50 protein-coding genes, 4 tRNA genes and 1 pseudogene are annotated in these 53,408 nt (G+C 68.9%); 38 read left to right on the plus strand and 17 right to left on the minus strand.

The window, feature by feature from the left end:
- A partial coding sequence (locus NX1_RS30000) for an FAD-dependent oxidoreductase (RefSeq protein ID WP_174555542.1) occupies positions 1-631 on the plus strand: 631 nt, incomplete at its 5' end.
- Positions 632-680: 49 nt separating this feature from the next.
- A complete protein-coding gene (hemQ, locus tag NX1_RS30005; protein WP_068066791.1) occupies positions 681-1,376 on the plus strand; it encodes a hydrogen peroxide-dependent heme synthase in 696 nt (231 codons plus the stop codon).
- 121 nt (positions 1,377-1,497) lie between these two features.
- Here hemQ and msrB read toward each other — a convergent pair whose 3' ends face one another.
- From msrB to NX1_RS30025, 4 genes are all read right to left on the minus strand, one after another.
- Positions 1,498-1,941, minus strand: a complete 444-nt coding sequence (gene msrB, locus NX1_RS30010) for a peptide-methionine (R)-S-oxide reductase MsrB (protein ID WP_068066794.1) — start codon at positions 1,939-1,941, stop codon at positions 1,498-1,500.
- Positions 1,938-3,278 (minus strand): glycosyltransferase family 87 protein, encoded by a 1,341-nt coding sequence (locus NX1_RS30015; RefSeq protein WP_068066795.1) that lies wholly within the window; start codon positions 3,276-3,278, stop codon positions 1,938-1,940. Before NX1_RS30015 ends, msrB begins: the two co-directional genes overlap by 4 nt.
- 95 nt (positions 3,279-3,373) lie before the next feature.
- Positions 3,374-4,930, minus strand: a complete 1,557-nt coding sequence (locus NX1_RS30020) for an alpha/beta hydrolase (RefSeq protein ID WP_068066796.1) — start codon at positions 4,928-4,930, stop codon at positions 3,374-3,376.
- Positions 4,931-4,962: 32 nt separating this feature from the next.
- Complete coding sequence (locus NX1_RS30025; RefSeq protein ID WP_068066799.1) at positions 4,963-5,724, minus strand: pyrimidine reductase family protein; 762 nt, start codon at positions 5,722-5,724, stop codon at positions 4,963-4,965.
- A gap of 35 nt (positions 5,725-5,759) precedes the next feature.
- Between NX1_RS30025 and zapE the strand changes: the two genes are divergently transcribed.
- From zapE to NX1_RS38485, 3 genes and pseudogenes are all read left to right on the plus strand, one after another.
- Positions 5,760-6,779, plus strand: coding sequence for a cell division protein ZapE (gene zapE / locus NX1_RS30030; RefSeq protein ID WP_068066801.1), 1,020 nt, complete (start codon positions 5,760-5,762; stop codon positions 6,777-6,779).
- Between the two features lie 199 nt (positions 6,780-6,978).
- A pseudogene (locus tag NX1_RS38755) lies at positions 6,979-7,038 on the plus strand (hypothetical protein); the annotation flags it as partial.
- Positions 7,039-7,165: 127 nt separating this feature from the next.
- Positions 7,166-7,300, plus strand: coding sequence for a tyrosine-protein phosphatase (locus NX1_RS38485; protein ID WP_281217435.1), 135 nt, complete (start codon positions 7,166-7,168; stop codon positions 7,298-7,300).
- A 17-nt stretch (positions 7,301-7,317) separates the two neighbouring features.
- Here NX1_RS38485 and NX1_RS30035 read toward each other — a convergent pair whose 3' ends face one another.
- From NX1_RS30035 to NX1_RS30045, 3 genes are all read right to left on the minus strand, one after another.
- Positions 7,318-7,806, minus strand: a complete 489-nt coding sequence (locus NX1_RS30035; RefSeq protein ID WP_068066804.1) for a GbsR/MarR family transcriptional regulator — start codon at positions 7,804-7,806, stop codon at positions 7,318-7,320.
- A gap of 77 nt (positions 7,807-7,883) precedes the next feature.
- Positions 7,884-8,663, minus strand: a complete 780-nt coding sequence (locus NX1_RS30040) for a DUF2705 family protein (protein WP_068066811.1) — start codon at positions 8,661-8,663, stop codon at positions 7,884-7,886.
- A 42-nt stretch (positions 8,664-8,705) separates the two neighbouring features.
- The gene (locus NX1_RS30045; RefSeq protein WP_068066813.1) at positions 8,706-9,590 is read right to left on the minus strand and encodes an ABC transporter ATP-binding protein; all 885 of its coding nucleotides are present in this window, start codon (positions 9,588-9,590) and stop codon (positions 8,706-8,708) included.
- A 116-nt stretch (positions 9,591-9,706) separates the two neighbouring features.
- Between NX1_RS30045 and NX1_RS30050 the strand changes: the two genes are divergently transcribed.
- Entirely contained in the window at positions 9,707-10,459 is a 753-nt protein-coding gene (locus tag NX1_RS30050) for an alpha/beta fold hydrolase (RefSeq protein WP_068066817.1), read from the plus strand.
- A 16-nt stretch (positions 10,460-10,475) separates the two neighbouring features.
- On the opposite strand, the gene NX1_RS30055 is transcribed toward NX1_RS30050, so the two are convergent.
- Entirely contained in the window at positions 10,476-11,015 is a 540-nt protein-coding gene (locus tag NX1_RS30055) for a GNAT family N-acetyltransferase (RefSeq protein WP_373864931.1), read from the minus strand.
- A 310-nt stretch (positions 11,016-11,325) separates the two neighbouring features.
- Here NX1_RS30055 and NX1_RS30060 point away from each other — a divergent pair, with 310 nt between their 5' ends.
- From NX1_RS30060 to NX1_RS30070, 4 genes are all read left to right on the plus strand, one after another.
- Positions 11,326-12,555 carry a cytochrome P450 family protein gene (locus NX1_RS30060; RefSeq protein ID WP_157120212.1) on the plus strand — a complete coding sequence of 410 codons (1,230 nt, stop codon included), beginning with the start codon at positions 11,326-11,328 and terminating at the stop codon, positions 12,553-12,555.
- A gap of 76 nt (positions 12,556-12,631) precedes the next feature.
- Positions 12,632-12,853 (plus strand): cytochrome P450, encoded by a 222-nt coding sequence (locus NX1_RS36635; protein WP_245668731.1) that lies wholly within the window; start codon positions 12,632-12,634, stop codon positions 12,851-12,853.
- A 105-nt stretch (positions 12,854-12,958) separates the two neighbouring features.
- Positions 12,959-14,680 carry a flavin-containing monooxygenase gene (locus tag NX1_RS30065; RefSeq protein ID WP_084501857.1) on the plus strand — a complete coding sequence of 574 codons (1,722 nt, stop codon included), beginning with the start codon at positions 12,959-12,961 and terminating at the stop codon, positions 14,678-14,680.
- A 70-nt stretch (positions 14,681-14,750) separates the two neighbouring features.
- A complete protein-coding gene (locus tag NX1_RS30070) occupies positions 14,751-15,665 on the plus strand; it encodes a LysR family transcriptional regulator (protein ID WP_068066822.1) in 915 nt (304 codons plus the stop codon).
- On the opposite strand, the gene NX1_RS30075 is transcribed toward NX1_RS30070, so the two are convergent.
- Positions 15,666-16,970 (minus strand): hypothetical protein, encoded by a 1,305-nt coding sequence (locus NX1_RS30075; protein WP_068066825.1) that lies wholly within the window; start codon positions 16,968-16,970, stop codon positions 15,666-15,668.
- Between the two features lie 368 nt (positions 16,971-17,338).
- Between NX1_RS30075 and NX1_RS30080 the strand changes: the two genes are divergently transcribed.
- A complete protein-coding gene (locus tag NX1_RS30080) occupies positions 17,339-18,295 on the plus strand; it encodes a hypothetical protein (protein WP_245668729.1) in 957 nt (318 codons plus the stop codon).
- A gap of 42 nt (positions 18,296-18,337) precedes the next feature.
- Here NX1_RS30080 and NX1_RS30085 read toward each other — a convergent pair whose 3' ends face one another.
- The 4 genes from NX1_RS30085 to NX1_RS30100 all read right to left on the minus strand — a co-directional run bounded on the left by NX1_RS30085 (position 18,338) and on the right by NX1_RS30100 (position 19,983).
- On the minus strand, positions 18,338-19,486 hold the full coding sequence (locus tag NX1_RS30085) for a hypothetical protein (RefSeq protein WP_245668730.1): 1,149 nt from the start codon (positions 19,484-19,486) through the stop codon (positions 18,338-18,340).
- 232 nt (positions 19,487-19,718) lie between these two features.
- Positions 19,719-19,793, minus strand: a tRNA-Val gene (locus NX1_RS30090).
- A gap of 1 nt (position 19,794) precedes the next feature.
- A tRNA-Cys gene (locus tag NX1_RS30095) sits at positions 19,795-19,865 on the minus strand.
- A gap of 45 nt (positions 19,866-19,910) precedes the next feature.
- Positions 19,911-19,983 (minus strand) — tRNA-Gly (locus NX1_RS30100).
- A gap of 510 nt (positions 19,984-20,493) precedes the next feature.
- On the opposite strand from NX1_RS30100, the gene NX1_RS30105 reads away from it, so the two are divergent.
- The 14 genes from NX1_RS30105 (at position 20,494) to NX1_RS30170 (ending at position 38,340) form a co-directional block, all read left to right on the plus strand.
- Positions 20,494-20,565: transfer RNA gene (locus NX1_RS30105), tRNA-Val, on the plus strand.
- Between the two features lie 869 nt (positions 20,566-21,434).
- Positions 21,435-22,913 carry a glyceraldehyde-3-phosphate dehydrogenase gene (locus tag NX1_RS30110; RefSeq protein ID WP_068066906.1) on the plus strand — a complete coding sequence of 493 codons (1,479 nt, stop codon included), beginning with the start codon at positions 21,435-21,437 and terminating at the stop codon, positions 22,911-22,913.
- A 585-nt stretch (positions 22,914-23,498) separates the two neighbouring features.
- Positions 23,499-25,772, plus strand: a complete 2,274-nt coding sequence (locus tag NX1_RS30115; protein ID WP_084501858.1) for a SulP family inorganic anion transporter — start codon at positions 23,499-23,501, stop codon at positions 25,770-25,772.
- Positions 25,773-25,998: 226 nt separating this feature from the next.
- Positions 25,999-28,236, plus strand: coding sequence for a solute carrier family 23 protein (locus NX1_RS30120; RefSeq protein ID WP_068066907.1), 2,238 nt, complete (start codon positions 25,999-26,001; stop codon positions 28,234-28,236).
- A 110-nt stretch (positions 28,237-28,346) separates the two neighbouring features.
- Positions 28,347-28,778 carry a TIGR02611 family protein gene (locus NX1_RS30125; protein WP_068066828.1) on the plus strand — a complete coding sequence of 144 codons (432 nt, stop codon included), beginning with the start codon at positions 28,347-28,349 and terminating at the stop codon, positions 28,776-28,778.
- Entirely contained in the window at positions 28,775-29,392 is a 618-nt protein-coding gene (locus tag NX1_RS30130; RefSeq protein WP_169812307.1) for a (2Fe-2S)-binding protein, read from the plus strand. Before NX1_RS30125 ends, NX1_RS30130 begins: the two co-directional genes overlap by 4 nt.
- A 313-nt stretch (positions 29,393-29,705) precedes the next feature.
- On the plus strand, positions 29,706-31,766 hold the full coding sequence (gene thrS, locus NX1_RS30135) for a threonine--tRNA ligase (protein WP_068066910.1): 2,061 nt from the start codon (positions 29,706-29,708) through the stop codon (positions 31,764-31,766).
- Positions 31,763-32,344 carry an ATP adenylyltransferase gene (locus tag NX1_RS30140; RefSeq protein WP_068066834.1) on the plus strand — a complete coding sequence of 194 codons (582 nt, stop codon included), beginning with the start codon at positions 31,763-31,765 and terminating at the stop codon, positions 32,342-32,344. Before thrS ends, NX1_RS30140 begins: the two co-directional genes overlap by 4 nt.
- A gap of 53 nt (positions 32,345-32,397) precedes the next feature.
- Positions 32,398-33,060, plus strand: coding sequence for a phosphatidylinositol phosphate synthase (gene pgsA, locus NX1_RS30145; protein ID WP_068066837.1), 663 nt, complete (start codon positions 32,398-32,400; stop codon positions 33,058-33,060).
- Positions 33,061-33,130: 70 nt separating this feature from the next.
- Positions 33,131-34,090 carry a phosphatidylinositol mannoside acyltransferase gene (locus NX1_RS30150; protein WP_068066841.1) on the plus strand — a complete coding sequence of 320 codons (960 nt, stop codon included), beginning with the start codon at positions 33,131-33,133 and terminating at the stop codon, positions 34,088-34,090.
- Positions 34,087-35,211, plus strand: coding sequence for a glycosyltransferase family 4 protein (locus NX1_RS30155; protein WP_068066844.1), 1,125 nt, complete (start codon positions 34,087-34,089; stop codon positions 35,209-35,211). The genes NX1_RS30150 and NX1_RS30155 overlap by 4 nt, the downstream gene beginning before the upstream one ends.
- Positions 35,211-36,254 carry an NUDIX hydrolase gene (locus NX1_RS30160; RefSeq protein ID WP_068066913.1) on the plus strand — a complete coding sequence of 348 codons (1,044 nt, stop codon included), beginning with the start codon at positions 35,211-35,213 and terminating at the stop codon, positions 36,252-36,254. Before NX1_RS30155 ends, NX1_RS30160 begins: the two co-directional genes overlap by 1 nt.
- 456 nt (positions 36,255-36,710) lie before the next feature.
- On the plus strand, positions 36,711-37,631 hold the full coding sequence (gene pdxS, locus NX1_RS30165; RefSeq protein WP_068066846.1) for a pyridoxal 5'-phosphate synthase lyase subunit PdxS: 921 nt from the start codon (positions 36,711-36,713) through the stop codon (positions 37,629-37,631).
- Positions 37,632-37,842: 211 nt separating this feature from the next.
- Positions 37,843-38,340, plus strand: coding sequence for a WKL family lipoprotein (locus NX1_RS30170; RefSeq protein ID WP_068066848.1), 498 nt, complete (start codon positions 37,843-37,845; stop codon positions 38,338-38,340).
- Between the two features lie 241 nt (positions 38,341-38,581).
- Here the strand turns inward: NX1_RS30170 and NX1_RS30175 are convergent, their stop codons facing one another.
- Positions 38,582-39,193 carry a nucleoside/nucleotide kinase family protein gene (locus NX1_RS30175; RefSeq protein ID WP_068066852.1) on the minus strand — a complete coding sequence of 204 codons (612 nt, stop codon included), beginning with the start codon at positions 39,191-39,193 and terminating at the stop codon, positions 38,582-38,584.
- A gap of 199 nt (positions 39,194-39,392) precedes the next feature.
- Between NX1_RS30175 and NX1_RS30180 the strand changes: the two genes are divergently transcribed.
- The 4 genes from NX1_RS30180 (at position 39,393) to NX1_RS30195 (ending at position 42,778) form a co-directional block, all read left to right on the plus strand.
- Positions 39,393-40,211 carry an acyl-CoA thioesterase gene (locus NX1_RS30180; RefSeq protein WP_068066856.1) on the plus strand — a complete coding sequence of 273 codons (819 nt, stop codon included), beginning with the start codon at positions 39,393-39,395 and terminating at the stop codon, positions 40,209-40,211.
- 59 nt (positions 40,212-40,270) lie between these two features.
- Positions 40,271-40,921, plus strand: a complete 651-nt coding sequence (pdxT, locus tag NX1_RS30185; protein ID WP_068066859.1) for a pyridoxal 5'-phosphate synthase glutaminase subunit PdxT — start codon at positions 40,271-40,273, stop codon at positions 40,919-40,921.
- Between the two features lie 140 nt (positions 40,922-41,061).
- The gene (locus tag NX1_RS30190) at positions 41,062-41,895 is read left to right on the plus strand and encodes a C1 family peptidase (protein WP_084501860.1); all 834 of its coding nucleotides are present in this window, start codon (positions 41,062-41,064) and stop codon (positions 41,893-41,895) included.
- 130 nt (positions 41,896-42,025) lie between these two features.
- Positions 42,026-42,778 (plus strand): YebC/PmpR family DNA-binding transcriptional regulator, encoded by a 753-nt coding sequence (locus NX1_RS30195; RefSeq protein ID WP_068066862.1) that lies wholly within the window; start codon positions 42,026-42,028, stop codon positions 42,776-42,778.
- A gap of 344 nt (positions 42,779-43,122) precedes the next feature.
- Here NX1_RS30195 and NX1_RS30200 read toward each other — a convergent pair whose 3' ends face one another.
- Entirely contained in the window at positions 43,123-43,329 is a 207-nt protein-coding gene (locus tag NX1_RS30200; RefSeq protein WP_068066866.1) for a DUF5988 family protein, read from the minus strand.
- Positions 43,330-43,404: 75 nt separating this feature from the next.
- Between NX1_RS30200 and NX1_RS30205 the strand changes: the two genes are divergently transcribed.
- The 5 genes from NX1_RS30205 to NX1_RS30225 all read left to right on the plus strand — a co-directional run bounded on the left by NX1_RS30205 (position 43,405) and on the right by NX1_RS30225 (position 46,891).
- Positions 43,405-43,911 (plus strand): O-acetyl-ADP-ribose deacetylase, encoded by a 507-nt coding sequence (locus NX1_RS30205; RefSeq protein WP_068066869.1) that lies wholly within the window; start codon positions 43,405-43,407, stop codon positions 43,909-43,911.
- 94 nt (positions 43,912-44,005) lie between these two features.
- The gene (gene ruvC, locus NX1_RS30210; protein ID WP_068066872.1) at positions 44,006-44,575 is read left to right on the plus strand and encodes a crossover junction endodeoxyribonuclease RuvC; all 570 of its coding nucleotides are present in this window, start codon (positions 44,006-44,008) and stop codon (positions 44,573-44,575) included.
- A complete protein-coding gene (ruvA, locus tag NX1_RS30215) occupies positions 44,572-45,177 on the plus strand; it encodes a Holliday junction branch migration protein RuvA (RefSeq protein WP_068066874.1) in 606 nt (201 codons plus the stop codon). The genes ruvC and ruvA overlap by 4 nt, the downstream gene beginning before the upstream one ends.
- A 6-nt stretch (positions 45,178-45,183) precedes the next feature.
- On the plus strand, positions 45,184-46,269 hold the full coding sequence (ruvB, locus tag NX1_RS30220; RefSeq protein ID WP_068066877.1) for a Holliday junction branch migration DNA helicase RuvB: 1,086 nt from the start codon (positions 45,184-45,186) through the stop codon (positions 46,267-46,269).
- 106 nt (positions 46,270-46,375) lie between these two features.
- A complete protein-coding gene (locus NX1_RS30225) occupies positions 46,376-46,891 on the plus strand; it encodes a GtrA family protein (RefSeq protein WP_068066883.1) in 516 nt (171 codons plus the stop codon).
- A gap of 13 nt (positions 46,892-46,904) precedes the next feature.
- Here the strand turns inward: NX1_RS30225 and NX1_RS38490 are convergent, their stop codons facing one another.
- Together NX1_RS38490 and NX1_RS30235 are read right to left on the minus strand one after the other, a co-directional pair.
- A complete protein-coding gene (locus NX1_RS38490) occupies positions 46,905-47,477 on the minus strand; it encodes a DivIVA domain-containing protein (protein WP_281217439.1) in 573 nt (190 codons plus the stop codon).
- A 167-nt stretch (positions 47,478-47,644) separates the two neighbouring features.
- Complete coding sequence (locus tag NX1_RS30235) at positions 47,645-48,295, minus strand: TetR/AcrR family transcriptional regulator (RefSeq protein ID WP_068066886.1); 651 nt, start codon at positions 48,293-48,295, stop codon at positions 47,645-47,647.
- Between the two features lie 78 nt (positions 48,296-48,373).
- Here NX1_RS30235 and NX1_RS30240 point away from each other — a divergent pair, with 78 nt between their 5' ends.
- The 4 genes from NX1_RS30240 to secF form a co-directional block, all read left to right on the plus strand.
- Positions 48,374-49,864, plus strand: a complete 1,491-nt coding sequence (locus tag NX1_RS30240) for a flavin-containing monooxygenase (protein WP_068066889.1) — start codon at positions 48,374-48,376, stop codon at positions 49,862-49,864.
- A gap of 241 nt (positions 49,865-50,105) precedes the next feature.
- Positions 50,106-50,456: a preprotein translocase subunit YajC gene (yajC, locus tag NX1_RS30245; RefSeq protein WP_068066891.1), complete on the plus strand. Its 351-nt coding sequence runs from the start codon at positions 50,106-50,108 to the stop codon at positions 50,454-50,456.
- A gap of 103 nt (positions 50,457-50,559) precedes the next feature.
- Positions 50,560-52,296 carry a protein translocase subunit SecD gene (gene secD, locus NX1_RS30250; protein WP_068066894.1) on the plus strand — a complete coding sequence of 579 codons (1,737 nt, stop codon included), beginning with the start codon at positions 50,560-50,562 and terminating at the stop codon, positions 52,294-52,296.
- The coding region (gene secF, locus NX1_RS30255; protein ID WP_068066897.1) for a protein translocase subunit SecF at positions 52,293-53,408 on the plus strand (1,116 nt) is incomplete at its 3' end. The genes secD and secF, both read left to right, overlap by 4 nt.

Below are 53,408 nucleotides of genomic sequence, written 5' to 3' on the forward strand. Positions count from 1 at the left end.
GCGCGCCTCCCGCGGCTGGGTGCTCGACCCACTCGGCCTCGTCGACGCCGTCGTGCTCGCCACCCCGGCGCCGGTCACCGCCCGGCTCCTCCGCTACGTCGCGCCCACGGCGGCGGACGCGGCCGCCGGGATCGAACTGTCCTCCTCCGTCGTCGTCGCGCTGTCGCTGCCGCAGGACACCGCGCTGCCGGACAACTCCGGCATCCTGGTCGCCACCGGAGAGTCCTTGCGCGCCAAGGCTTTCACCCTCTCCAGCCGGAAATGGCCGCATCTCGCCGAGCGCGAGACGGCGCTGGTGCGCGCCTCGTTCGGCAAGTTCGGCGACGAGGCCGCGCTGTCCTGGTCCGACGCCGATCTGATCGCCGCCGCCACCGAAGACCTGGCCACCGTCACCGGCGCCGTCATCGACCCGGTCGAGGCGATCGTGCAGCGCTGGCCGGGCGGGCTGGCCCAGTACGCCGTCGGTCACGTCGACCGCATCGCCGAGATCGAGTCCGCCACAGCCGAACTCGACGGCATCGCGCTGGCGGGCGCGTACCTGCACGGTGTCGGCGTCCCGGCCTGCGTCGCGTCAGGGGAAACCGCCGCACGCCGCATCGCCGAGTCGCTGTCCGCATCCGCGAAGTCCTAGGCCGCCCCGAACGGCGGGGCGTCCCGGCCGCAGTGGCACGATAGGAATCATGGCGCGACTCGACTATCAAGCTCTCAACTCCACCATCCGCTACCTGATGTTCTCGGTGTTTCAGGTGGAGCCGGGTGTGCTCGGCGAGGATCGCGAGGGGGCGGTCAAGGAAGCGCGTGCGTTCTTCGACGGGCTGGCCGAGCGCGGTGTGGTGGTGCGCGGCATCTACGACGTGGCCGGCATGCGCGCCGACGCCGACTTCATGATCTGGACGCACGCCGAGCGGGTGGAGGACCTGCAGGCCGCGTACGCGGACTTCCGCAGGACCACCGAGCTCGGCCGGGCCAGCGCCCCGGTGTGGAGCAACGTGGCGATCCATCGCCCCGCCGAGTTCAACAAGAGCCACATCCCCGCCTTCCTGGCCGGCGAGGACCCGGGCAACTACATCTGCGTCTACCCGTTCGTGCGGTCCTACGAGTGGTATCTGCTGCCCGACGAGGAGCGCCGCAAGATGCTGGCCGACCACGGCAAGGCAGCCCGCGGCTACCCGGACGTGCGTGCCAACACGGTGAGCTCGTTCGCGCTCGGCGATTACGAATGGATTCTCGCCTTCGAGGCGCCGGAACTGCACCGGATCGTCGATCTCATGCGCGACCTGCGCGCCACCGAGGCCAGGCTGCACGTCCGCGAAGAGGTGCCGTTCTTCACCGGCCCTCGGGTCGAGGTCGACAAGCTCATCGCCGCGCTGCCGTGATTCGAGAGCTGCCCTGATTCCAAGGCTGCCCTGATTCGAACGGACGCCCCGCATGCCCCGAGTTTTCGGGGCGTGCGGGGCGGTTCGGCGGACCCGTATTCTGCGCTGAGCGTTCGATCGGCTATCCGGCTGCGCTGTCCGAGGGGTGCAGCCGCAGCGCGATGGAGTTGATGCAATAGCGCTGGTCGGTGGGCGTGGGATACCCTTCGCCCTCGAAGACGTGGCCGAGGTGGCTGTGGCAGTTCGCGCACAGCACTTCGACCCGGTGCATCCCGAGCGAATCGTCGGGAAGCAGGATCACCGCATCCGACTTCGCCGGATCGAAGAACGAGGGCCAGCCGCAGTGCGACTCGAATTTCTCGGTGCTGCGGAACAATTCGGCGTCACAGGCACGGCAGCTGTACACGCCCTCGGTCTTGGTGTCGGTGTACTCCCCGGTGAAGGGACGTTCGGTCGCGGCCTCGCGCAGCACCGCGTACTCCTCGGGATTCAGCTTGGCCCGCCACTGCTGCGGCGTCAGCTGGAGCCGTGGCGCGGGTAGAGACGTTTCGGCGTCGGAACTCATTGCTCCACGCTAATACGTTTCTCCTCCACGGGCTCCGAACCAGTGTGTGACCTGGGCGAATCCGGGAGCGGCTCGGCGACGTCGGCAGGCTTGGCGTTCTCGGCGGCGTCGCGGCTGTCCGGCGCGTCCTTCATCCAGACCGGGTCGATGCCGAACGGCAGGCGGCCTTCCCGCTTGGCAGCCAAATACCGATCACCGAGCACGCAGAACACCACGATGAGCAGCAGGCTCCAGCCGAAGGTGATGCGCAGGTATTCGAGGTTGCGTCCGAGGCTCTGAAAGCGGTCCGACAGCCACTTGTCGTAGGACATGAACCCGAAGATCGCCAGCCAGGCGGGCCAGTTGCGCAGCACCGAGTTGCGCAGCACCACCGACATCAGGAACGGGAACAGCATCATCGAGTAGTACATCTGGCCCAGACCGGGCAGCAGGAACATGGCGGTGAGCAGCACACCCGAAGACGTGGTGACGAAGAACAGCTCGTCGTCGCGGTACCAGCGGTAGAGAATCCACAGCGAGATCGCCACCAGTCCGGTCATCGTGAGGCGGATGCCCCAGGTCAGCGCGTCCGGCAGGCCGTAGTAGGCGGCGTTGCCCGCGATCGCGCTGTTGAAGTAGTCCCTGGTCTCCAGCAGGTAGGGGAGGGTCCTGGTGAAGAACTGCTCGGGGTCCTTCAGCAGCGGCCAGGCGATCGCGGTGAGCGCGACCGGCACGCCGATGGCGGTGATGAACACCTTCCACTGCCCGCGGGCCGCCGCGATCAGCACCAGTGGCGCGAGCACCGGTTTCACGGTGATGCTCAATCCGAGTACCGCGCCGGCCCACAGATCGCGCCGCGCCAGCAGCAGGTGCAGGAACAGCAGCTCGGCCAGCAGGATGCAGCCGTTCACGTTGGTGAAGACCAGCGTGTTGATGACCGTCTCGGACATGAACATGGCCAGCAGCAGCGCGGGCGCGGCCACGGACTTCAGCGAGTACTTGAACAGGCGCAGCAGCAGGTACCAGGCGAGCAGAATGGCGGCGGCGTTGAGCAGGATGAAAAGCCAGCGCGATTTCTCGGGATCGATCAGCGCGATGGGCGCGATGAGCAGCGTGCCGCCCGGCGGGTAGAGGTAGTGCGGGTCGACGGAGTCGAAGTTGGCGGTGTACACGGGGCGGCCGTTGAGAAAGGCCAGCGAAGCGTTGTAGACCGGCTTGTAGTCGTCGGTGATGAACCCATTGACAGCCTTGATGAATACCCTATTCAGCACCGTCATGACCGCGAGAGGCCAGAGTGCGAACTTGATCACCTCGGCGGTGGTGCGAGCGGTGCGGGGCTCGAGCTGTCGAAGTAACACTGGGGCACGGTACACCGGATGGGCGGCGCGCAGGTTGCCGGGATATGTCTCGGCGTGCCTGGGCCGCCCATGCGAAACGGCTATGAACCGCCCGGTCAGGCGGGGCAGGCGCTGCCGTCCTGCGGAAGCCGCGCCTCTTTCAGATAATCGAGCAGAAGACGCTGCGCGCAACCGGAATGGGTGAACACCGGATGGCCCCAACCCTGCCAGTTCACCGAGGCGTGCCGCGCGCCCGCCGCGCCGAGCGCGCCCGTCACCGACGCCTGTCCGCCGTTGCCGACCACCGGGTCGGCGATGCCGCCGAGCACAAGCACCGGGAGGGTGAACTTCTCCGGCAGCGGCGGGGCGCCCGCGACCGGCCACGCCGAGCAGTCCATCAGCGCGATCGCCGCGTTTTTGCCGAACACCGGGTACTTCTGCCCCCACGTGCCCATCAGCTCGGCGGCCTTGGTCGGGGTCGGCGGCTGCTGAACGTCGGTGCAGCGGTTGACGAACTGGCCGTCGCTCGCGGTCGCGGCCGATTCGCGCAGCACCAGGTTGCCCAGCGCGGCGCGGTCGCCGCGCCCGGCCGCCGAGAGCGCGTCGGCCAGTTCGGCGACCCGATTGGCCTGGTCGGCGCGCGGACCGCCGAGGAAACCGCTGATCGTGGTGAGCAGCGCGTTGGCGGAGATGTCGCCGAGCCCGCCCTCGCCCGCCCTGCGCACCAGGTCGGTGATCGCCGCGCGCGGGTCGGGACCGAGCGAGCAACCGAGCCCGACGCAGCGTTGCGCGAACGCGGTGAGCGCCGCCTCCGCGCCCTGCAGGCGCTGCTCCTCGGCGGTCACGGCGTCGGCGCCCGCGGCTTCGGGGGAGTCGAGCGCCAGCCGGGCCAGGTGATCGCCGAACTTGCGCGCGTAGCTGAGCGCGACCCGCGCGCCGTTGCCCGTGCCGAGCAGGTCGATGTGCTCGACCTGCCACTGCTTGCGCAGCTGTTCGATGTCGTCGGCCGCGTGCGGTGCGTCGAAGGTGCCCTCGTACGGCTGCAGGAAATCGCGACAGGAGATGGTCGCCTCGCGGCTCAGCGCGGCCACCGCCTGTACGGGATCCGCCGCGTCGGGCCCGAACTGGGCGTTGTCGGCCAGACCGCGCCGGATGTCGGGCGGCAGGCAGTCGATCGGCTGCGAGGTGCCGAGGCCGCGCCGGTCCACCGCGACGATCGGACGCGCGCCCAGCAGCGCGCTCGCCGGTCCGACGGCGAGACCGGCCAGCGTCGCGGTGGAGGAGCGGTCCGTGCCCGAGGTGAGGACCAGCGGCGCCACATCGGACGGCGTTTGCGCGAGCCGGGCCCGCATCGCACCGGTGCGGAAGCTGCCGAGCACGTTGCCGCCCGCATCGATCGGCGTGGAATACTCCGCGCACTCGAGCACCACACCGGCGGGCGCGGGTCCGAGCCCGAGCAGATCGAGGGTCGGCTTGGTGCAGTCGCGCCAGCTCAGGTCGGTCTTGGGTCGCTCGGCCACGGGCGGAGGGGGCGGCACCGGCGTCGAGGGCTCGGCGCGGCCGACGGCCGGGTGCTCGACCGCGACGACGGGACGGTCGGACGGGCCCGCACCGCATCCGGCGATCATCATCGACAGTGCCGAGGCCAGCACGGCGGCTCGAGTCCAGCGCATGCGTTACAGCCTGCCAGGTTCGGACGCGCGTTTCATCGACGGGCCCACCGGGTCAGTACCGTGCCGTCCTTGTCGAGCACGATGTGCCTGCGCTCCATCGGCATCCGGAACTCGTGCGCGGACAGCGAGATTCGCCGCGCCGTGCCGCCGACCAGCACCGGCGCGGTGGTCAGGCACAGCTCGTCGATCGCATCCGCCTCCAGCAGCTCGCCGAAAAGGTGCGGGCCGCCCTCGCACAGCACCCGCGTGAGCCCGCGTTCGGCCAGCGCCGCCAGCAGACCCTTCGGCGTCACCGCGACGCCGCCCGCCTCGATGACGACGCCGCCCGCCTCGGCCAGCGCTTGCTTGCGGTCGGCGGGCGCGGTGCTGGTCGTGATGATCAGCGGCGGCACCGCGGTGTCGGTGAACAGACGGCAGCCCGGTTCGAGCGCGGCGCTCGCGGTGACCACCGCGATCGGCGGCGGCGCGCCGTCCCGGTGCCCGCCGAGCCCGCGGTCGTAGAGCGCCCTGCGGCGGGTGGCGCTGGTGCGCGCGCCGGCGTAGTTCTCGGTGCGGACGGTGCCTGCGCCGACCAGCACCACGTCGGCGAGTTCGCGCAGGAGCATGAAGACCGTCTTGTCGGCCGGGGTGCCCAGGCCCGCCGTCACATCGTCGCTGGTCGCGGCGCCGTCGATGCTGGCGACGAAATTCGCCCTCACCCAGGGCGCGTCGAGGTGGAGGGGGTAGGCGTAGAGCTCTGCCAGATCGTCTCGGCTCATCTCTGTGAGCTGGATCGCATTGTGGATACGCTGCATGAAGTCAGATCACACCACGTCATTAGGCTTCGTCCATGCAAGAACGCCTTGTCGATCGCCATCCGGAGGTTCCGGCGGACCAGCTCGTCGCTCAAATGGTGCCGCCGCCCATGTTCGACGAGGTCAGTTTCGCTTCCTACATCCCGGATCCCCAGGAGCCCAGCCAGGCCGCGGCCGTGCGCAAGGCCGAGGATTTCGCGGGGCAGGTGGCCAAGATCCAGAAGGCCGCGAGCAAGAAGGGTCTGTTCGGCAAGAAGAAGCCGGTCAGCGGCGCTGGCCTGTACCTCGACGGCGGCTTCGGCGTCGGCAAGACGCACCTGCTCGCTTCGATCTTTCACAGCGCGCCCGCGCCGAAATCCTTCGGCACCTTCGGCGAGCTGACCAACCTGGTCGGCGCGCTCGGCTTCAACAACTCGGTGGAGCGGCTCGCGGCCAACAGCGTGCTCTGCATCGACGAATTCGAGCTCGACGATCCGGGCGACACCATGCTGGTCTCCCGCCTGCTGACCGAGCTGTCCGCCCGCGGCGTCTCGATCGCCGCGACGTCCAACACCCTTCCCGGGCAGCTTGGCGAAGGGCGTTTCGCCGCACAGGATTTCATGCGCGAGATCAAGAAGCTCGGCGCGATCTTCGAGGCCGTGCGCGTCGACGGTCCCGACTACCGGCACCGCGACCTGCCACCGGCCCCTGAGCCGACCTCGGCCGAGGAGCTCACCGAACGAGCTTCCGCCACAACGGGTTCCACCCTCGATGACTTCGACGACCTGCTGAAGCACCTGAGCACGCTGCACCCATCCAAGTACGGCGCGCTGATCTCCGGGCTCTCGGCGGTGTTCATCTCCGGCGTGCATCCGGTGACCGACCAGGCCGTCGCGCTTCGCATCGTGGTGCTGGCCGACCGCCTCTACGACGCCAGCGTCCCGGTCACCGTCTCGGGCGCCAAACTGGACGAGATCTTCTCCCAGGAGATGCTCGACGGCGGCTACCGGAAGAAGTACCTGCGCGCCATCTCGCGTCTGCTGGCGCTGTCGCGCTTCGAGGCCGCCGCGGCCTGAGCAGTCCGCACGATCGCCCGCCGAATCCCGGCGGGAGCGCGCTGTCGCGCCGGAGCGCGTCCCGGCGGGCGCCATCGGGAACTGGAACGATGTCATCGGCCATGCGCCGCCGCAGACTCTGGTCACCACGCTCAGCGGCGGCGACGACCTCTACCGCGCGTTCGTGACCGCCCCCGGCGCGAACGCGGCCTTCGCCGCCGTGTTGCGCGACGTCATCGAGACCCGCGACGGCGCTGTGCTCTACCACTGCACCGCGGGTAAGGACCGCACCGGATGGGCCACGGCCGTGCTGCTGACCCTGCTCGGCGTCGATCGGGCCACGGACCGAGGACTACCTGCTGTCCAACCGGTACCGCAACGCCGGACCGGGCGACCCGCTGAACGGCGTGCGGTCCGAGTGGCTGGACGCCGCGTTCGATCAGGTGAACCGGACCTACGGCGGCTTCGACTCCTACGCGCGCGACGGCCTCGGCCTCACCGACGCCGACCTCGCGGCCCTGAAGGGCAAGATGCTCGCCTGAGCGTTCGCCCCGGTGCTTCACGACCGGTGTTCGGCGTACCACCGGTCGACCAGGGCGGGCATCTCCTTGCTCAGCCAGACGAAGAACTCGTGAATGTCGCGGACCCGCTCGGCCGGTGCGCCGTGCGGATCGTCGAACAGGGCGAGCCCGCGCGCGGTCATCGCGGTCAGGTCGGTGTACTGGCTGCTCTGCGCGCGGATCAGCTCCGGCATGATGCCGGGCCGGATCGAGTAGTAGTCCTTGCGGTCGCCGGGCTTGGAGCTCTTGTCGACCCAGCGCATGGTGGTCAACTGCTTGAGCGAGTTGGAGATCGAACCCTTCGACGCCTGTAGCGCGTCGGCGATCTGGGCGAAGGTCTGCTCGGGCGGATCGCAGATCAGCAGCCAGCCCGCCGCGCGACCGGTCATCCTGACCAGACCCATGCGTTCGAGCACGAGCGCGAAATCCTCGACGAAGGCCAACTGTTCGGGAGTGGGCGCCGCCTGGTCGTGTTCCGTGCTGGTCATCGGTCGAGTATCCCTTTCGTGCGGAAGAAGCGGGAAAACGGGGGCGGGCAGTGTCTGCTCGCCCCCGTGTGCCGCGGCTACACCGCGAGGTCGCGGCGGTCGAAGACGGCCAGCGCGGCGGCGACGACCACGGCCGCCAGCGCGACGAGCACCGCGAGGTGGCCGAGATCGGCCCCGTTCACCAGCGGCGAGTGGCCGTTCGCGTAGTAGAACGGTGAGAGCTTGCGCAGCCATTCGCCCCCGTCGAACATCCCGCCGAGATTGTTGGCCAGATAGCCCGCGACGGCGACCAGTGCCGCGAAACCCAGTGTCAGCGGGCGCTTTCCGGTCGCGGCGCCGAGGAACAAGGTGATCGCACCGATCAGCAGGGCCAGCAGACCGAGGCCCGCGCTCGCGGCCACGATGCGCCCGGCGGCGATGTCCAGGCCGCCGCTGTTCGCGCCCGCGAGGACGCTCAGCGTGAGTACCGAGGTGACCACCGTGATCTGCACCGCCAGCGCCGCGAATCGTTGTGCCAGGAGGTTTTTCCGGTCGATCGGCTGGGCGAGCAGCAGATCGAGCATGCCGTTCTCCTCCTGCGTCACCGACCTGGTGGCGAAGGTGACCGCGAAGATCACCATGAGCAGCAGCCCCATCAGCGAGAACACAGTGGCGTTGAGATAGCCGGTGGCGCTGGCGAAATCGGTGAGCCCCATGGCCTCGTACATCGTGTTCTGCGTGAGGTTGAGCGAGCCCTGGTCGCGCAGCGACTGGTAGGACGGCAGATACATCATCGGGACGACGGCGAGGCCGATCGACCAGCCGATCAGGCCGCGCCGCTGTTCCTTCAGCGTCTGGGTGAAGACCGAGCGTGACATGTGGGAGTTCTCCTGTGCGAGTGATGGATTCGTTCGAACGCCTCAGCGGCCGTAGAGGCCGAAGAAGATCTGCTCCAGGTCCGGCTCGGTGGACAGCACACTCACCAGCCGGTACTTGGCCGCCTTCTTGAACAGCTCGTCGACCTCGCCCTCGGTGGTGCAGCGCACGGTCCGGTCGGTCACCGACAGGTCGCGCATGCCCGGCAGGCCGGCGAAGTCGTCGGCGAACACGTCCTCGTCGAAGACCAGTTCCACCGCGCGCGGGGAGCGGCGGCGCAGATCCTCGACGTTCTCGGTGCCCAGCAGCTTGCCCGACCGCATGATCACGGCGCGGTCGGCGGTCTGCTGCACCTCGCTCAGGATGTGCGAGGACATGAAGACCGTCTGGCCGTTCGCCTTCGCCTCGCTCACCAGCGTCAGAAAGCGTTGTTGCAGCAGCGGATCCAGGCCGGAGGTGGGTTCGTCCAGGATCAGCAGCCGCGGCCGGTGCATGAACGCGGCGACGATGCCGACCTTCTGCTTGTTGCCCTTGGACATCGCGCCGACCTTCTTCGACAGGTCGAGGTCGAGCAGGTCGGCCAGCTCGGCGATCCGGCCCGGCTCGACGGTGCCCCGCTGGTCGGCGAGGAAGCCGAGCAGATCACCCGCGGTGTTGCGGCCTTCGATCTCCAGTTCGCCGGGCAGGTAGCCGATGTGCGCGCGCAGCGCGGCTCCACCGGTGCGGGGGTCCGTGCCGAACACCTCGACGCGTCCCGCGGTGGGGCGGATCAGGTCGAGCAGGATCCGGATGGTGGTGGACTTGCCCGCGCCGTTGGGGCCCAGGAAGCCGAACACCTCGCCCTGCGAGACCTCCAGATCGAGGTCGGTGAGTGCGACGTGTTTGCCATAGCGCTTGGTGAGGCCTTCGGCCAGGATCGCGGCGGACATGCTGCTCCTTCGAGGTTCCGATGTCCCGGTTTGTTCCGTAATGACTGATGAGTTCAGTAAAGACTGAATATGCAGAACATGTCAAGCCTGCTGCCGCACTGGCTACGATCCGGGCTATGTCGAAGTTCAAGACCTGGGACGGGCTGGAGCTCGGGTACCGCGTGTGGGAGGGCGACGGCCGCACGGTGGTGCTACAGCACGGGGTAGTTGCCGACACCAACGCCAACTGGATGAGCATGGGCGTGGTGGCCGCGCTGCAAGCCGCCGGGCATCGGGTCGTCTCGCTCGACGCACGCGGCCACGGGCGCTCGGAGAAGCCGCACGACGCGGCGCGGTATTCGTGGGACGCCATGGCTCGCGACGTGCGCGCGCTCTACGACGAGCTCGGCCTGGAGGGCGTCGCGCAGGTGGGCTACTCGATGGGCGGGGTGATCTCGCTGCTTGTCGCCGCGGCCGACGACCGGGTCGCGAAACTCGCCGTCGGCGGCATCGGTTCCGGCGTGATCGATTGCGGCGGCGTCGACAGGCGAGTGGTGGAGCCCGAGGCGATTCTGCTGGCGATGAACGGCGACGGCGACGGCGCGCCCCCGGTGGCCAGGATGTTCCGCGTTCTCGCCGACGCCGTGCGTGCCGACTTGGCCGCCATCCGGGCCGTCGTCGAGGGTTTGGACGACCGTCCGATCACCGGCCTGGACGACATCACGGTGCCCGCGCTGGTACTGGCCGGGTCCGAGGATCCGTTCGCCGCCGAACCCGAGCGCCTCGCCGCGGCGTTGCCGGAGGGTCGCTCCGTCGTCGTTCCCGGCGACCACATGCTGGCCGTGATGCATGCCGAGTTCAAGGCCGCCCTGGTCGATTTCGTGCGGTGATCGACCCGTCGCGCGGTCAGAAGACCAGGCGCATGACGTAGTCGTCGTGCAGCTGATGACCGACGGGGAAGGTCTTGGTGCCGACGATCTGGAAGCCGTGTTTGGCGTAGAAGCGCTGGGCGCGGGTGTTCGCCTGATTGACGCCGAGCCAGATGCCCGGGTAACCGCCCTCGCGAGCGTGCTCGAGCGCCGCGTGCATGAGCGCCGTGGACACCCCGGTGCCGTGATGACCCGGTAGCACGTACATCTTGCTGACCTCGATCGCGGGGTGCAGGTCGACTGCCCTGGCCACTTCGGGGTCCGCGGGGTCGCCCGTGTGCAGCATCGCGTAGCCGACGATGTCGCCGCCCGCGACCGCCTTGAGCACGATCCGTTCGGGATCGGTCAGGTATTCGCCGAATCGTTCACCGGACAGTACCTCGGTCACGAAGATCTCGATGTCGTCCGCGGTGGCGCCGGGCGGGCAGGCGAGCGGAAAGGTCGCCGCCGCAACGTCGCTGAGGGCTTCGGCGTCCCACAGACCGGCCCGGTCCACGATCACTGGGATGTTGCTCATGCGTCCAGTACAGCACGGTCGTGCCGGGTGGTGCACCGCGTTCTCGCGCGATGCGGTCGCGCAGGGTCGACCGGTAGCGCGGCCATTCGCAGCGCACCCGTTCGCGTGGCGTCAGCCCGCCCCGGATTCCCTCCGGTTCGGGTTCGGCGATGGCGAGGTCGCGGCCCCGTGCGAGTACTGGGCGGCGGACGCTGATCTGTTCGGCCGCCGTCCGGTGGGGTGCCTCGCTCGCGCGACTGTGGCCGAACTCCGTGACCCGTGCCACTATCGAAGGGGCGCAACATAACTCGCGACTGGGGAAGGCTCTTCGATGATGAGACAGCTGCCACCGGACTTCTTTCGTACACCGTATGCCTTCTACGAGCGGCTCCGAGCCGAGGGTCCCGTGCACCAGATCGAGCTGCGCACGGGGGTGCGCGCCTGGCTGATCGTCGACTACGGCGCGGCGCGCGAGGCGCTGCGCAATCCGACGATCCGCAAGGATCCGCACACCGCCACCGGCGCCGAGGCCCGTCGCGAGGGAGCGGCCAGGAGCGGTGTGGGCGCCGTGAACGAGCGCCTCAGCCACCACCTGCTCAACATGGACCCGCCGCAGCACGCGCGCCTGCGCAAACTGGTCGCGCCCGCCTTCGCCCCCGCCCGGATCGAGGCGCTCACTCCGCGCATCACCGCCATCACCGACGAGCTGCTCGACGGTCTCGCGCGAGCGGCGGGGCCGGTCGATCTGATGGCGGAGTTCGCGTTCCCGCTGCCCATCACGGTGATCTGCGAGATGCTCGGCGTGCCGACCGCCGACCGTGCCCAATTCAAGGAATGGTCGGCGGTGGTCTCCGACATCACGCTGGCCGACCCGGAGCGGATGCGCTCGGCCACCGCCGCCGTCGTGACCTACTTCGAGGATCTGCTCGCCCGCCGCCGCGCCGAGGGCCCCGGCGGCGATCTCTTCTCGGACCTCGTCACCGCGGGCGACGCCGACGACCGGCTCACCGACGACGAGATCATCTCCATGGCCTTCCTGATCCTCGTCGCAGGCCACGAGACCACGGTCAACCTGATCGGCAACACCGTGCTCACCTTGCTCTCGGATCCGCCGAGATACGCGGCGCTGCGGGAGGACCTGGACCGGGTGCCCGCATTGGTCGAGGAGATGTTGCGCTTCGAGGGCCCGGTGAACATGGCGACGCTGCGCTACACGACGGTGCCCACCGTGATCGGTGAGACCGAGATTCCGGCCGGTGAATTCGTCCTGGTGGCACTGGGTTCGGCCAACCACGACGAGCGGCACTTCGCCGCCCCGGAGATCTTCGACACCGAAAGAAATACGAACGGCCACCTCGCCTTCGGGCACGGCATTCACTTCTGCCTCGGTGCGGGTCTGGCCAGGCTGGAAGCGCGTGTCGCGATCTCGCGGCTGCTGGATCGCTATCCGGACCTGCGGCTCGCCGTGGACGCCGACGAGATCGCGTGGCGGGAGAGCGTCCTGTTCCGCGGAGTGCAGGACCTGCCGGTCGAGGTGACCAAGGCCCCGGCACTGCGCTGATTCCCGTTCGCCGCGCCGGGTCATCCACAGGCCGCCGTGGTGACGTTGGACCGGATGAACGCACTGACCCGGCGCGATCAGCTGGTCACCGTGCTGCTGGGCCGGGCACGAGACCACGGCGACCGCACTTCCCTGGGCACTCTGCGAGCTGGCCGCTGACCCGGCTCTCCAGCAGGCGACGTACGAAGCCGCGCGACGACAGGGCCGTGGAGGCCGTGCCGAAGGAGGCCATTCGCCTGCATTCCCGACATCGCGACGTTCCGCCCTGAGCGTTTCCTGGACGGCGACGTCGCGCTGAACGCCTCGCGCGGCAAGGCCGGAATGGCGGTCACCCCGCGCGGGATCCGATGAATCTGCGCCCGCCAGCTTTACCGCGCGGCGCGGGCGGGTAATCTCGGTGGCCATGACGAGCGGGAACCGCATCGCGATCGTAGGCGCGGGCATTGCAGGCCTTGCCTCCGCGAAGGTGTTGAGCCGAGAGGGTTTTCCGGTCGAGGTGTTCGACCGCGCCCCCGATGTCGGTGGTGTCTGGAGCGCGACCCGCCGTTATCCCGGGTTGCGCACGCTGAACAGCAAGCACACCTACCGGTTCTCGGACTACGCCATGCCGGAGGACTACCCGCGCCTGCCCGACGGCGCCCAGATGCAGGCCTACCTGGAGGGATACGTGCAGCAGTTCGGGCTGCGCGAGAACCTCCGGCTCGGCACCGAGGTGGTGGCCGCCGATCCGGTGGACAGCGGCTGGCTGCTGGAGATCCGCGACGAGTCGGGCGTGCATCGCACTTCCTGCGACCACTTGGTCGTGGCCAATGGTGTGTTCTGCGAACCCGAGATGCCCGACTATCGGGGCGCTGAGACGTATCTCGCGCGCGGCGGACAGCTCTATCACTCCTCGGAGTTCCTCGACGTCGAGCAGGCGCGCGGGAAGTCGGTGGTGGTGGTCGGATACGGTCAGTCCGCCTGCGACATCGCCGAGGCGGTCAGCCACGTCGCGGCCGCGACCACGGTGGTGGCTCGTCGTTTGCTGTGGAAGATGCCCCGCAAACTCAGCACCGGCCTGGACTTCGAGCGGTTGTTCCTGACCCGCCTCGGCGAAGCGCACTTCCGCTACCACAGCCCGCGCGGCTTCGAACGCTTCCTGCACGGTTCGGGGCACAGCTTCCGCGACACCGATTTCGACGTGATCCAGGAACTCGCCACCAAGAAGCTGGGCCTGCGCGACCTGGGCCTGGTGCCGGAAGGCCGCTTCGAGGAGATCGCGCAGAGCACCGCGAGCATCGCGACCGAGGGATTCTTCGAGCAGGTCCGCGACGGCCGGATCACCGTGCTGCGGGACACTACTGTCACCGAGCTGTCCGGCACGCCCGCGGGTTGTGCCGCGTGGCTCTCCGACGGCCACGTCGTCCCCGCCGACATCGTGGTGTGCGCCACCGGCTTCCAGCAGCGGGTGCCGTTCCTGACCCCCTACGTCCAGCGCAGGCTCACCGACGACGACGGCAATTTCCGCCTCTACCGGCACATTCTGCCGACCGAGGTGCCGAATCTGACCTTCGCGGGCTACAACTCCTCGCTGCTCGGTGCGCTGAGTGCCGAGGTCGGCGCGCACTGGACCGCCGCGTTGCTCGGCGGCCGTCTCGCGCTGCCGTCGCCGGAGGAGCGCAGCGAGCAGATCGACGAGCGCCTGCGGTGGATGTCGGCGGGAACCGGCGGCCACCACGCGCACGGCACGACCATCACGCCGTTCGCGCTGCACAACATCGACGAGATGCTGGCCGACCTGAAGTTCCGACTACCGCTGGGCACCCGGTTCGCCCAGTGGTTCCGGCCCGTGAAACCGGCCGCGTATCGCGGGCTCTCGGAGCGCGGGCAGCGCCCGGCGGAGCCGACTTCACCCGGACCGGTGCCCGCCGAGGCGGCACCGGCTCCGACGGAAGCGCGCCCGGCTACCGCCGAGATGTATCCGCCGACGGCCGAAATTCCTCCGGCGACAGCCGAAGTCCGCCCACGGCCTGCCGAGACCCACACGACATCAGCTGAAACATACGCGGCACCAGCGGAAACGTCTCCGGCACCGACCGAAAAGTATCCATCGTCATGGCGCGACCCGTACCCGTCGCAGGCCTGATGCTGGAAGTTTGCGGATTGTCGCGGACGCAACGCCAACGCCCCTATCTTGCGTCTGTGATAATCCGCGAGTGGATGGCCTCGACCTGAATCTGCTGGTAGCTCTGGATGCGCTGCTCGACACGAACAGCGTCACCAAGGCCGCCGAACGCCTGGGCACCTCGACCCCCGCCATGAGCCGGACGCTCGCGCGGTTGCGCAGGACGCTGGACGACCCGCTGCTGGTCCGTGCCGGGAGGAACCTGGTCCCGACACCGCGCGCCCTCGAATTGCGTTACGAGGTCTCCGCGTTGGTCGAACGCGGGCGCGCGCTGCTCGACATCCGCGCCGAGGCCGACCCGGCCGGTCTGCGGCGCGGCTTCACCGTGCAGGCCGACGATATGGTCCGTACCCATCTCGCCGCCCCGCTGCTGGCCGCCGTGCGGCGCCGAGCTCCCGGCGTCACCGTGCATTTCCTGCCCGACGGCCACGACGGCACGGTGGGGTTGCGCGAGGGGCGCGCCGACATCGCCGTCGGAGTCCTCGAGCGCAGCGATCCCGAGATCACCGTGCAACGCGTGCTCGGTGATCGTCTCGTCGGCGTCGCCGCGCCGGACCACCCGCTGATCACCGAGCGGGTCACCGTGGCCGCCTACGCCGCCGCGGCCCACCTCGCGATCTCCAGGCAGGGTCGCTCGCGCGGCCCGATCGACGACCGGCTGGCCCTGCACGGCCGCACCCGCCGGGTGGTGGCGATCGTCCCCGATCTCAGCACCGCGTTGTTGGCGGTGCGCTCCGGCGAACTCGTCTGTCCAGCGCCCGCTCGATTGGCCGGCGACGCATTGCACGCCATGGGACTGCGCGCCTTCGACATTCCGCTGCCGCTTCCGGAGGTGACGGTCGGCATGGCGTGGCACCCGCGCAACACCGCCGACAGCGGGCATCGTTGGCTGCGCGAAACGATCCGCGCGTTGCTCGCGCCGCAGGATCGGAGCGAAACCGAGTGACTACTGCGCGGACGGGTCGCCCGACGGATTACCGAGCGGCCTCCCGAACGGGCCCGCCGGGTTGCGCTTGAGTTCGTCGAGCATGGCCTGGAGCTTGTCGACGTGCGAATTGTCGTCGATGGTCGCGTGGTGCTGGGTGGGCGCGGCGGCGGGCTCGTCGCGCGGCGCGGTCAGGGTGGTGTCGGCACGGCTGGTGAGCGCCGGCGCTTCCAGGCGGCCGTTCAGCCGCGGCGCGGTGTCGACGACGGGCGTGCCGACGGTGCCGAAGCCGAGTCGCTCCTGCGATGTTTCGGTGCGCGGCGCGATCTCCGCAGGCTCTGCGTGCGCGTTCGAGACCGGTTCTGGCGCGGCGTCGTAGGGCGCGCCGCGCGAGACGTTGGGTTCGACCCAATCGTGCAGCGCGGGCGGGACGGCGGTGGTGTCCCTGCGCGGCAGCGAGTTCGGCGCCGCGGTCTGCTGCTCGACGCGCGCCACGATGGCGGCGGCCTCGAGACTGTCGGTGCGCGGCGGCTCGGGGGAAGGCTCCGGGCGGAGCGGTGCCTGCGGTCGGAGGCGCTCCGCGCGCGGAGCTTCGGGGCGGGGGGTTTCGGTGCGAGAGGTCTCGGCGCGCGGGGCTTCGGTGCGCAGAGCTTCTAGGCGAGAGGTTTCCGCCCGCCGGGTTTCGAGGCGAGAGTTCTCGATACGTGTGGCCTCGTGGTGGGAGTTCTCGGTGCGCCGGGTGTCGTGGCGGGAGCTTTCGGTGCGTGTGGCCTCGTGGTGGGAATTCGCGGTGCGCGGGGTTTCCGCGCGCAGAGTTTCGAGGCGGGAATCTTCGGTGCCAGGTGCCTCGAGGCGGGAGTTCCCGATGCGTGTGGCCTCGTGGTGCGAGTTCTCGGTCCGCGGGGTTTCGGCGCGCCGTGTTTCGAGGCGGGAGTTCTCGGCGCGGGGTGCCTCGTGGTGGGAGTTCTCGGTGCGCGGGGTTTCGGTGCCTAGGGCCTGGGCGCGTAAGGATTCGGGTCGCGGCTCGTCGAGACGAGCCGTCGCCGCGGCCGGCGCCCGGCGCGCGGCACGGGGCAGCGGCGCGGCCTCGGTGCGTTCGACCGACGCGCCGGACGCAACGTCGTCGAGCCGCGTCTCCAATGCCGAGACGTTCTGCTCGGTGCGGAAGGCCCAGGCCTCCAACTTCTTCAGGCGCGCTTCGACGCCGTTGTCCTCGCCGACCCGGGCGGCGACGCTGTCGAGTTTGTCGCTCACCTCGCGCAGGAGCTCCGCGATGCCCGACAAGATCGCGCCGACCGACTCGGCACCGTGCTGGCCGTGCTCCATGCGTACCTTCTTCCCCGTCGATGCCCGAACTGCGCGTGGCCTGGCGATTCTATCCACAGCCCTGCGGAGGTGCGGGGCGAGCACCGCCCGGCGCGGCCTCGGCGGAAGGCGGACGATGCGGCGCGCTCGGCCGTGTCGCCGAATCGGTGGCAAAAATCGATCGCCCGAAATTTCTGTGGTCTTTCTCGCGCATGTCGCTGCGAAATCCCTTGTGACGCAGGGCACATCGCCTGATGAGAGGCGTCGCGCCGGTGGCGGCGCACCCGAGCGCGGGGTATAGGGGGCTGGCGGGCGGACGAAGTTGAGCGCACTCTTGATCTATGGAGTAGGTCGAGAGACCTTGCGGTGTTGGGCAGGGGAGTGATCGCGTGAGAACGACGCAGCGCGTTGAACAGGCTTGCGGACGTCGGGCGATGCTCGCCGAATTGGGCATCGCCGAAGTGCAGGACGAGATCCGCACGGTGGTGGGCGATCGATCCCGGTACAGCTGCCGTTGCCCGGGATGCGCCGACGCGCAATGGGATATCCAGCGGCTCAAGTACTGGTTGTGCGGCAGGCTGGTGGCCTTCGGCGCGGACGAGGCCGATGTGGACCGGCGGGTCGGCGGTATCCGCGTCGACATTTTGTGGCGGATCGGCGAGCGAACCTACGCCGTGGAGGTGCGCAGCGGGCCGCTGGACCGCACGCTCGCCCACGAACACACGGCTCGGTTGCGCGCGGCGGGATGCGATGGCGTGCTGTGGCTGTGTCAGCCCGGCTACTGGGTGGCCCACCTGCCCGCGGTCGGCATCGCCGACTTCGCCCCGCCCGCCTGCGATTACCTGATCGACATGGGCATGCTCGACGCCGAGCGCAGCGCCGTCGCGATGCCGCGGCGCGAGCAGTTCGAGTTGCGCGAGTTCCTGCGCGGCTGGGTGTCCGGCGAGATCGCCTGGGGTTTTCGCGACGAGATGACGGGAGGATGGGCCACCGTGACCGACTGGGAGCATCACACGAGAACGCAGGCCGCGGTGATCGCCCGGCAACGGCAGGAGCTGATGAACCAGCGCACCGCCCTCGCGCTGTCCCGGAAGTCGGTCAGGGACAAGCAGAAACAGGTGATGAAGCTGACCTCCCGGCTGGAGCGCGCCGAACACGACGCGCAGGCGCAGGCGGACGCGCTGGCCGAGGTGAACCGCAAGCTGGCCGACCACCATCGGGTGGACAACAGTCTGCGCGCCACCATCGCCGGGTTGCAACAGACCGTGAGCCACTGGCAGTTGATCACCTACTGCGCGATGTTGCTGATCGTGACGTTCCTCGCGGCGGCCATAGTGCTGCGCTGATTGTCGCCCGGGTGTGCTGAATGTGCATGGGTGCGCGGCGAGTCAGCTGCGAGTAAGGCGAAAAGGCCCGCGGTCCCAGCGCCATTCGTTGCGCAGGACCAGCGCGGCGAAATCGAGTAGTTCGAGTCCGGATTCCTCGCGCAGCCGCCGCACCTCCCGCCACGGCACCGGCCCGCGCTCGACGAGTTCGGCGAGACCGTTCGCGCGGCGGGCGTCCACCTCGCGGCGGGTGAGTTCCGGTAGGCCGAGGCGGCTTCCCGTCCACACCAGCCACCCCCAGCCCTCGGCGTGCGCCCTGCTGCGCGCCGCCGCCGACTTGGCGCGGTTGACGTGGAAGGCGACGTGGCCGAGCGGTTGGACGTCGATCAGCGCCACCCGGCCGTCGGTGAAACGCGCGGCGACGCTCGGATAGTGGACGCGCTCCGAGCCGTCGATGTCGTAGCGCACCGCGATCGGATGTTCCTGGAACGTCTCGACCGTGTCGGCCGCGTTGAGCGTACGCAGCAACCGGGCTTGCAGCGCGGAGTCGAAGCCGACATCGCGTCCCACCTTGTCCAGGTAGAACCGGCCGCGTCCCTCGTCGTCGCCGTCGACTGTGCGGGCGGAGCTCGTCGGCAGCGGGGCAGGCGAGCCCGCGGACCATTCGATCCGCGCCGGCCATTCGCCGATCTCGGTCGCGGCCGCGGGCTCGGCGTCGCGCAGCTTCGCCAGCTGCCGGTTCGTCTTCTTCTGCCACGCCATGATCCGCTGCATGACGTAGCCCGCGATCCGTTTCGCGTCCTCGGGCGCGTGTCCCGCGAGCCGCAGTTTCAGATACGACAGCTCGTTGGCCGCCAGATCCGTATCGGTCGCGTACGTCTCTACCAGCAGCGCCCGCACCAGCGCCGAATCCCGCCCGTCCACCGGATACCGCCCCGCGAACACCTCCGCCTCGCGTCCGCCGATCACCGCCGCCTCCCGCAGCATCTGCCCGACCGCCCGAGTGTGCAACTGCCGCACCCGATCCCGCGCCAGATCGAACCGCGCCCCGATCCGCGCCAACGTCTCCGGCCCCTCCCCACCGATCCCCAGCCGATACCCGACGATCTCCGCATCCCGCTTCCGCCGCTCCGCATGCACCCCCACCAACCCGGCCAACACCTCGTTGACCTCTTCCAGCCCGAACGACACCTCCCCTCGAATGTCATCCACGAACAACCCCCCGTCCTCCGCGCCCCCAAACCCCAATTCACCAGCCACAACCGGCAGCCTAACCGCGCCACCGGACAATCTCGAGCCTTCCGCGCGACCCGGCACGATCACGTGGTGAACAGTCCGGCGTCGAAAAGCTGATGTATCGGGTGGAACTGCTGGCGGGAAGCGCCGGGCGATCGGAAACGAAAACAAGTAGGGCCCCCTCGAAAGGGGGCCCTACTTGGTGAGATGGTGCGCGATACTGGGATTGAACCAGTGACCTCTTCCGTGTCAGGGAAGCGCTCTCCCGCTGAGCTAATCGCGCGAGGTGGAGACGGGAATCGAACCCGTGTGCACGGCTTTGCAGGCCGTTGCCTCACCACTCGGCCACTCCACCGCGCAAAGGGGGAAGGCTGTTTACACTGCCTGGCCCTACCTCTCGAGCGGATGACGGGATTCGAACCCGCGACCCTCACCTTGGCAAGGTGATGCGCTACCAGCTGCGCTACATCCGCATTTTGCATCTCGGGGGCTTCCGTTCCGGCCTCCGTGGTGCGAGACAGAACATTAGCCGACGCCCGGTGAAAGGTACAAATCCGCTGGTAGAACGGCTGGAAACGGCGAAGTTGCGAGTGTGGCCGCTGCGGCCGCTGGGGTGTGGGGGACTGAGGAGGCGGATGCGGCGTCGGATCGCACGCCTTGATGACGCATCCCATCGCGGGCCATGGCGCGGCATCTGATCGCGCGAGCTCGGCCAGTGCCCTGGGATCCCTTCGGGCGGTCATCCGGGCATCCGCGATCGACATCCGCGCGGGGGGCGGCTGGAGCCGCCGCCGACGGGTTCGGTGGTGCGGGCCACGTGGGTGGGTGAAAGGTGGGGCGGTGACTCATCCGCAACAGGACCACTCACCCGCAACACGACGAATCGGTGCTGTCCGGGTGGCGATTTGGTGGCTGACCGGTAGAGCGTGCTAATGTTCCATCTCGTTCGGACGGCATCGAGTCGCCGCCCGGACAGAGAGTTCGGTCTCATAGCTCAGCGGGAGAGCGTCCGCCTCACACGCGGAAGGTCGCTGGTTCGATCCCAGCTGGGACCACTCATAAAGAAGACCCTGACCAGGCAGTTTCTGGTTCAGGGTCTTTTCTCTTTTCGGGCGCTTTCGTCCAACGTCACGACCCGTCCCACACTTTCCGAAGGCCTTCGAAGTCGTCTGCGTTGCTTCCTGGGATCGCGGGTCAGGCCGAGTCGCGCACCGGAGCTGGATTGCCGGAGCCGGTCGGCGGAGAGCGGAGACGACGAAAATATCGCGGGTCCCGTGTGGTGCTCTTTCCACGGGCTCGGCACCGGTGTGACGCAGTCGTCGGGTCTCGGAACGCAAGGCTGCCCTGGTGCAGATACTGGGCGACCGCTTCACCAATCACGTCGGGGATACCGGACAACGCCTCCCGTCCCGATGTGGCGCGATGCAGCACGGGGGGAGGCGGACGACAGGAAGTACCTGAATCCGCCTGTCTCGGAACGAAATTCCCCAGCCGGTGGCAGTGCCCTGGAATTCGGGACAGCAACCGGCCAGCACCGCCCGCAACGCCGGTGACTTCAGGAAGCATCGGTCCGGCTGCCTCGCGCGATCGATCACCGCCGATCGGCTCATTGATCAACTCGACGGCATCGCTGTGATGATGGCTACCCGGCCATGCAACAGATGACGGCCTCGAACTCGCACGTGCGGCGGTGACCGGCCAACTCCGGGGTCCGTCAGTGTGAGATCGCCCGGATCGTATGGGGCAACACTCAATTGGCGCTTCCAACTCCACACGAAACGCCGCCGAGCACACCGCGAGCGAGACCCACGCCAGAGCGGCGCAACCACCTGGCGACCTCACGAGTGGGGATCCGCCCTCTGTGATTTCCAGGCCCTCATTAGCATCGATGCGGCGAAGAGATCGAGAAATCCGAGGACGTGTGTTGACTACCGAACAACTTGACCGCTGGAATGCTCAGGAAGCCGCTGCGGAGGCGATGATCCCCATCATCGGCACGTTGTATCGGGCGAAGGGCGTGACGATCCTGCTGCACAGCCGCTCGCTGGTGAACAAGTCGGTGATCAGCATCCTGCGGACGCACCGCTTCGCGCGGCAGATCGAGGGCGAAGAGTTGTCGGTCGACGAGACCCTTCCCTTCCTGGGCGTGCTCAGCGAGCTGGATCTGGGGCCGTGCAAGATCGACATCGGTCAGCTGGTCATGGCGTATCGCGCCGACGACCGCGGCCTGTCGGTCCGCGAGTTCGCCGAAACGGTCCTGGCCGACGTGACCGACGGCAACAAGGCCCAGTCGCAGGGGCCGAGGGATGTCGTCCTCTATGGCTTCGGCCGCATCGGTCGCCTTGTCGCGCGCCTGCTCATCGAGAAGGTCGGGTCGGGCAACGGCCTGAACCTGCGCGCCGTGGTGGTGCGCAAGGGAGGCGAAGGCGATCTGGTCAAGCGCGCGTCGCTGCTGCGAAGGGATTCGGTGCACGGCCAGTTCAACGGCACGATCAAGGTCGATGCCGAGAACAACACGATCATCGCGAACGGGAACGTGATCAAGTTCATCTACAGCGATGATCCGACCACGATCGACTACACCGAATACGGCATCGACAACGCGATCCTGATCGACAACACCGGTAAGTGGCGTGACCGCGACGGCCTGTCGCAGCATCTGCGTCCCGGCATCGCCAAGGTCGTGCTGACCGCACCGGGTAAGGGCGACGTGCCGAACATCGTGCACGGCGTCAACCACCGCGACCAGGACCTGTCGCAGCAGATCTTCTCGTGCGCCTCGTGCACGACCAACGCGATCGTCCCGCCGCTCAAGGCAATGGACGACGAGTACGGCATCGTCCGCGGTCACGTCGAGACGGTTCACTCGTTCACCAACGACCAGAACCTGCTGGACAACTACCACAAGGCCGACCGCCGCGGCCGGTCGGCGCCGTTCAACCTGGTGCTCACCGAAACCGGCGCCGCGTCCGCGGTCGCGAAGGCGATGCCGGACTTCAAGGCGAAGATCACCGGCAACTCGATTCGCGTGCCAACCCCCGACGTGTCGGTCGCGATTCTGAACTTGCAGCTGGAGCGGGAGACGAGGAAGAGCGACGTGCTCGAGTACTTGCGCCAGGTTTCGCTCTCCGGTCCGTTGAGCCGAAACCTCGACTACACCGCCGCCACGGACGTGGTTTCCAGCGATTTCATCGGATCTCGGGCCGCGGCGATCATCGATGCCAATGCCACGATCGTCGAGGGCGACACCGCGATCCTGTACGTCTGGTACGACAACGAGTTCGGCTACTCGTGCCAGGTGGTCCGGACGGTGCAGTACATCTCCGGCATCGAATACCCGACCTACCCGCAGCTCGATCGCGCCGGCGACGCTCGCGAGCTGGCCGCGGTCGACGCCGGGTAACCAGGGCAGCCGCACGCTCGGCCGAGGTATCGGTCGGCGGCCGAGCGTTGCGGTGCTGCGGATTCGCCTCGGCCCGTTGCCTTGTGGGCCGAGGCTTCGGCGGCGATTACAGGGGGGCACGCCGGTACCGAAATACTTTGCGCTTCTGCGCCTTTCGGCGAACCGATCGTGCGACACAACCGCGCGGGTCCCATTGGAACGATCCCGCGGACGGTCCAAGACGGCATGCGCGAGAACGACTCCCGCGATCTGCCCGCGACCTCGGTCCGCTCGGCCCGTTCCGGCGTGTTCGGAACGCTCTGCCATAATGTGACTTGCATCACATTTTGATAGCACTTGCCTCGTAGACGCCATATTGCGCTTTCCATGCGCTTTGCAGAGTCTTTACTATTAGGGTGACCTGTGCGCCACTAGGTCGCCGCTTCACTGAACTGTCGCTAGAACCCACAGTGTCTTGGACCCCGCTCGCTCCGCGCTCCACCGAGTAGGCGCTCCACCAAGCTCCGCCCGCCGTTCGCTTTCGATGCCAGTGCATATTGCCCCGATGAACCGGATCGGCTGCCGCCGAGACGGCGAAGGAGAACTATGTCGACCGACACCGATTCCGCACCACGGACGTCGCGGCTCGCCCGCGTTCTGCACCACGATGTCCCCGCTTCCGTCGTGGTTTTCCTTGTCGCCCTACCGCTTTCGCTCGGTATCGCGGTCGCCTCCGGTGCGCCCGTCGCGGCGGGCTTGATCGCGGCGGTGGTCGGCGGTGTGGTGGCCGGGCTGCTCGGCGGCTCGGCGGTCCAGGTCAGTGGGCCCACGGCGAGTCTCACCGTGGTTGTCGCCGAGAGCGTGCACCATTTCGGCTGGGCGGCAACCTGTTTCATCACCGTAGGGGCGGGCGTGTTGCAGATCCTCTTCGGGCTCAGCCGGATCGCGCGCGGCGCGCTGGCCATCGCCCCGGTGGTGGTGCACGGCATGCTGGCGGGCATCGGCGTGATCATCGCACTGCAACAGGTGCACGTGCTGCTGGGCGGCGCGTCGCTGAGTTCGCCGTTCCAGAGCCTGATCCAGCTGCCGCACCAGCTGATGTCGGTGCACCCCGGCGACCTGTGCGCGGGGCTGGTGGTGATCGCGATCCTGATCGCCTGGCGTTTCCTGCCGCGCCGGGTGCGCACGGTGCCAGGCCCGCTGGTGGCGGTGGTGGCCGCCACCGTGCTTTCGCTGCTGCTGCACAGCGACGTGGATCGAATCGTATTGAGCGGCTCGATGTTCGACGCGATCGGTCTGCCCGCGGTCCCGGCGGGAGGCTGGTTCGCGGTGTTCGTCACGATGATCACGATCGCGCTGATCGCTAGCGTCGAGACGCTGCTCTCCGCGATGGCCGTGGACAAGGTGCGGCCGGGCAACCGGACCGACCTCGATCGCGAATTGATCGGTCAGGGCGCGGCGAACGTGACCTCCGGCCTGCTCGGCGGTCTACCGATCGCCGCGGTGATCGTGCGCAGCATCACCAATGCCAACGCGGGCGCCCGGACCAGGGCGGCGACCGTCCTGCACGGGCTCTGGGTGCTGGTCTTCGCGGTGGCGCTGGCCGGGCTGGTGCAGCAGATTCCCAAGGCGGCGCTGGCCGGGCTGCTCATCCTGATCGGCGTGCAACTGATCAAGCTGGCGCACATCCGGCTGGCCGCGCGCAACGGCGACCTGGCCGTCTATCTGGCCACGGTGCTCGGGGTGGTATTCCTGAATCTGTTGCAGGGCATGGCTGTCGGGCTCGCGTTGTCGGTCGCGCTGCTGCTGTGGCGGGTGGTCAGGGTGACGATCGTGGCCGAACCGGTGGCGCACGCGCGGCGCTGGGTGGTCACCATCGACGGCACCTGCACCTTCCTCGCGCTGCCGAAGCTCACCGCGGAGCTGGCCAAGGTGCCGCCTGGCGTCCCGGTGACGGTCGAGATGACCGTCGATTTCCTCGACCACGCCTCGTACGAGCTGATCACCGACTGGGCACGACAGCGCGAAGAGCACGGCGCCCCAGTCGATTTCGCGGAGATCGGCGCCGCGCGCATGGCGGCGGTGGTGCACGGCCCGCCCGAGCGCGGGCACGCGCGCAAGGTGCTCGACGAGGTGATCGGTCCGTGGCGGCGCACCGGCGGCCGCGTGGATCGGATCGCCGCGGGCATCGCGGCCTACCACCGCGGCCACGCGCACCTCATGCGCCCGCACCTGGACGGCCTGCGCAACCGTCACGACGCGGACTCGTTCTTCTTGACCTGCGCCGACGCCAGGATCGTGCCCAACGTCATCACAAACAGCGGTCCCGGCGACCTGTTCACCGTGCGCAACGTGGGCAATCTGGCGCCGGTCGGCGGCAGCGACGTCTCGGTCGAAGCCGCGCTGATCTACGCGCTCGAAAAGCTGGACGTGCGCGCGGTGGTGGTGTGCGGGCACTCCGGCTGCGGCGCGATGGAGGCGCTGCACCGGGAAGTTCCGGCGGGGCCGGGGCTGGGGGACTGGCTGGCGCACGCCAGGCCGACGCTGGACCGGTTCCGGCTCGGGCATCCGGTCGCCGAGGCCGCGGAGCTGGCCGGGTTCGGCGAGGTCGACCAGCTGGGCATGGTGAACGTGGCCGTGCAGTTGGAGACGCTGCGCGCCTATCCCGCGGTGCGCCGCGCAATCGAGGAGCGCGGGGTGGTGGTGTCCGGCCTGTTCTTCGATATCGCGACCGCGCGGGTGATCGAGGTGCGGGTGGACGGAATCGCGGAATTCGATGATGCGGACGGTCATGCGGCCGCCGAGCCGGTCCGGGCCGGCGGCAGGGTCGGGTCACGAACGGAAGGGGCTGTGCGACGGCGTATTTGGACGAAGGTGTGAACGATTTCACACCGAAAGCGCGATATCGAAAGTGGCATTTTCGGCACAGTTCTCAGGCTTTGCTAAGTCTTTACCAATACCCTTGAAGAGGTTTACTTCTCGGCCCGGCGCCGTGCCGGGAACTGCTCCACCGCGAGATGCCGGTTCGCGGTCTATTGCCCTGCTGGACATGTTGATCGTCAACCGACCTCGGCGCTTCGGCGTCGAGTCGGCGAAGGAGAAAGTCATGGCTGTCGAGAGCGATCTCGCTCCACCGCTGTCCCCACCCGCGCCGGGCCCCGGCGCGCTGTCCGATCGTCTGACATCCGTCTTGCGCCACGATCTGCCCGCGTCGATCGTGGTTTTCCTGGTCGCGCTGCCGCTCTCGCTCGGCATCGCCCTCGCCTCAGGCGCGCCCGTCGCCGCGGGCCTCATCGCCGCCGTGATCGGCGGTATCGTCGCGGGCACCCTCGGCGGCTCGGTGCTGCAGGTCAGCGGTCCGGCCGCGGGCCTGACCGTCGTGGTCGCCGAGTCCATCGACAAATTCGGTTGGGGCGTCACGGGTTTCATCGTGGTCGCCGCGGGCGTGCTGCAGATCGTCTTCGGGCTCAGCCGCGTCGCGCGCGCCGCACTCGCGGTCGCGCCCGTCGTGGTGCACGCGATGCTGGCCGGCATCGGCGTCACCATCGCGCTGCAGCAGATCCACGTGCTGCTCGGCGGGGCGTCGCACAGCTCGGCCTGGAACAACCTCGTCGAACTACCCGGCCAGCTGATCTCGCTGCACGGCGGTGACGCGCTGGTCGGCGCCGCGGTGATCGCGGTGATGCTCGGCTGGCGGTACACGCCGGAGAAGATCCGCGTGGTGCCAGGCCCGCTGGTCGCGGTGTTCATCGGCACGCTGCTGTCGATGGTGCTGCCGACGCAGGTCGAGCGCATCGTGCTGGACGGCTCGCTGTTCGACGCCGTCGGCTTGCCGCAGATCCCCGACGGCGGCTGGTCCTCGGTCACCATCATGGTGCTCACCATCGCGCTGATCGCCAGCGTGGAGAGCCTGCTCTCCGCCGTCGCCGTCGACAAGATGCACACCGGACGCCGCACCAACTTCGACCGCGAGCTGATCGGCCAGGGCTCGGCCAACGTGCTGTCCGGCCTGCTCGGCGGCCTGCCGGTCACCGGCGTCATCGTGCGCAGCGCGACCAATGTGCAGGCAGGCGCGCGAAGCCGCGCCTCGGCGATCATGCACGGCGTCTGGGTTCTGCTGTTCTCGGTCGCGCTGGTCGGCGTCGTGCAGCAGATTCCGAAGGCCGCGCTGGCGGGCCTGCTGATCGTGATCGGCATCCAGCTGGTCAAGCTCGCCCACATCAAGCTGGCGCGTCGCACCGGCGACCTGCTGGTTTACGCGGCGACGATCCTCGGCGTGGTCTTCCTGAACCTGCTCGAGGGCGTGATGATCGGTCTCGCGCTGGCCTTCGGCCTGCTGCTGTGGCGGGTGGTGCGCGTGGCGATCACCGCCAAGCAGATTCCGCAGTCGCAGCGCTGGCTGGTCACCATCGACGGTTCCTGCACCTTCCTCGCGCTGCCGAAGCTGTCCGCCGAGCTGGCCAAGGTGCCAGAGGGCGCCGACGTGACCGTCGAGATGACCGTCGACTTCCTCGACCACGCCGCCTTCGAGGCCATCGAGGAGTGGGTGCGCCAACAAGAACACGGCGGCGGCAGCGTCGAGTTCGTGGAGATCGGCACCGTGCGGATGGCCGACGCGCTGGCCGGACCGCCCACACGTGGCTTCGGCCGCGCGGTGTGGGACGAGATCCTCGGGCCGTGGCGGCGCGAGGACGAGCACCCCAACCCGCTCGTCGCGGGCGTCGCCGCCTTCCATCGCAGCCACGCGCACGTGGTGCGGCCGCACCTGGACGGACTGGCCGACCAGCAGGATCCGGACTCGTTCTTCCTGACCTGCTCCGACTCCCGCATCGTGCCCAACGTCATCACCAACAGCGGCCCCGGCGACCTGTTCACCGTCCGCAACGTCGGCAACCTGGTACCGGAAGCCGGTGACGCCTCGGTGGAGGCGGCGCTGGTGTTCGCGCTCGAGGAGCTGAACGTGCGTTCGGTGGTGGTCTGCGGCCACTCGTCCTGCGGCGCCATGAAAGCGCTGTACTCGGGCGCCGACACCGGTCCCGGCATCGAGCCGTGGCTGGCGCACGCGCATCCGAGCCTGGCCAGGTTCCGTGCCGGTCATCCGGTGGCCGAGGCGGCCCGCCTAGCGGGCTACGGCGAGGTGGACCAGCTGAGCATGGTGAACGTGGCGATGCAACTGGAGACGCTGCACCGGCATCCCGCGGTGCGCAGGGCGGTGCTCGAGCGCGGCGTCCGTGTCTCGGGTCTGTTCTTCGACATCGCCAACGCCCGGGTCATCGAGGTGAGGGTCGACGGGCTGGCCCGCATCGGTGACGCGGATCAGGCCGCCGTGCCCGCACTGGTCTGATCGAAAGACGGGATGACTCGCGGGAGCTGCCTTGATTCCCGCGGGTTTCTCGTGTTCGCCGTCGCGCGACAGCGATTCCAGGTCTCCCGCGTTCTCGTAGGCTGGCAGATGTGAGTGCCGAGCTGGATGAGAATCCGACCGACGACCCGACGGGGTGGCGCGCCTTCCGCACCGGAGTGGCCAACCGGCCTACGCTGAATCTCGCCTACCGGATCGGTGTGGCGGTGATCGGCGTCCTGGTGCTGGCTCTCGGCATCCTGGCGATTCCGTACCCCGGTCCCGGCTGGGCGATCGTGTTCGCCGGACTCGGCATCCTCGCCACCGAATTCGCCTGGGCGCGCCGGGCGCTGACCTGGCTGCGGGACAGGTACCGGCAGGGTATGGCCTGGTATGCCTCGCGAGGCGTGGTCATGCGGGTGACCGCGGCAGTAGCCACTGTGTTGTTGGTTGTCGCGACGCTCTGGGTTCTCGGCACGTTCGGATTGGTCGGCGGCTGGATCGGAGTCGAATCGGAATGGTTGCGCAGTCCCCTGGCGTGGTGAGCACGGTTCCCGGCGCGACACTCATACGGCCGGAATGGCTGACCGCGCGGATCACGGAGATGGGCCGGTCTTGGGGCACCTCCTCACCGCGCATCGCGGGCACGCTGTGGTGGTGCATGGTCGCCTCCGCGCTGGTCGAGCCGCTGGCGCGCGCCGCGGCGACGGGGCAGCTGCCGCCGGAACCGGCGCTCGACCGCATCGACTGCGAGATCAGGCCCGACGGCGGGGTCGAGCGCGTTCATATCGCCGCCTGCGACGCCGCTGACGCCGCTCGGTCCGCGGCGGCGCTACATGAAACCTTGGCCGTGGTGATCCCGGCCGTGGCCGCCGTCTCCGGGGCGGGCGTACCCGCGCTGTGGGCCATCGTCGCCGACGCGATGGGCAACCGCGCCTTGGACGCGGGCGATGGCGAAGCGGGAGCCGAACTGGCCGCCCTGGTGGGCGGCAAGCTGCCCGCACCGCGCTTCGTGCCGATCGGCGGACGCACCTTCGTCCGCCGGATCTCCTGCTGCCTCGTATTCGAGATCCCCGGCTGCGAGATGTGCACGAGCTGCCCCAAACGACCGGTCGCCGAACGCGAAGCGCTGCTCGCGAAGCTCGCCGAACAGGCCTGATCCGCTCCCTCGCGCCCGCGATATTCGAGTTGCGCGCGCCAGGATGTGCTGCAAGATGGGTGCCGACACGCCGATAACGAGTCACCCCACGGCGACACCAGGTTTCGCGAGCACGACGACCCATGCCCGAATACGCCCAGAACCCGGTAGGCAACGCGATCACCGGCTCCTGCGGTCAGGCCGGAGGCGCTCGCGACCGGCGCGAATCGCACGGCGGCGGGACCGCTAGCATTGGTCGCGCCGGAGCGATTGCCGCCCGGTGACGCCGCGCGGGAACAGGCCCGCCCACGTAAACGCCAAGGAGAGCGCCGCCGTGACCACCTCAGCCCCGATCAGCCCAGCCACCCTCGTCCGGGTGCAGGCCGGGACTACGGCGGGCGCCGCGGTGCGCGAGGCTGGTCTGCCGACCAAGGGACCCGACACCATCGTCGTGGTGCGCGACGCCGAGGGCGCGCTCAAGGACCTGTCCTGGGTCCCGGACACCGATGTCGAGGTCGAGGCGGTCGCCGCGAGCACCGAGGACGGCCGCAGCGTGATCAGGCACTCCGCGGCGCACGTGCTCGCCCAGGCCGTGCAGCAGGAGTTCCCCGAGGCCAAGCTGGGCATCGGCCCGCCGATCAAGGACGGCTTCTACTACGACTTCCGGGTCGACCGCCCGTTCACCCCCGAGGATCTGGCCAAGCTGGAATCCCGGATGAAGAAGATCGTCAAAGGCGCGCAACGCTTTTCGCGCCGTGTCGTGGAGATCGACGAGGCCCGCGTCGAGCTGGCGGGCGAGCCGTTCAAGCTCGAGCTGATCAGCGACAAGTCCGGCATCGACGACCCCGAGGTCATGGAGGTCGGCGGCAAAGAGCTGACCATCTACGACAACCTGGATCCGCGCACCGGCGAGAAGGTCTGGGGCGACCTGTGCCGCGGCCCGCACATCCCGACCACCAAGTTCATCCCTGCCTTCAAGCTGACCCGCAGCTCGGCCGCCTACTGGCGCGGTGATCAGAACCGCGAGGACCTGCAGCGCATCTACGGCACCGCCTGGGAATCCCAGGAGGCCATGGACGAGCACCTGCACCTGCTCGCCGAGGCCGAGCGCCGCGACCACCGCAAGCTCGGCCTGGAACTGGACCTGTTCAGCTTCCCCGACGAACTCGGCTCCGGTCTTCCGGTGTTCCACCCCAAGGGCGGCATCATTCGCAAGGAACTCGAGGAGTACTCGCGCCGCCGCCACGTGGCCGCGGGCTACGAGTTCGTGAACACCCCGCACATCACCAAAGGCCACCTGTTCGAGGTCTCCGGCCACCTGGACTGGTACCGCGACGGCATGTTCCCCGCGATGCACCTCGACGCCGAGCTCAACGAGGACGGCACCGTCCGCAAGCCCGGCCAGGACTACTACGTCAAGCCGATGAACTGCCCGATGCACAACCTGATCTTCCGTTCCCGCGGCCGGTCGTATCGGGAACTGCCGCTGCGGCTGTTCGAGTTCGGCTCGGTCTACCGCTACGAGAAGTCCGGCGTGGTACACGGTCTGACCCGGGTGCGCGGCATGACCCAGGACGACGCGCACATCTACTGCACCAAAGAGCAGATGCACGCCGAGCTGACCGACACACTGCGTTTCGTGCTCGATCTGCTCGAGGACTACGGCCTGGACGACTTCTACCTGGAACTGTCCACCAAGGATCCGGAGAAGTTCGTCGGCTCCGACGAGATCTGGGAGGAGGCGACCGAGACCCTGTCCAAGGTCGCCTCGGCCTCCGGTCTCGAGCTGGTGCCCGATCCGGGCGGGGCGGCGTTCTACGGTCCGAAGATCTCGGTGCAGGCCAAGGACGCGCTCGGCCGCACCTGGCAGATGTCGACCATCCAGCTCGACTTCAACCTGCCCGAGCGCTTCAACCTGGAATACACCGCCTCCGACGGCACCAAGCAGCGGCCGGTGATGATCCACCGCGCGCTGTTCGGTTCCATCGAGCGCTTCTTCGGTGTGCTCACCGAGCACTACGCGGGCGCCTTCCCCGCCTGGCTCTCGCCGGTGCAGGTGGTCGGCATCCCGGTCGCGGAAGCCTTTGCGCCGCACCTGGATCGGGTGATCGAGCTGCTGCACGACCAGGGCGTCCGCGCCCAGGTGGACCGCAGCGACGACCGGATGCAGAAGAAGATCTTCAACAACACCGCGCAGAAGGTGCCGTTCATGCTGCTCGCGGGCGAGCGCGACGTGAACGCGGGCGCGGTGAGCTTCCGGTTCCGGGACGGCACCCAGGTCAACGGCGTGCCGGTGGCCGACGCGGTGGCCACCGTCGTGGCGTGGATCGCGCGCCGCGAGAACGCCTCGCCCACCGCCGAGGGGTTCGAGATCGTGTCGGCGGGCCCGGCATGACCGCGGACGGGCTGTACGGCTGGGACGACACGGAGCAGGGGAACATCGTGGACATCGGCGCGGGCGACCCCGATCGGCTGCAACGAATCTGGACCCCGTACCGGATGTCGTACATCACCGAGGCCGCGGGATCCCGTCCGACGGACGCCACGGGGCACCCGTTCACCGACATTCCCAAGATGTCCGACGAGGACGGCCTGATCGTCGCCCGCGGTGAGCTGGTGTACGCGGTGCTCAACCTGTACCCGTACAACCCGGGGCACATGATGGTGGTGCCGTACCGCAGGGTGGCCAACCTGGAGGACCTCACCGAGGCCGAGAGCGCCGAGCTGATGGCGTTCACGCAGCGGGCCATCAGGGTGATGAAGAATGTTTCGCGCCCGCACGGTTTCAACGTCGGGCTCAATCTCGGCGGCGTCGCGGGCGGCTCGCTGGCCGACCACCTGCACCAGCACATCGTGCCGCGCTGGGGCGGGGACGCGAACTTCATCACCGTGATCGGCGGGGTCAAGGTGATGCCGCAGTTGCTCCGCGAGACCAGAGACCTGCTCGCCGCCGCGTGGAAGGAAACGGAGTGAGCAACCGCCGCGGTGCTTCGTCCGTCCGAATCGACCGGGCGCGGGTGTAGCCGGTGCTGAGCTTCTTCGGTCGCGAGACGTTCGCCAGGGCCACCGCTCCGCTCGGCAAGGCGCTGGTGCGCACCGGACTGACGCCGGACGCCGTCACCCTGATCGGCACGGCCGCCTCGATCACGGCCGCGGTCACGCTCTTCCCGACCGGTCACCTGTTCTGGGGAACGATGGTGATCTGGTTGTTCGTCATGTTCGACATGCTCGACGGCGCCATGGCCCGGGCCCGCGGCGGCGGCACGAAATACGGCGCGGTGCTGGACGCCACCTGCGACCGGGTCGCCGACGGCGCGATCTTCGGCGGCCTCGCCTGGTGGTCGGTCTACCACGAGCACAACAAGTGGCTGTTCTTCGCCACCCTCGTGGTGCTGGTGACCTCGCAGGTGATCTCCTACGCCAAGGCGCGCGCCGAGGCGAGCGGCCTGTCCGCCGACGGCGGCATCATCGAGCGCCCCGACCGGCTCGTCATCGTGCTCGTCGGCGCGGGCTTCACCGGCATCGGCGGCCACTGGGGGATCGAGTGGCTCACCTGGGCGGTGCACGTGGCCATGTGGATCCTCGCGGTGCTCAGCATCGTGACGGTGTTCCAGCGGGTGCTCGCGGTGCGCAATTCGCCCGGCGCGCGCGAGGTGATCCCGCCCGCCGCGCCGCAGGAGGCGCGGTGAGCGCGCTGGAAGTCCGCGCATCGTTGCTGGTTTTCGCTCGTATCGTCGGTGCTGTGGGATCGGGGGAGCGGTGAATATCGCGGAACGGTTGAGCGACGCCGGATACGCGGCGGGCTGGCGACTGGTCCGGGCGCTTCCGGAGGGCACGGCCCGCAGGCTGTTCGACTGGGGCGGCGAGCGCGCGGCGCGCAACGGCGGCCCGATCCAGCTGCGGCGCAATCTGGCCCGTGTGCTCGGGGTGCCGCAGGAACAGGTGCCCGACGACCTGATCCGGGCGAGCATGCGCTCCTACGCGCGGTACTGGCGCGAGGCGTTCCGGCTGCCGACGATGGATCACGCGGCGCTGGGCAAGTCGGATCGGCTGCCGGTGGCCGGACTGGACCATTTGGACGCCGCGCTGGCCGAGGGTCGGGGCGTGATCTTGGTGCTGCCGCATTCGGGCAACTGGGACATGGCCGGGATGTGGTGTGTCCAGAACTACGGCGGTCTGACCACGATCGCCGAGCGCCTGAAGCCGGAGTCGCTGTTCGAGCGCTTCGTCGCCTACCGGGAGAGCCTCGGTTTCGAGGTGTTCCCGCTGACCGGGGGTGAGCAGCCGCCGTTCGGCCTGCTGGCGGATCGCCTACGGCAGAACAAGATCGTCTGCCTGATGGGCGAGCGCGATCTCACCGGCCGCGGTGTGCCGGTCGACTTCTTCGGTGAGCGCACCTGGATGCCCGCGGGCGCGGCCAGGCTGGCCATCGAGACCGGCGCCGCGCTCGTACCGGTGCATTCCTGGTTCACCGTCGACGGCGACGGCGTGGAAGCCTGGGGCCTGAAATGCGAAGAGCGGCTGGATGTCTCGGGTGGCGTCAGGGCGGCGACGCAGCTGCTGGCGGACCGTTTCGCCGCCAATATCGCCGAGCATCCGGCCGACTGGCACATGCTGCAACCCCTGTGGGAGAGCGATCTGTCCGAGGAGCGCCGGGCCAGGATCGCCGCCGCGCAGGCCGAGCTGTCGGCGCAGAACGGCAGAGACGAGGCGTCGTGAAGATCGGCATGGTCTGCCCGTACTCGTTCGACGTCCCGGGCGGTGTGCAGGCGCACGTGGTGGAGCTGGCCAGGGTGCTCATCGAGCGCGGGCACCGGGTGAGCGTGCTGGCGCCCGCTTCGGAAGGCACCCCGCTGCCCGAGTTCGTCGTCTCGGCCGGACGCGCGGTCGCGATTCCCTACAACGGCTCGGTGGCCAGGCTCTCCTTCGGTCCCATGGCCTACACCAGGATCCGCCGCTGGATCGACGGCAACGACTTCGACGTGCTGCACATCCACGAGCCCAACGCGCCGAGCCTGTCCATGCTCGCGCTCAAGATCGCCGAGGGCCCGATCGTCGCGACGTTCCACACGTCGACCACGAAATCCCTGGTGCTCAGCACTTTTCAGGGCGTGCTGCGGCCGTATCACGAGAAGATCAGCGGCCGGATCGCGGTGTCGGAGCTGGCCAGGCGCTGGCAGGTCGAGGCGCTCGGCTCCGACGCGGTGGAGATTCCCAACGGCGTCGACGTCACCGCCTTCACGCGCGCGCCGCTGTTGCCCGGTTACCCGAGGGCGGGCGGCACGGTGCTGTTCCTCGGCCGGTACGACGAACCGCGCAAGGGCATGGACGTGCTGCTCGGCGCGCTGCCGGAGCTGGTGCGCCGCCACCCCGGCCTGGAGATCCTGATCGTCGGTCGCGGTGACGAGGAACGGCTGCGCCGCGAGGCCGGGCCGAACGCCGGACACCTGCGCTTCCTCGGCCAGGTCTCCGACGAGGAGAAGGCCTCTGCCATGCGCAGCGCCGACGTCTACGTCGCGCCGAACCTCGGGGGCGAGAGCTTCGGCATCATCCTCATCGAGGCCATGGCCGCCGGCACCGCCGTGGTGGCCAGCGAACTCGACGCGTTCCGCCGCGTGCTGCGCGACGGAACCGCAGGGATGCTCGTCCCGGTCGGCGACTCGGCCCGGCTCGCGGCCGCGTTGGACACCGTGCTCACCGACGAGGTGCGCAGGGAATCGCTGGTGCGCGCCGCGAACCAGGTGGTCGGCGAATACGACTGGCCCGTGGTGGCCGAGCAGATCCTGCGCGTCTACGAGACCGTCACCGTCGGCGACACCCGGGTGCGTGCCGCCGGATGATCACCTTCTCCGCCACAACGGTCCTCGTTCTCGCGCTCATCGCGGCCGTCGTCGTCGCGATCGGCCTGTGGGCCTACTCCACCGCGAACCGGCTCGACCGGCTGCACGTGCGCTCCGACCAGTCCTGGCAGGCGCTGGACTCGGCGCTCGCGCGGCGGGCGGTGGTGGCCCGCGCGGTGGCGATGGCGATCGCAGGGCCGGTCTCCGATCCGGCGCTGGCCGATCAGGCCAAACGCCTGTCCGGCCTGGCCGATCGGGCCGAACGCGCCGGACGCGTGGAGCGCGAGACCGTGGAGAACCAGCTCTCCTCGGCGCTGTCGGCCGTCGACATCGGACAGCTGCGACCGCAGCTGGTCGCCGAACTCGCCGACGCGGAGGCCAGGGTGCTGATCGCCCGGCGCTTCCACAACGACGCGGTCCGCGACACGCTCGCGCTGCGCACCCGCCGCCCGGTGCGCCTGCTGCATCTCGGCGGTACCGCCCCGCTGCCGACCTATTTCGAGATCACCGAGCGCGCGACTCCCGCCGCGTCGACCGGACTCGCGGTGGACACCATTCGCACGTCGGCGCGGATCGTGCTGCTCGACGAGCAGGACCGGGTGTTGCTCATGCGCGGCAACGATCCGAAGACCCCGCAGGTCTCGTTCTGGTTCACCATCGGCGGCGGGGTGGAGCCGGGGGAGTCGCTGCGCGCCGCCGCCGTGCGCGAATTGTGGGAGGAGACCGGCTTCCGCGCCGACCCGGACAGCCTGCGCGGTCCGATCTGGCGGCGCGTCGCGGTGTTCCCCTTCGACGGGCAGCTGATTCGCGCCGAGGAGCTGTTCTTCACCCTGCGGGTGCGCGGCTTCACCCCCGATCCGGGCAGCCCCACCGTGATCGAGCGCCGATCCATCACCGGGCACCAGTGGTGCGCACCCGCCGACATCGCCGCCATCGATCGGTCCGGTGAGACCGTCTACCCCTACCACCTGGACGAGCTGCTGCCCGAGGCCGTGACGATCGCGGCCGGATCCGACGATCCCGAGGTCCGTTCCATCCGCTGAGGGCCCTTGACCCGCCTGTGATCCGCTTCACGATCGTGATAGCTTCGTGACTGGATCGCGCCTCAGCGGGTATCCGGATTCGGTGCTCCTCGACGGTGCGGAGCGGTCCCTTTCTGGTGTTGGAGGTAGCTAGTTCATGTCGTATCTGCTGTTCGATTTCCTGTTGCCGATCCTGGGGCCGGCGGCCGCCGAGTACTGGGCGCAGCTGCTGGTCGTGAACCCGATCTGAGTTCGGGGCCCGGTGATTCCGCGCCCGCGCGGGCCCGTTCGATAGCGAACGGTTCGCCGGGACGCGGGGGAGCGGGCCCCCGTGAACATGGCGTGCGTCACGTCGCGCCCAGCTGGCCCCCGAGTAGACCTCGGCACCAGTCCAGTGGCCCTCAACTGGCTATCAAGTGGCTTTCTCTCCCCACTTAGAATGGGGTCGTTTCGTTCCGCGCGACTTGATAGGCGCACATGACTCAGGAGTTTGCCGTGACCACGCCCGAGACCACCAACACCGTCGGCACCGCCCGCGTCAAGCGCGGCATGGCCGAGATGCTCAAGGGCGGGGTGATCATGGACGTCGTCACCCCCGAGCAGGCCAAGATCGCCGAGGACGCGGGCGCGGTCGCCGTCATGGCGCTGGAGCGGGTGCCCGCCGATATCAGGGCGCAGGGCGGCGTATCCAGGATGAGCGACCCCGACATGATCGACGGCATCATCAACGCCGTCTCCATCCCGGTCATGGCGAAGGCCCGCATCGGTCACTTCGTCGAGGCGCAGATCCTGCAGAGCCTCGGCGTCGACTACATCGACGAGTCCGAGGTGCTCACCCCCGCCGACTACGCCAACCACATCGACAAGTGGAACTTCACCGTTCCCTTCGTCTGCGGCGCCACCAACCTGGGTGAGGCGCTGCGCCGCATCACCGAGGGCGCGGCCATGATCCGCTCGAAGGGCGAGGCCGGCACCGGCGACGTGTCCAACGCGACCACCCACATGCGTCAGATCCGCCAGGAGATCCGCAGGCTCGCCGCGCTGCCCGCCGACGAGCTCTACGTCGCGGCCAAGGAGCTGCAGGCCCCCTACGAGCTGGTCCGCGAGGTCGCCGAGACCGGCAAGCTGCCCGTCGTGCTGTTCACCGCGGGCGGCATCGCCACCCCGGCCGACGCCGCGATGATGATGCAGCTCGGCGCCGAGGGCGTGTTCGTCGGCTCGGGCATCTTCAAGTCCGGCAACCCGGAGCAGCGCGCGGCCGCCATCGTCAAGGCCACCACCTTCTACGACGACCCGGACGTGCTGGCGAAGGTCTCGCGCGGTCTCGGCGAGGCCATGGTCGGCATCAACGTCGAGGAGATCGCGCAGCCGCACCGGCTCGCCGAACGCGGCTGGTGAGCCCCGCGGCACTTGCCGCACTTCCCTTTTCGTCACGCCCGGTCCCAGGCAGCAGCCCGGGGCCGGGCGTTTCGGTTCGCGCTGATCTCGACTCTTCGACCCGCCACACCACGATCTCAGAGTTCCCACAGAGCCGCTGAGTAGGTTTCGGTGCACGGCGAGCTGCACGGTCGCCGCTGCCGCCGACCGATTCGAACGCAAAGGATCAGAGTTGAAGCTTCGGAAGACCGGAAGAGTCGCGATCGCAGGCCTGGCCGTCGCCGCCGCGCTGAGCATGACGGCGTGCGGCAGCGACGACAAGAGCGAGGACGCCAAGCCGGCCCGCACCACCACCAGCGTCAAGGCAGGCGCGGCGGCGAACGTGCCGCCCGTGCCGACCGTGGAGCAGTTGAACACCCAGCTGCAGCGGGCACTCGACCCGGCGGTGCCGAACCAGGAGAAGCTGGCGATGATCCAGGGCGCCGAGGCCGATCCGGAGCTGCCCGGCCGGCTGGCGGAGGCCTATCAGCAGACCGGGGCCAGTGTCGTGGTGACCGAGGTGACCGCCTTCGGCGACACTATCAACGCCAAGGCCAAGATCGTGCTCAACGGCCAGGAGAACCTGGCGGACGTGCCGTTCGTCGCCGAGAACGGCACCTGGAAGGTCCAGAAGGCGTGGGCTTGCGGCATGCTGACCAACCTCGGTCAGCAGTCGGCCGCCTGCGCCTGACAACGCTGATCCGCGCAACGCGGATCGTGCCGCACACGTGACGGCGGACGAGTGGCACACAACGTCGGGGGCGGCGGAGGCTCCGCTGCCGCTGTGTGTGCCACTCGTCGAACACGTCGAATCTGTAGCCTCTCGACGACACCCGGTCGCGCATTGCGATCGGGTGTTCTTTTTCCTGCCCGGCGCAGCAGGGAATCCAGTTGATCACCGTGCGCCACAATGGGTTACGGGCTGCGGTGGTTCAAGAGCGGCTCAGCGCCGGGCGATCGGGGTGGTCCCACCGCGCGGAAAACGTTGGCACCTCCGGATTCTCGCGGTCATAGTGCAGCAGAGCGGGGATGGTCCAGTGCTCTTCCCGCGGCGTCCGGCGGCGCAGCGCCGCTTCGCTGAGATCGAGGCGCACCGTCAGGTCGAAGGCGAGATCGCGGCCGAGGAGCATGGGTCCGGCGAGGAACAGCACCAGATCGGTGGGTGCCGCGCGGACGGCCGCGCGGGCCGAGCGATCGGCGGCCTCGTCCCATAGCGCGGGCAGCCAGCGACCGTGCTCGCGTAGCGCGCCGACGACCTCGCGACGGACCGCGTCGTAGTCGAACCACGCTGTGCGGTAGGAGTATTCGTCTTCGCGGCCGAACTCCATGCGCAGCGAGGCCGGACGCACGTAGTCGTGCAGCGAAAGCACCTCGGCGGACCGGCCCGTTCCGCGCAGGCGTTCGGCGGCGAGCCGCGCGAACGCCGCGGGTTGTGCCGCGTCGGCCCCGTCGACGGCGATCAGGCGGCGGCCCGGCAGCGCCGAGACCCGGTCGACGAGCAGATCGGCGAGGCCGTCCTGGGTGATCGGCACGAACTGCGGCACCGCTCCATCACAGCAGACGCGCCGCCGGGATGCTTCGCTCGGCCACGATCGCTCGAGCGGAGTTCGCCACGGCGACAGCGCCCGGCGATGTGACCGGCGCGACATCGCCCGCGTGGCCCGCGAATTCCGGGCATCCGCTCGCGCGACTGGACCGGTGGCCGAAGGGGGAGAATCGGACGCCGCGGGTTAACCTCAGCGCATGGCGACAATCGAAGAGGCATTGGAGATCGAACGCCTGGAGCGGGACATCTTCCGTGGCGCGTCCACGAAGACCCAGCTGGCTCGTACCTTCGGCGGCCAGGTCGCCGGGCAGGCCCTGGTTTCGGCCGTGCGCACGGTGGAGCCGCGGTTCCAGGTGCATTCGCTGCACGGGTACTTCCTGCGTCCTGGCAATCCGCAGGAACCCACCGTGTACCTGGTCGAGCGGATCCGCGACGGCCGGTCCTTCTGCACCCGCCGGGTCACCGGCGTGCAGGACGGTGCGGCGATCTTCACGATGTCGGCTTCGTTCCACGTCGGCGACGCGGGCCCGGAGCACCAGGACGTGATGCCCGAGGTGGCGGCGCCGGACGACCTGCCCGACGCGCAGACCTCGATGAGCCCCGAACGGCTGTGGGCGATGCGCGAATGGGAGCACTGGGACATCCGCACCGTGCCGCAGGACTCGGTGTCGCGCCGCGACGGCGTGGTCTCCCAGCAGCAGGTGTGGTTCCGCTACCGGCACCCGCTGCCCGACGACCCGCTGTTCCACGTCTGCACGCTGGCCTACATGAGCGACATGACGCTGCTCGGCTCCTCCAAGGTCACCCACCCCGACGAGCCGACCCAGGACGCGTCGCTGGATCACGCCATGTGGTTCCTGCGCCCGTTCCGCGCCGACGACTGGCTGCTCTACGACCAGTCCTCGCCCTCGGCGGGTTTCGGCCGCGCGCTCACCGGCGGCAAGATCTTCAACCGCGAGGGCAAGCTGGTCGCCGCGGTCGTCCAGGAAGGACTGATCCGCACCCCGCGGACATGAGGGCGGGCGACGGCGACCGTGAGCGGGCCCACAGTGCGCGGGCTCGTAAGCTCGGCGGGGTGAACGCAGCATCGGTCGCCGCACCCGCAACGGAGGCGCGGCAGACGTCGTCCCGGCCCACCATCGGTGTTCTGGCTCTGCAAGGTGATGTGCGCGAACACGTCTCGGCGCTCGAGCACTGCGGCGCGCAGCCGGTGCTGGTACGGCGGGCCGCCGAGCTGGCCGCCGTGGACGGCCTGGTGTTGCCCGGCGGCGAGTCGACCGCGATCAGCAAGCTGCTGGAGGCGTTCGAGCTGCTCGAACCGCTGCGCGCGCGGCTGCGCGACGGCATGCCCGCCTTCGGTTCCTGCGCGGGCATGATCCTGCTGGCCTCGGAGGTGCTCGACACCCGTGCGGACGCCAAGCATCTTTCCGGCATCGATATGACGGTGCGCCGCAACGCCTTCGGGCGGCAGGTCGACTCCTTCGAGACCGATCTCGATTTCGTGGGCCTCGACGACGGCCCGGTGCGCGCGGTGTTCATTCGCGCGCCGTGGGTCGAGCGGGCGGGCGAGAACGTCGAAGTGCTGGCGACGGTGCCCTCCGGTCCGTTCGCCGGCCGCGTCGTCGCGGTGCGCCAAGGCAAGGTGCTCGCCACGTCGTTCCACCCCGAGGTGACCGGTGACCTGCGGGTGCATCGCATGTTCGTCGACCTGGTCCGCGCTGCGTAGCTCGCGCCGAAAGCGCAGGTGAAACGGGTAACCGAGTACTCGTGTTTCGGCGCTGCCGCCGGTGAATCATCGCTTCCATCCGGGCGATCCCGACCGACCCGGGCGTGGTGACGACACCACCCGACGAACGAAGCACGATCATGACCGATGTCATTCCCGCCCGCCGTGCGGGCAACGAAGGACCGGTGCCTGCCGAGTCCCGGATTCTCAACCTGGTCCCGTCCCGCGACACCGAGGGGGATTGGACGTTCGCCGACGCACTGGCCGTCGGCGCGCTCGGCGCGGTCGCCGCGCTGCCGCCCTCGGTGGACCTGCGCCGCGACTGGTGGACCATCGGCGACCAGGAGGACACCGGGTCCTGCGTCGGCTGGGCGACCGGCGACGGACTGATGCGCTACCACCTGGTGACCGCGACCAAATTGAGCGAAGAGCGCCGCGTCTCACCGCGATTCGTGTGGATGGCCTCCAAGGAGACCGACGCGTTCTCACAGCGGCCGGAGACCTTCATCGAGGGCGCGGGCACCGAGCTGAAGGCGGCCGTCGAGGTCTGCAAGAAGTACGGCGTGGTCGAGGAGCGGTATCTGCCGTTCCACATCGAGACCAAGATGTACCGCGGCCAGGAGAACACCTTCTGGGCGCACGCGGCCACACTGCGCATCGCCTCGTATTTCAACGTCGGCAAGAACATCGACCAGTGGCGCACCGTGCTGGCGGGCGGCAGCCCGATCCTCGCGGGCCTCATGGTGGACGACACCTGGGACAGCTCCACCGACAACGGCGGTTTCCTGGAGGAATTCCGGGCGGGCACCGAACGCGGCGGGCACGCCGTCGCCATCGTGGGCTACCTGCCCAGCGGACACTTCATCGTCCGCAACAGCTGGGGCACCGCATGGGGCGACAACGGCTTCGCGTACGCGTCGCCGCACTACATCCAGGGCGCGTTCTTCCCGGAGGCGTACGTGGTCTCGTTCTGAGTTCTCGGCGCGCCGGGCGGGACTCACGGGTCCTGCCCCGGTCGCGGGAAGGAATGGGGGCCGAAGCCGGGCGGACGGCGTCTATTAGGCTTGTGGAGTTGTCCGTCAACCGACCCGAAGGAAGTAGGGAATGAGCGGCCACTCCAAATGGGCCACCACCAAGCACAAGAAGGCCGCGATCGACGCCAAGCGGGGCAAGCTCTTCGCGAAGCTGATCAAGAACATCGAGGTGGCGGCCCGCACGGGTGGCGGTGATCCGGATGGCAACCCGACGCTGTACGACGCCATTCAGAAGGCCAAGAAATCGTCGGTCCCCAACGACAACATCGAGCGCGCCCGCAAGCGCGGCGGCGGTGAAGAAGCGGGCGGCGCCGACTGGCAGACCATCATGTACGAGGGCTACGGCCCCAACGGCGTCGCGGTGCTCGTCGAGTGCCTCACCGACAACCGCAACCGCGCCGCGGGCGAGGTGCGCGTCGCGATGACCCGCAACGGCGGCAACATGGCCGACCCGGGCTCGGTGGCCTACCTGTTCCACCGCAAGGGCGTCATCACCCTGGAGAAGAACGGTCTCTCCGAGGACGACGTGCTGATGGCCGTGCTGGACGCGGGGGCCGAGGAGGTCAACGACCTCGGCGAGTCGTTCGAGGTCATCAGCGACCCGAGCGATCTGATCGACGTGCGCAAGGCGCTGCAGGCGGCCGGCATCGACTACGACTCCGCCGAGTCCGGCTTCCAGCCGTCGGTGTCGGTCGCGGTCGACGCCGAGGGAGCGCGTAAGGTGTTCAAGCTGGTCGACGCGCTCGAGGACAGCGACGACGTGCAGAACGTCTACACCAACGTGGACGTCTCCGACGAGGTCCTCGCGCAGCTCGACGACTGAGCGGTCGGACGACCGAGCGGTCGGACGACCGAGCCCAGACTCGACGACCGAGCTCGGCCCGGCCGACGATTCGGCACTACGGCGAGCCCCGGCCACGATGCGGCCGGGGCTCGCCGTCTTGTCCGGATCGGCAGCGTCCGGTCGATCGCGTCGTCATGCGAAGTTCTTCTTCGTGGCGCTGTCGTTCGGCCTGCGCTCCCGGCGGGTGCGCGGTGATGGGGCCGGACCGGGGCCGAGCATCGATCGAGGGGGCACGCCGGGTACCGAGACCGACGCGCCGAAGGTGACCGTAAGACACCTACGGGCGACCCGATCCGGTTCGCCCACAGGATTCACCCCGGGGGTTATTCGGCCACTTTCGTGCGGTCACACCACTCGTAGACGGTCAGGGGACCCGACTCGGTGTCGGCCTGCCGCTGGGTGACCTTGAAGTGTTCGTAACCGCCCTTGAAGGGGATTTTGAGCTCGATCCCCGGCGGGGTGATGGGAACGATCCGCTCCGGCAAGTCCGCTGGGCCGCCTTCGAGGATGGCTTTCGCACCGTTGCTCATCAACCGATGGTAGTTCCGAGAGCGCCGCGGCCTCGGCATTTTCGCGGGACCGCGGGGCGCGGGAGAATCCTCCGTATGGTCTTCCTCGAGTTCGTGCGCGGCGACATCACCGAGCAGGCGGTCGACGCGGTGGTCAACGCGGCCAACTCCTCGTTGCTCGGCGGTGGCGGGGTCGACGGCGCCATTCATCGCAAGGGCGGTCCCGACATCTTGGCCGCGTGCCGCGACCTGCGCGCGTCGCACTACGGCAAGGGCCTGCCCACCGGCAAAGCGGTGGCGACGACCGCCGGTCGGTTGCCCGCCCGCTGGGTCGTGCACACCGTCGGCCCGGTCTGGTCGGCCGGTGAGGACCGTTCCGAGCTGCTGGCCTCCTGTTACCGCGAATCCCTTCGGGTCGCCGACGAACTCGGAGCCCGCACCGTCGCGTTCCCCGCCATCTCCACCGGCATCTACGGCTGGCCGATCGAAGACGGCGCGCGCATCGCGGTCGAAACCGTGCGCGCGACCGAGACCGCGGTGTGGACCGTGCGCTTCGTGCTCTTCGACGAACGCGCCTACACGGCCTTCGCCGCGCGGGCCTAGGTCCACGGGGTCGCGGACCGTGTCGCTGGTGACCGGGAGCACCCCGCTCCGTTAGACTCTCGAACAGTTGTTCGTGTCTGGGAGAGGGGAATTCGTGCGGGTGATGGGCGTCGACCCGGGGCTCACCCGGTGCGGCCTCAGCATCGTGGAGGGTGGGCTCGGCCGGAAAGTCACCGCGCTCGACGTCGATGTGGTGCGCACCCCCGCGGACATGGAGCTGGCGCAGCGGCTGATGCGCGTCGCCGACGCCGCCGAGGAGTGGATGGACACCCACCGTCCCGCGGCGGTGGCGATCGAGCGGGTGTTCGCCCAGCACAACGTGCGCACCGCGATGGGCACCGCCCAGGCGGGCGGCGTGATCGCCTTGGCGGCCGCGCGGCGCGGGATCCCGGTGGCCTTCCACACGCCGAGCGAGGTGAAGGCCGCGGTCACCGGCAACGGCACCGCGGACAAGGCGCAGGTGACCGCGATGGTCACCCGCATCCTCGGCCTCCAGGTCGCGCCCAAACCGGCGGACGCGGCGGATGCGCTGGCGTTGGCGATCTGTCATTGTTGGCGGGCGCCGCTGCTGGAGCGGATGGCCGCGGCCGAGGCAAAGGCGGCCGAGGCGCGGCGGCGCTACACCGAACGACTGGCGGAACAACGGAAGGCGGTGCGCGGGTGATCGCGTCGGTACGCGGCGAGGTGCTGGAGATCGCGCTCGACCACGCGGTGGTCGAGGCGGCGGGCGTCGGCTACCGGCTCAACGCGACCCCCTCGACGCTGGCCGCGCTGACTCGCGGCGCGGAAACCCGCCTCTACACGGCGATGATCGTGCGCGAGGACTCGATGACGCTGTACGGCTTCGCCGACACCGAGGCGCGCGACCTGTTCGGTCTGCTGCAGACGGTCTCCGGCGTCGGCCCGCGCCTGGCCATGGCCGTGCTCGCGGTGCTCGAGCCGGAGGCGCTGCGCAAGGCGCTGGCCGAGAGCAATGTCGCGGCGCTCACCAGGGTGCCCGGCATCGGCAAGCGCGGCGCCGAGCGCATGGTGGTGGAACTGCGCGACAAGGTGAATCTCGTTCCGGTGCAGGCGGGCCCGCCCGGCAGCGCGCCCGCTCCGGTGATCACCCCCGTGCGCGAGCAGGTCGTCGAAGCGCTGACCGGGCTGGGTTTCCCGGTCAAGCAGGCCGAACAGGCGGTGGACACCGTCCTTGCCGACCAGCCCGCCGCCGACACCTCCACCGCGTTGCGGGCCGCGCTGTCGCTGCTCGGCAAGAACCGATAGGCCACGATGGACTACGACGACACCGGCGCGGCCGAATCCCCGGTCAGCGCAAGCTATCTGAAGTCCGACGGCGAGATCGAGGCGAGCCTGCGTCCGAAGTCGCTCGACGACTTCATCGGCCAGCCGCGGGTCCGCGAACAGCTCGCCCTGGTGCTGCGCGGCGCCAAACAGCGCGGCGGCACTCCCGACCATGTGCTGCTGTCGGGGCCACCGGGCCTCGGCAAGACCAGCATGGCGATGATCATCGCCGCCGAGCTCGGCACCGCGCTGCGCATCACCTCTGGCCCTGCGCTGGAGCGGGCGGGCGATCTGGCCGCCATGCTCAGCAATCTGGTCGAGGGCGACGTGCTGTTCATCGACGAGATCCACCGCATCGCGCGCCCCGCGGAGGAGATGCTCTACCTCGCCATGGAGGACTTCCGCGTCGACGTGGTGGTCGGCAAGGGGCCGGGCGCGACCTCGATCCCGCTCGACATCGCCCCCTTCACCCTGGTCGGGGCGACCACCCGCTCGGGCGCGCTGACCGGCCCGCTGCGCGATCGCTTCGGCTTCACCGGTCACATGGACTTCTACGAGCCCGACGAGCTGCTGCGGATCCTGCTGCGCTCGGCGCACATCCTCGGCGTCGGCATCGAGACCGACGCGGCCGCCGAGATCGCGGGCCGGTCCCGCGGCACGCCGCGCATCGCGAACCGGTTGTTGCGCCGGGTCCGCGATTACGCCGAGGTGCGCGCCGACGGGCTGATCACCCGTCCCATCGCGCGGGCCGCGCTCGAGGTCTACGACGTGGATTCCCTCGGCCTGGACCGTCTGGACCGTGCGGTCCTCGGCGCGCTGGTCCGCAGCTTCAACGGCGGTCCGGTGGGCGTCTCGACCCTCGCGGTCGCGGTGGGCGAGGAGGCGGCCACCGTCGAGGAGGTCTGCGAACCCTTCCTGGTGCGCGCGGGCATGGTGGCGCGGACGCCGCGCGGGCGCGTCGCGACGGCCGCGGCGTGGGAGCATCTCGGCTTGGTGCCACCGCCCGATCTGGTGTTCGGCTCGATCGAAGTCCGTGGCAGGGAACCGCATCCGACCCTGGACCTTTTCGACTGATCGGCGCCCCCGGCTGGGGCGGCGGACATCCCGTGAACGCGCTGTCCCGCCGATACCGGGAGCCGCGCGACCGGCGTGCTCGGATCCGCACCGATAGAGTCGGGACATGACGGTGGTTCAATCCGTGCTCGACCGCATCCCCGAGCCGTATCGCAGCAAGGCGATCGAGCACCGGGAACTGCTGAAATTCGCGACGGTCGGCGCCATCACGTGGTTCATCGACACGGGCGTCGTGTACGCCACCAAACTGACGGTGCTAGGCGATAAGCCGCTCACCGCCCGCCTGCTCGGTGTGCTGATCGCCACCATCGCGTCCTACATCCTGAACCGCGAGTGGTCTTTTCGCACCAGGGGCGGGCGTCAGCGCCATCACGAGGCCGCGCTGTTCTTCGCGGTGAGCGCGCTCGGCATCGGCGTCACGATGATCCCGCAGGCGATTTCGCTGTACGTGCTGGATCTGCGGGTGCCGCACGTCGGGCCGGTGACCCAGGCCGTGGCCAACTTCATCACCGGTCAGATCCTCGGCGTGCTGCTCGCCATGGCCTTCCGCTTCTGGGCGCTGCGCAGGTTCGTCTTCCCGGACGACCTGCGCGAGGCCGAATTGCACAGCATCCAGGGCTGATTCGGCCCGAGCGTCAGTGGTGCGCCTTCTCGAGCGCGGTGACCACCAGGTCGAGGAAGGCGTCGACCTCGTCACGCTGGTAGCCGCGGGTGCCCAGGCGCGCCTCGGTGAAGCGGACCGCGCGCACGTCACCGACCGTGAGGCAGCCCGGCCCGCCGTGCGCCAAGGTGGCCGCCACCAGATCCAGGAAGGCGTCCACCTCCTCCTCGTGGTAGCCGCGGCGGCCGACAGGGGACTGGGTGAACCGCATGCGGTGCACGTCGTCGGGAGTGAGCAGGGGAGCGGGGCCGGGGCCTGCGCCGGTGCCGCCCGCGGGCAGCGGCCGCGTGCCGTTCTGCCGGTGTTCGAGCTCGGCGCGCACCCGGTCGAGGAACTCGTCCACCTGATCGGCCTGGTAGCCGCGCCCGCCGAAACGGGGCGTGCCGAAGACGACGTGGCGGATGTCGTCGGCGGTGAGCGCGCCGTGACCGTCGAGGGTGGCGGCGACCAATTCCATGAAGGCGTCGACCTCGTCGGCGTGATAGCCACGATGACCGACCGAAGGCATGGCGAAATGGATTCGGCTCACGTCGTCGGGGGTCATCATCCGCGACATTGTGTCAGGGTCACCGACCGGATCCGCACGAATACGGATATTTCGTACTGCGCGGTCTCGTCCCGACCCGTATCTTGCAAACACGAACGCCCCCATGCGAACCACTGACTTTGTGCACCCACACTGTAGTCGGCGGAGGCGTTTCGCACGGGCGGTCGTCAGTCCTTGCGCACGCCGTCGATGAGCAGCCGCCGGACCGCCTGGTTCAAGCCGTCGATGGCCGCTTCCTCTGGATCGCGCATGCCGTGGATGACGCCTGCGAGCAGCATGCCCGTCACCGCCCGCGCGGTATTGGCGGTGTCCAGGTCGGCGCGCAGGTATCCCCGCTCGACGCCGTGTTCCAGGTAGCCCGCGGTGAGCGCGTCCGCCGTGTCGAGCAGGCCGTAGAGCCGAGCGGTGAGTTCGTCGTCGATGCCGGTGGCGTGGAACAGCAGCAGCTGCGGGATGCGCCGTTCCTCGAGCAGGATCCGCGACAGCGCTGTTCCGATGCGCTCCAGCTGGGCGCGGTACTCGTCGAGTGAACCCGCCGCGTCCGGGGCGTTCTGGGTGCCGAGCGCGTCGATGATGCGGGCGGACAGGTCATCGATTACGTGATCGATGATGTCGCGCTTGTTGGCGAAGTAGCGGTAGAAGGTGCCGTGGCCGATGCCGAGTTCGCCTGCGATATCGGCGATGCCGGTGGCGTGATAGCCCTTCTCGGCGAAGCAGACGAACGCCGTGTCGATGATCTCCTGCCGCAATTCGGCCTTGCGTCGCTGCAGCGCGTTTCCGGCGGCAGGCCGGGGCGCACGGGTGGATGGCTTCGTCATCCTGGCAATGATACTGTCGTCACAAACGGAATGATGTGTCATTCCGTGACAACTGATTCACATTTCTGGAGGTTCGACGTGGCGCCTCAGTACGACGCCGTCGTGGTCGGTGCGGGATTCGGTGGCATGGGGGCGGGCATCGAGCTCGACCGGCTGGGTCTGAGCAATTACGTGATCCTGGAGCGGGAGAACGATCTCGGCGGCACCTGGCACGTCAACCACTACCCGGGCCTCGCGGTCGACATCGCGTCGGTGACCTACTCGTATTCCTTCGAGCCCAACCCCTACTGGTCGCGGTTGTTCGCCCCCGGCAAGGAGCTGAAGAAGTACGCCGAGCACGTCGCCGACAAGTACGGCCTGCGCCGCAGGATGCGCTTCGGCGCCGTGGTGGACGGCGCGCGCTGGGACGAAGAGAATCAGCACTGGGTGGTCTCCCTCGCGAGCGGCGAAACCGTCACGGGCCGTTACCTCCTCACCGCGACGGGATTCCTCTCCCAGCCCTACACGCCGCCGTTCCCCGGCATCGAGTCCTTCGCGGGCAAGATCATCCACACCACCGCGTGGGAGGACGACTTCGACCTGACCGGTCGCCGCGCCGCGATCATCGGAACGGGCGCCACCGCCGTCCAGCTGGTGCCCGAGGTGGCCAAGAAGGCCGCCGCGCTCACCGTCTTCCAGCGCACCCCGATCTGGGTGGTGCCCAAGGTCGACGCGCCGATCCCGGCGCCGGTGCAGAAGTTGTTCGCCAGGGTGCCCGCGACCCAGAAGGCCGCGCGCCTGGTCAACACCTCGATGCTCGAGGCGCTCATGGTGGTCGGCGTGCTGCACTTCAAGCAGGCCAAGGCGATGAACAAGGGCGCGGGGCTGCTGGCCAAGGCGCACCTGCGCGCACAGGTGCGCGACAAGCGGACCCGCGAGCAGCTCACCCCGCACTACGACTTCGGCTGCAAGCGCCCCACCTTCTCCAACCACTACTTCAAGACGTTCAATCAGCCGCACGTGCGGCTCGAGACGAGCTCGATCGACCACGTCGAGGCCGACGGCATCATCACCGCCGACGGGCACAAGACCGAGATCGACACGCTGATCCTCGCCACCGGCTTCAACCTGTGGGACGTGAACTTCCCTGCCGTGGAGATCATCGGCCGCGACGGGGCGAATCTCGGAAAGTTCTGGCGGGACAACCGTTTCCAGGCCTACGAGGGCATCACGGTGCCGAAGTTCCCGAACTTCCTGAGTCTGAACAGCCCGTACTCCTACAGCGGTCTGTCCTACTTCACCACCATCGAGGCCCAGATGAAGCACATGGGCAGGCTGTTCGGCGAGCTGTTCCGCCGCGGCGAGACCACCTTCGAGGTGACCGAGGCGGCCAACGCCCGCTTCCTGGACACCGTCACCGACAAGCTGGGCGCCTCGGTGTTCTACGGCGGCGACTGCGCGACGGCGCGCAGCTACTACTTCAACCAGCACGGCGAGGCCGCGCTGCTGCGTCCGAACAGCACCGTCAGCACGCACCGTCAGGCGGTGAGCTTCCCGCTCGACGACTACGTCTACGGCGTGCCCGCCTGATCGCGACCAACCTCCCCGCGACCGGGAAACGCCCGGTCGCGGGGCTTCTTTTCGGCCGGATGACAACGTTTTTCCGCCGCGCCGACCGGGCTGGGGGACGCCATTCGACGTGCCCCCGGCCGCACGAGTCGGCTCGAGTGGCGCACGTCAAGGGTGTGCGGGTGTGGCAGTGCCGACAACAGCTGGCAGACTGTGTGCGTACATGTCCATCCCACCCACAAGACAGGGACTGACTTCGACGATGGATTTTCTGTTTCCGCTGCTACTGGTAGCCCTGCTCGTGCCGATGTTCCTCGGTATCCGCCGCCAGAAGCGGGAGGCCGAGAAGGTCACGGCCATGCAGGAAGACCTGAAGATCGGCGACGCGGTGATCACCACGTCGGGTCTGTGGGGCACCGTTGTCGACCTCGACGACGAGACGGTCGACCTGGAGATCGCGGAGGACGTCGTGACCACCTGGTTGCGGCAGGCCATCCGTGAGGTCCGTACCGTCGACGAGGCGACCGCCGACGAGACCGGTACCGACGAGACCCCGGCGGTGCCCGCCGAGGAATCGCCCGAGCAGACCGAGACCCGGCTGACCAAGGACTGACGTCGGCTGCGCCACGACCGCGCGCCGGACGTGCCCGCGCCCGGCGGCACACTCGTGTGCGCGCCTGATCCACCCTCGACTTCCCGCCTAGGAGATACGAACTGTGCCACCTTCTCAGGGATCGGCGCATCCGCTCAGGTTGCTCGGCGTCTACGCCGCGCTGCTGGCCGTGATCTATGCGTTGGTGTTCTTCACCGGTGACAAGGCCCCGACCCCCAAGCTCGGCATCGATCTGCAGGGCGGCACGCGGGTCACGCTGACCGCCCGCACGCCGGACGGCAGCAAGCCGAGCCAGGACAGCCTGCACAAGGCGCAGGAGATCATCGAGAACCGCGTCAACGGTCTCGGCGTCTCCGGCTCCGAGGTGGCCATCGAGGGCGACAACATCGTGATCACGGTGCCGGGCGACGACGGCCAGCAGGCGCGCGCGCTCGCCACCACCGCCAAGCTCTACATCCGTCCGGTGCTGCAGGCTGTGCCCAAGGGTGCGACCGTGCCGCAGGTGCCGCCCGCGCAGCAGCCCGCGCCGGACGCCGGACAGCCCGCCCCCGTGCCCGCTCCGGCCGAGGCTCCCGCTCCCGAGGCTGCCGCTCCCGAGGCTGCCGCTCCCGGGGCGCCCGCACCGGAAGCGCTCGTCGAGGAGGCGCCCGCGCCGCAGCAGCGGGTCTTCCCAGCCCAGGCGCCCACTCAGCCCGCTGACCCGAACCAGACTCAGCAGGAAGAGACGCAGCGCGAGATCGCCGCGGCCAAGGCGACCAGGCAGAGCACCGACCAGGCCACCCAGCAGGCGGCGATGCTCGCGCTCGACTGCACCAAGCCGGACCCGCTCGCGGGCAACGACGACCCGAACCTGCCGCTGGTCACCTGCTCGCAGGACGGCACCGAGGTCTTCCTGCTGGACAAGAGCCGCATCGACGGCCAGGAGATCGACAACGCGATCGCCAACCTCGATCAGCAGCAGTCGCGCTGGGTGGTCGACCTGAAGTTCAAGTCGACCGGCAGCGACGCTTGGGCGGACCTCACCCGCGAGTACCTCTACAAGCGCGTCGCGTTCACCCTGGATTCCAAGGTGTTCAGCGCGCCGCAGGTGCAGGCGGGTCCGCAGCTCGGCGGCACCACCCAGATCTCCGGCTCCTTCACCGCCAAGTCCGCCAAGGAACTGGCGAACACGCTGAAGTACGGTTCGCTGCCGCTGTCGTTCCAGACCTCGGAGGCCGAGACAGTCTCGGCGACCCTTGGCCTCTCCTCGCTGCGCGCCGGCCTGATCGCGGGCGCGATCGGCTTGGTCGTGGTGCTGCTCTACTGCCTCGCCTACTACCGCATGCTCGGGTTCCTGACGGGTCTGTCGCTGATCGCGTCCGGCTTCGCCGTGTACGGGATCATGGTGCTGCTCGGGCGATGGATCGGCTTCACCCTCGACCTGGCGGGCATCGCCGGTCTGATCATCGGTATCGGCATGACCGCCGACTCGTTCGTCGTGTTCTTCGAACGCATCAAGGACGAGATGCGCGAGGGCCGCAGCTTCCGTTCGGCCGTGCCGCGCGGCTGGCAGCGGGCCCGCCGCACCATCCTGTCCGGTAACGCGGTGAGCTTCATCGCCGCCGCGGTGCTGTACTGGCTCGCGGCAGGGCAGGTCAAGGGCTTCGCCTTCACGCTCGGCCTGACCACCGTGCTCGACGTGGTGGTCGTGTTCCTGGTCACGGCGCCGCTGGTGCTGCTGGCCTCGCGGAGCGCGTTCTGGTCGAAACCGTCGGTCAACGGGCTCGGCGCGATCCAAGAGGTCGCGCGTGAGCGCCGGGCCGCAGAAGCCGCAGTCGCAGAAGGCGTGAGGACGCGATGACCAACAGCCAGACCAGCCCCTCGCTGCGCAAGGACGCCGAGCGGCCGTTCGACGATTTCGTCCCCGGCCCGAACGCGCCGAAGCACGGCTTCTTCAACCGGCTCTACACCGGAACCGGCGCGATCGACGTCATCGGCCGCAGGCGGATGTGGTACGGGATCACCGCCGTCATCGTGCTGATCTCGTTGGGCAGCATCGTGTTTCGCGGGTTCAACTTCGGCATCGACTTCGAGGGCGGCTCGCGCGTCCAGTTCCCGGCGGGCGACGCCACCACCTCCCAGGTGGAGGAGGTGTATCGGGACGCGATCGGCACCGACCCGGTCTCCGTGCAGACCGTCGGCACCGGGTCGAGCGCGACGATGCTGATCCGCTCCGAGGCGTTGAACGTCCAGCAGATCGACAAGCTCAACTCAGCCCTGTTCGCGGAGTTCAAGCCGAAGGACAAGAGCGGCAACCCGAGCCGCGCCGCGATCAGCACCTCCGACGTCAGCGAGACCTGGGGCAGCCAGATCACCGAGAAGGCCCTGCGGGCGCTCGCTGTGTTCCTGGTGATCGTCTCGATCTACATCGCCGTCCGCTTCGAACGCGACATGGCGATCGCCGCGCTGGCCGCGCTGGTATTCGACGTGCTGGTCACCGCGGGCGTGTACTCGCTGATCGGTTTCGAGGTCACGCCGGCGACCGTCATCGGCATCCTGACGATTCTCGGCTTCTCGCTCTACGACTCGGTCGTCGTGTTCGACAAGGTCGAGGAGAACACCAGGGGCATCCTGCACCTGAGCCGCCGCACCTACGGCGAACAGGCCAACCTGGCGATCAACCAGACGCTGATGCGGTCGATCAACACCGCGCTCATCGGCATCCTGCCCATCGTCGGCCTGATGGTGATCGCGGTGTGGATGCTCGGCGTCGGCACCCTGAAGGACCTGGCGCTGGTGCAGCTGGTCGGCCTGCTGGTCGGCACCTATTCGTCGATCTTCTTCGCCACCCCGCTGCTGGTCTCGATCAAGGAGCGCTGGGGCCCGGTGGCGGCGCACACCAAGAAGGTGCAGGCCAAGCGCTCCGGCATCGCCGCGGCGCGGGCAGGCGCGGCAGCCGAGCAACGCGCGGTG

This window comes from Nocardia xishanensis NBRC 101358 (assembly GCF_001613365.1).
GTDB classification, from domain to species: domain Bacteria; phylum Actinomycetota; class Actinomycetes; order Mycobacteriales; family Mycobacteriaceae; genus Nocardia; species Nocardia xishanensis.

Excerpts from the sequence above, each read along its gene's own strand:
- NX1_RS30020 (WP_068066796.1), bottom strand. The coding sequence starts at position 4,930 with ATGCGCTGGACTCGAGCCGCCGTGCTGGCCTCGGCACTGTCGATGATG.
- NX1_RS30190 (WP_084501860.1), top strand. The coding sequence starts at position 41,062 with ATGACCGATGTCATTCCCGCCCGCCGTGCGGGCAACGAAGGACCGGTG.
- NX1_RS38490 (WP_281217439.1), bottom strand. The coding sequence starts at position 47,477 with ATGATGACCCCCGACGACGTGAGCCGAATCCATTTCGCCATGCCTTCG.
- NX1_RS30050 (WP_068066817.1), top strand. The coding sequence starts at position 9,707 with ATGTCGAAGTTCAAGACCTGGGACGGGCTGGAGCTCGGGTACCGCGTG.
- NX1_RS30140 (WP_068066834.1), top strand. The coding sequence starts at position 31,763 with ATGACCGCGGACGGGCTGTACGGCTGGGACGACACGGAGCAGGGGAAC.
- NX1_RS30180 (WP_068066856.1), top strand. The coding sequence starts at position 39,393 with ATGGCGACAATCGAAGAGGCATTGGAGATCGAACGCCTGGAGCGGGAC.
- NX1_RS30120 (WP_068066907.1), top strand. The coding sequence starts at position 25,999 with ATGGCTGTCGAGAGCGATCTCGCTCCACCGCTGTCCCCACCCGCGCCG.
- NX1_RS30225 (WP_068066883.1), top strand. The coding sequence starts at position 46,376 with ATGACGGTGGTTCAATCCGTGCTCGACCGCATCCCCGAGCCGTATCGC.
- msrB (WP_068066794.1), bottom strand. The coding sequence starts at position 1,941 with ATGAGTTCCGACGCCGAAACGTCTCTACCCGCGCCACGGCTCCAGCTG.
- NX1_RS30045 (WP_068066813.1), bottom strand. The coding sequence starts at position 9,590 with ATGTCCGCCGCGATCCTGGCCGAAGGCCTCACCAAGCGCTATGGCAAA.
- NX1_RS30035 (WP_068066804.1), bottom strand. The coding sequence starts at position 7,806 with ATGACCAGCACGGAACACGACCAGGCGGCGCCCACTCCCGAACAGTTG.
- yajC (WP_068066891.1), top strand. The coding sequence starts at position 50,106 with ATGGATTTTCTGTTTCCGCTGCTACTGGTAGCCCTGCTCGTGCCGATG.
- hemQ (WP_068066791.1), top strand. The coding sequence starts at position 681 with ATGGCGCGACTCGACTATCAAGCTCTCAACTCCACCATCCGCTACCTG.
- NX1_RS30040 (WP_068066811.1), bottom strand. The coding sequence starts at position 8,663 with ATGTCACGCTCGGTCTTCACCCAGACGCTGAAGGAACAGCGGCGCGGC.
- NX1_RS30195 (WP_068066862.1), top strand. The coding sequence starts at position 42,026 with ATGAGCGGCCACTCCAAATGGGCCACCACCAAGCACAAGAAGGCCGCG.
- zapE (WP_068066801.1), top strand. The coding sequence starts at position 5,760 with ATGCAAGAACGCCTTGTCGATCGCCATCCGGAGGTTCCGGCGGACCAG.
- NX1_RS30235 (WP_068066886.1), bottom strand. The coding sequence starts at position 48,295 with ATGACGAAGCCATCCACCCGTGCGCCCCGGCCTGCCGCCGGAAACGCG.
- NX1_RS30075 (WP_068066825.1), bottom strand. The coding sequence starts at position 16,970 with ATGGAGCACGGCCAGCACGGTGCCGAGTCGGTCGGCGCGATCTTGTCG.
- NX1_RS30200 (WP_068066866.1), bottom strand. The coding sequence starts at position 43,329 with ATGAGCAACGGTGCGAAAGCCATCCTCGAAGGCGGCCCAGCGGACTTG.
- NX1_RS30115 (WP_084501858.1), top strand. The coding sequence starts at position 23,499 with ATGTCGACCGACACCGATTCCGCACCACGGACGTCGCGGCTCGCCCGC.
- pdxS (WP_068066846.1), top strand. The coding sequence starts at position 36,711 with ATGACTCAGGAGTTTGCCGTGACCACGCCCGAGACCACCAACACCGTC.
- NX1_RS30065 (WP_084501857.1), top strand. The coding sequence starts at position 12,959 with ATGACGAGCGGGAACCGCATCGCGATCGTAGGCGCGGGCATTGCAGGC.
- NX1_RS30060 (WP_157120212.1), top strand. The coding sequence starts at position 11,326 with ATGATGAGACAGCTGCCACCGGACTTCTTTCGTACACCGTATGCCTTC.
- NX1_RS30025 (WP_068066799.1), bottom strand. The coding sequence starts at position 5,724 with ATGCAGCGTATCCACAATGCGATCCAGCTCACAGAGATGAGCCGAGAC.
- NX1_RS30055 (WP_373864931.1), bottom strand. The coding sequence starts at position 11,015 with ATGAGCAACATCCCAGTGATCGTGGACCGGGCCGGTCTGTGGGACGCC.
- NX1_RS30205 (WP_068066869.1), top strand. The coding sequence starts at position 43,405 with ATGGTCTTCCTCGAGTTCGTGCGCGGCGACATCACCGAGCAGGCGGTC.
- ruvB (WP_068066877.1), top strand. The coding sequence starts at position 45,184 with ATGGACTACGACGACACCGGCGCGGCCGAATCCCCGGTCAGCGCAAGC.